This window comes from Paenibacillus sp. J2L1-98 (assembly GCF_056269405.1).
In genome coordinates, this window is record NZ_JBWDNW010000006.1 from 173,015 (window position 1) to 230,685 (window position 57,671).

The following is a 57,671-nucleotide window of genomic DNA, read 5'->3' on the forward strand; positions in this document are numbered from 1 at the left end:
ATGCATCATTTATTTAGCGGCGATCATCGGCATCGATAACGAGTATTACGAAGCAGCGACGATTGACGGCGCTAACAGATGGCAGCAAATTATGAAGATTACGCTTCCGCTCGTTTCTCCGGTTATCACGATCATGACCCTGCTCGCGATCGGGCGGATTTTCTACTCCGACTTCGGCTTGTTCTTCCAGGTGCCGCTTAATACCGGCGCGCTGATGCCGGTTACGAACACGATCGATACGTATGTATACCGTGCACTCATTAACCTTGGCGACATCGGGATGTCCTCGGCCGCCGGCTTGTACCAGGCGCTTGTCGGCTTTATTCTGGTTATCGTATCTAATGCTGTTGTAAGAAAATACAATAAAGACAACGCGCTGTTCTAGAAAGGGAGAGGTTCTATGCAATCATCCGGCAAGCTTTATCAATGGATTATTAACATCATCATGATCGTCTTCACATTTTTCTGCATCATGCCGTTCTGGCTGTTATTCTCCGCTTCCCTTACCGACGATATGGAGCTTGTCCGCAGCGGATACGCCTTTCTTCCCGATCAAATAAGCTTCTCCGCATACGGTTATTTGTGGAACAGCTCATCAGAAATATTCCGTGCTTACAGCATCACCGTTTTAACGACTTTTGCAGGCACGGCACTCGGCTTGACGCTTACAGCGATGGTGGCATATCCGCTTTCGCGGATTGAAATGCCGTTCCGCAACACGCTCGCTTTCTATGTGTTTTTTACGATGCTGTTCAACGGAGGCCTTGTACCAACCTATTTGCTTTATACGAATTATTTCGATTTGAAAAATACGATGCTGGCCTTAATCATACCGGGCTTGCTGATGAACGGATTTTATATCATCCTGATGCGCACCTTTTTTGCAAGCTCCATTCCGACGGCTATTATCGAATCGGCTTATATCGACGGAGCGAAGGAATGGAAAATTTTTTACCGCATCGTATTGCCTTTGTCGACGCCGGTGCTCGCCACAGTAGGATTATTTTACACGATCATGTATTGGAACGACTGGTTCAACGGCTTGATCTATATTACCGATAGTCAGTACTATAGTCTTCAGAACCTGTTGAATCGAATTTTGCTGGACGTTCAGTTTTTGCAGACTTCAACTCAAGCAGGCAGTCGAACAGCTGAAATTGCAGCGAATATTCCTCTTGCATCGATGAGGATGGCGATGGCCGCTATCGGGGTTATTCCGCTCTTGATCGCATATCCGTTCTTCCAAAAGTATTTCGTGAAGGGTCTGACGATTGGCGCTGTTAAAGGATAATACTTTCTCTGTTCATACTGGATAGCCATACTAGAGAGATAATCAAACACAGAGGAGCAGGATGAAAGTGGAAAGAAAACCATGCAGGACGTTTATGCTGTTGTTGCTAGTCGTGATGCTGTTGATTGCGGGCTGTGCATCGAAAGGGAACCATACTGCGGGTAATGCGGAGGGAAGCGGGACCGATTCCGGGAAAGATGGCTATGAAGTAACGATGGTGTTCCCGGCGGGCGGCGAACCTAAGGACTTAATGGCCGTGCAGGACGAGATCAACAAGATTACGAAAGAAAAAATAAATACGACCGTAAAGCTTATTCCGATCGGATGGGGAGCATGGCCGCAGCAAACGACTCTTATGCTGTCAGGCAATGAGAAGGTCGACCTGATCGTCAGCGGCCTTGGCACGTACAGCCAGCAAGTATCCAAAGGCCAGCTGCTTGAGCTTGACGGGTACCTGGCCGAACAAGGCCAAGGGATCACGGGGGCGCTTGACAGCCTTGATCCGGCTTTCCTGGATGCCACAAGAATCAACGGTAAAGTGTACGGCGTTCCGAGCATCCGGGATTTGGCGGCCGATTACGGCGTTACAATGCGTAAAGATCTGGCCGACAAATATAAAATCGATACGTCAGCCATTAAATCGCTGGACGATTTGGACGCCGTCTTCCAAACGGTCTTAGCAAATGAGCCAGGCATCATTCCGACGGTGAAGTACGGAAATTCGATTATTGATACTTATTTAGGCAGCTACTTTGATAATTTGGGAGACGGCTTCGGCGTGCTGCCGGGTTATGACAACGGTCTTAAAGTCGTGAACATATATGAGACGCCGGAGTATGCCGGACTGCTGAATACGGTGAGAAGGTGGTATCAGGCCGGCTACATTGCCAAGGATGCCGCTATTAACACCGAAACGCAATACAATATGGTGAAGTCCGGAAAAGCGTTTTCGTTTATCTCTCATATGAAGCCCGGCATTGAAAATCAAGAATCGAGACTGTCAGGCAAGGAAATGGTATCGGTCCATTTGAGACCTGCTGTAACGACGACGTTTAACATCACTTCCTTCATGTGGAGTATTGCGAGAAATTCGGAAAATCCGGAAAGAGCCATGATGCTGCTGAATTTGATGTATACCGATAAGAACCTGGTCAATTTGTTTGACTATGGTGTTGAAGGCAAGCATTACACAAAGGTATCTGACAGCATGATTGATTTTCCTAAAGGCGTAGATGCGACGAATTCGGGCTATAATCTGCAGATGGGATGGATGTTCGGCAACCAGTTTCTGTCTCATATTTGGAACGGGGATGACCCGGAGCTTTGGGACAAGCTTGCAGCGTTTAACAAAAGTTCGTTAAAGTCGAAGGCGCTGGGCTTCACCTTTAACGTCGATGCGGTCAAAACGGAGATCGCGGCGGTAACGAATGTGTCGAACCAATACAAAATCGCCTTGGAAACGGGAACCGTAGACCCTGCAAAGCAGTTGCCGGAATTTATTAAAGCGTTGAAGGCAGCGGGGCTGGACAAGATCATTGCCGAGAAGCAGAAGCAGCTGGAAGCTTGGGCGGCAGCCGGGAACTCATGATGATAGGGCGGCGCGATATTCGGATGCACCGCCCTCCAAGTAAAACAGACCATATGAAAAGGCGGGATTGCAGATGGAAACGGTTGTGAAGCAAATTCCTGGTTCCCATGCGGCGGGAGAGCTTGATCCGAGAGTATATGAAGTATTAAATCGGACGAAACGTGATTCCGATGAAGGCGATAAGGAGTCAATGCCGGCCCCGGACCTTAGCAGCTTCTCGGTCGAACAGATCAGGGAGCTCATGGGCTGGGAGAACACGGATATCACCCGTACGGTTATTCAAACGGTTTACCGGGAGATTATCGGAACAAATGGCAGCATTCCGGTTCGCATCTATTCGCCGGAGACGGACGGGGAACGCCCTTGCATCGTGTTTTTTCACGGCGGCGGATTTATCGGAGGAAGTTTGAAAACGGTCGAAAATCCATGCAAAGCGTTGGCGGATAAAGCGGATGCGGTCGTGGTCTCCGTCGATTATCGCTTGGCTCCGGAGCATGCATATCCCGCTGGACTTACCGACTGCTTCGATGCGGTGAAATGGGTGTTCGGCCATGCCGCCGAGATCGGCGTAAATCCGCAGCAAATAGCCGTCTGCGGCGACAGCGCGGGAGGGAATTTGGCGACGGTATGCGCGATGATGGATCGTGACCGCGGCAGCGGCATGATCCAATTTCAAGCGCTTATTTATCCGTCGGTCAACATGGCAGGCGTCCAGACCGAGGATTTTGAATGGAGCATCGAACAATACACCATTCATAATCACCGGGAGCTCATCATCCCTGCACTTGAAGGATTGAAGCAGGGCGGCAGTTTCTTCCATGACATGTATTTACAGAAGCAAACGAGCCCGGAGCATCCTTATGTTTCGCCTTTGCTAGCCGATGATTTAAACGGATTGCCCGAGTCGCTTGTCATTGTGGCCGAGTACGACTTCTTGCGGCTTGAAGATGAAGCTTACGCACGCAAGCTGTTCCGGTCTGGCGTTCCAACGAGACTCATTCGCTATAACGGCATGGATCATGCATTCATAGATAAAATCGGGTTATATCCGCAAGCGGAGGACTGCATGGAAGAAATCGCCGAGGCGGTCAAGAGGCGGTTCAATTAATCGGATCACTAGAAACGAGGCATTAAGATGAGATAAACGGATGCCGTCAGCGAGTGGAGTATTCCGCCCTGACGGCCTTTTTCGTATAGAGAGGGGAAGCTGTATGGATTTATCAAACGTACAAGACCAAGAGGAATCGGCTTTCGGCAGCAAGGGCAACCGGTTAATCGTGCTCGTCATGGTGCTTGGGGTGTTTGTCGCGATTCTGAACGAAACGTTACTCAATGTAGCGCTGACGCCGATTATGAACGATCTCGGCATCTCGCCGAGCACCGCCCAGTGGTTGACCACCGGCTATTTGCTGGTTATTGCCGTGCTTATACCGGCTACCGCCTTATTCATACAGCGTTTCACGACAAGAGCTTTGTTTCTTTCTGCTATGGGAATGTTTGCAGCAGGCACGCTAGTAGCGGCGATTTCCCCCGGTTTTGCCGTACTGTTTGCAGGAAGGCTGATTCAAGCGGCGGGAACCGGGCTGCTTTTTCCATTGCTGACAAATGTCGTGCTGGCTATTGTGCCTTTTCATAAAAGAGGCGCTGCGATGGGGACGGTCGGGATCGTTATAACGTTTGCGCCCGCGATCGGCCCTACGTTATCCGGCTTGATCGTTGCGCATTACAGCTGGCGTGTGCTGTTTTTCAGCGTGCTGCCGATTGCGGCTTTCGTTATGCTCTTTGCTTATCTGCGGTTGAAAAACGTTACGGAATCAGGAAAGCGCAAGGCTGATCCGCTCTCCATGCTTCTCTCTACGGTTGGGTTTGGCGGGATCGTTTACGGATTCAGCAGTGCAGGAGAAGATCGCGGGGGCTGGTCGGATCCAGGGGTGCTCTGGCCGATTGCAGCTGGAGCATGCGCGCTTATCTGGTTCTGCCGACGGCAGCTGACGATGCGGCAGCCGATGCTGGATTTAAGAACCTTTCAATTCGGCATGTTCAGAATCTCGGTCATGATTATGATGATTGTTATGATGGCGATGTTCTCAACGATGATGCTCGTTCCGATCTTTCTTCAGAATGCGCTGGGGTATACGCCGCTGCTTGCCGGCTTAGCGATGCTCCCAGGCGGCGTTGTAATGGGCATTATGTCGCCGATAACCGGCAGATTGTTTGACCGTTACGGGGCCAGGTGGCTGGCAGTTACCGGTCTTACGCTCATGGCCGTCACATTGTGCGGCTTTGGCTTCATGAAGCCTTCTATTTCCTATATGATGATTACCGTTCTCAATACGCTTTTCATGCTCGGTATTTCAATGCTGATGATGCCGGTCATGACGAACGGCTTGAACGGGCTTCCGAGACGGCTGTATCCGCACGGCACGGCTATTGCCGGTACGCTCCAGCAGGTTGGCGGCGCAATGGGGATGGCGCTGCTTGTAACGGTCATGACGACAGGTTCCAGCCGTTTTACGGCAAATGAAGCGGGCGTCATACCGGGTTCTGAATTGCAGACGCTGGCGATGACGGCAGGCATGAAGCAGGCATTCTTGCTCGCCTTCGGCTTTGTCGTGGTTGCTCTGCTGACCTCTCTATTTTTTCTAAAGCGCTCGGTTCCGCCTGCAGGTGAAGTGGAGAGCAGGCCGGCTGCCGTACATTAATTTGTAAATTAGGAGAGACAGCGGAAAATCGAAAATGGGATGTCGGAAATCTGATAGTTGGGTTGAGCGTTTTCATCTATTCTACTAAGTGTACACGCTTTCATTTAAACAAATAGGGAGGTCACAGCAATGTCAAAAAACAAATATGTGGCAAGAACATTTCTACTGTTAGCATTGGCATTAACTATGTTGATCAGCGCATGCGGCAACGGAGGCAATAATGCTGCTAATTCCGGGAATGACGGAGCAGCTTCGGAAGGGGAAAGCGGTAATGCAAGCGGAAAATTGAAACCTTTAGAGCTTGTAATGGTATTTCCGGCAGGCGGGGAACCGAAGGACTTGAAGCTGGTGTCGGACGAAATCAACAAAATGACCAAGGAAAAAATCAATGCGACAGTAAAGTTGGTTCCAATTGGCTTTGGCGCATGGGCACAGCAAAAAACGCTGATGATGTCGGGGAACGAGCAGGTGGATTTGATCGTAAGCGGGCTCGGAACCTACAGCCAGGATGTGGCTAAAGGGCAGTTTCTCGAGCTTGACGGCTATTTGGACGAGCAAGGGCAAGGGGTTAGGGATGCGCTTGACGCCCTTGATCCGGCATTCTTGAACGCTACGAGAATTGACGGTAAAATATACGCCGTTCCGAGCATCAGGGATTTGGCCGCGGACTATGGAATCACAATGCGCAAGGATTTAGTTGAAAAGTATAACATTGATACGACCGCGATTAAATCGCTGGACGATCTGGATGCCGTGTTCAAAACCATTAAGGACAACGAGCCTAACGTCATTCCGACAGTCAAGTACGGAACATCTATTCTTGATATTTATGTAGGCAGCTTCTTTGACATTTTGGGTGAAGGATTTGGCGTGCTTCCGGGCCATGACAACGGCCTAAAGGTCGTGAACATGTATGAGACGCCGGAATACGCAGAGATGCTGAATACGGTCAGAAGATGGTATCAAGCGGGCTATATTGCCAAGGATGCCGCTACAAGCACGGAGACGCAATACAATTTGGTTAAGTCCGGCAAAGCATTCTCGTTTATATCTCATATGAAGCCTGGCATTGAGACACAAGAATCGAGAACGACAGGCAAAGAGATGGTATCGATACACTTCAGACCTGCGGTCACAGCGACGTCTAACATTACATCAATCATGTGGAGTGTTGCAAGAAACTCAAAGGATCCGGAGAGAGCTATGATGCTGCTCAACATGATGTACACCGACAAAGACTTCATTAATTTGCTGGATTACGGGATCGAAGAAAAGCATTACGTGAAAGTGTCCGACAATATTATCGATTACCCGCAAGGTGTTGACGCAACCAATTCCGGCTATAACCTGCAAATGGGATGGATGTTCGGAAATCAGTCCCTGTCCCACATCTGGAACGGGGATGACCCGGAGCTTTGGAATAAGCTGGCCGAATTTAATAAAAACGCAATCAAATCGAAAGCGCTGGGCTTCACCTTTAATGCCGATTCGGTCAAAACGGAAATCGCAGCGGTTACGAACGTCCAGAACCAATATAAGATTGCGCTGGAAACGGGAACTGTCGATCCGGAGTCTAAGCTGCCTGAATTCAATAAACAGCTGAAAGCAGCGGGAATTGCCAAGATTATCGCCGAGAAACAAAAGCAGCTGGAGGCATGGGCTGCAGCTAACAACAAATAAAAGAGTATCAGCCCCTGTGATGACGGATTGTCATTGCGGGGGTTTTGTATTTTGCCTACCTATATAACCTTTAGGACAGGACGGCTTCGGGCAAGCGGCAGTTTGATCCTGCCTTCCAATCGCTTACAATGGAATGACAAGATCATTGCATGCTGAGCTTGTTCCACTATCCCTATATAAAAGGAGAACAAAAATATGACTTTACCACTCGTGCCGCAGCTAAATCGACAATATATCGTCAGCCGGCTGGAAGCGTTGCTAAGCATTCCGAGCCCTAGCGGATACTGCATGGACATTATGAAGTATATGGAGGCTGAAACAGAAAGGCTCGGCTACCCGCTGGAGATAACGCCTAAAGGAAATGGTGTCATTACCATTCAGGGGGAAAAGTCTGACCAAGTCATTGGCATATCGGCTCATCTCGACACTCTTGGTGCTATGGTTCGCTCGATTAAGCCAAACGGAATGATTCGGTTTACGCCGGTCGGGGGCTATGCGATGCATACGGTTGAAGGAGAATACTGTTTAATTCACACACGCGATGGCCGAAAATATGCGGGAACCGTGTTGTCTACTAAAGCTTCCGTGCATGTATTCTCAGATGCCAGGGACTGGAAGCGCGAGGAAGCGAATATGGAAATTCGCATCGACGAGCTGGTGAAAACGAAAGCGGATACGGAGGGACTTGGCATTTCCGTTGGCGACTTCATATCCTGGGAGCCTCGGACACGTATTCTGCCAAACGGCTTTGTCAAATCACGTCATTTAGACGATAAAGCAAGTGTAGCTGCTTTGCTCGGCTTCATGGAGTGGCTGAAGCGTGAAGGAAGGACCCCTTCCCGCACGCTCAAGCTCATATTATCGACCTATGAGGAGGTAGGGCACGGAAGCTCCAATATCCCGGCGGATATTACGGAAATGATTGCCGTTGATATGGGGGCGCTTGGAGATGATCTTTCGGCGACGGAGCAGGATGTCTCGATCTGCGCCAAAGATTCTACCGGGCCATACGATTATAATATGACCACCAGGCTAATCGAACTGGCCAAACGCGAAAAACTGGCCTATGCGGTCGATATTTATCCGCACTATGGCTCCGACGCTTCTGCAGCGCTGCGCGGCGGAAGCAATATCCGTGCGGCTTTGATCGGGCCGGGGGTTCATGCCTCGCATGGAATGGAGCGGACGCATGTGGATGCGATTGCAGGCACAGCCGCTTTGCTGCTTGCTTATGTGATGGAGTAACCGTTTCGAAATCTTGCTCTTACATTCGCTATAGCGTACATCGAACCGATAACGGGGTATACTGTGTAGGGAGGTGAGGTGAATGCGTCAAGCAGACCATAGCGGGGAAAGCATACCGGAAGAGAAGTGGCAAGCCATTATAAGCAATGATGCGTCTTATGACGGGAAGTTTATATACGCGGTCAAAACGACAGGTATTTTTTGCAGGCCTTCCTGCAAGTCCAAAGCGCCAAAACAGGAAAACGTTCGCCTATTCGAAAATGCGGAGCGAGCGCTGTCAGCCCATTTCCGTCCATGCAAACGATGCAAGCCGACCGGGGAATGCTTGCCTGATGATGAATGGGTGGCTTTGATTACGCAATACATCAACAGCAATTATAACGAAAATTTAACGCTCGAAAATTTGGCCGATATGTGCCATGGCAGCCCTTATCACTTGCAGCGGACCTTTAAACGAATTAAAGGAATAACGCCGGTCGAATATATCCAGCAGACGAGAATGAGCAAAGCTAAGGATTATCTTACCTATACGGATAAATCTGTTTCGGCTATTGGATTTGATGTGGGTATGCCCAATACTTCCTATTTTATAACGCTGTTCAAGAAGAGAATCGGGCGTACGCCTAACGATTACCGTCATTCAAATCGAAGCAAGGAGAGCAGGGACGAGAACGAATATGAGAACGGAGCTATTGTTCAAAAATCCGAAGACGCTTCTCAATAAAGGAACGGGCTTCCTTAAGGGCTACAGCTATTCGCTCAATCCGTATACGGGCTGTTCGTTCGGCTGCTCGTATTGTTATGTCCGGCAAATGCCGGTCGCTACGTTCCGTAAGCAAGAATGGGGCAGTTGGGTAGACGTTAAGCTGGAAGCGGCGGCTATCCTCCGTAAAGAGCTGCACAGGGCCAAAAGCAAAGGAAAGGTTACCATATTTATGTCGTCGAGCACAGATCCCTATCAACCCGTTGAATATAAAGAGAAGGTGACGAGATCGCTGCTAGCGGTGATGGTTGAAAACCCGCCGGACTTTTTGTTCGTACAAACCAGGAGTCCACTCGTCAGCAGAGATATTGATTTATTGCTTCTATTAAAAGAGAGAGTTCGTGTGAGCATGACCGTTGAAACGGACCTGGAGGACATACGCAAGCAATTTACGCCGGCCGCGCCTCCTATCCGCGCCAGATTAAAGACGCTGCAGCTGCTCTCGGATGCGGGCGTTCCGGTTCAGGCAACGATTGCTCCCGTGCTGCCGAGCAGCGAAGCATTTCCGGACGTATTGAAGAAAGTGGTCGACCGCGTCTGTCTGGACGATTATTTTATGGGAGACGGCAGCGGGGGGAGACGGACGCGAAGCCTGGGCATTCACACGTTGTACGAAGAGCTTGGCTTAGAGGAGTGGTATTCGCCTTCCGCATACCGTATCGTCTATGATCGGCTGATGCATGTTTTTTCCGGAGAACAGCTTTATTTGAGCCAGGAAGGATTTTTGCCGTAAACCGTAATAGGAAGGGGTTAACCAGCAGATCATGGACTGACTGCTTGGTTAACCCTTTTTTTGATCGAATGAATGATTTCCCAAATGAAGTTCGGTCCAGGACGTTAGGAGAAGAAAGCGGAATAGTCATTATGAAATAAACGGAACCGGTATAGTTCCAATTTCAGTGCTCCCGCAGCTTTATATTCATCCCGATTCAAGGTCGGAAATCCTGATAGGCCGCAAAGCATACGAGGCAAATTAACATGAATATCTATGCAACTACCCTGAAATGTACGTTTTTAGAGATTAAAAAAGCATATTTTTGAATGAATATCATGAATTTATTATTTTTTCGCCAAAAAGATAACGCTATCATCTGTGAAAATGGTCACTCAAAGGGGCGCGCGGAAAATGTCGAGCAGTTTTTATATCCTACTTTAGTAGGATACTGGTCAATAGTCCCTTATTTAATCATAAATAGAGCGTAATTTTCAATGAAATTTGAATGGAATAATTGTAATAGGACAGTCAACTTCGTTGATTTTACAAGGGATATCGTCAGTTTATACATATACTGAATGAGTCTGAAGAAGGTGTATTAATAAATATACATAAAGCGCTTCCAATTGACAAATTTATCTTTTCAGATGCTAATTATGAGAAAACTAATAAACGCCAATGCAGAAAATTTAGGAGCCCGTACTTATGAAAACCATTTTGAAAATGAGCTGGAATGTCTAATCGACAACATGTCTTTATTCCCTCAAGAATTGCAAAAATCTGTGTCATACTTGTAATCACGGTGGAAGCAAGGCTGACATGACGCTTGGAATCAATTAGGCGAATAATCAGAACTTCCGGCATAAATTATAATTTATTAACATTAGAACCTCCTAATGAATCTTGTGTTATTTGTCGATTTGTAGCAATCTAGTTTACGTGAGTGAACATATGAGAGAACGAGCGAGTTGATGAATGGAGGGCTTCAAAGATGAATGTTTTGAATGTAGAGCAGAAACGAATAAGGCTGAAGCGATTTTTGAATATACTATCCGAAGATCCTTCTCTATTAAATAAAGTAGAGCTAGAGGAATCGAGATCGCTGGCTGATCTTCTTATGCTCACCGGTTACACGCCTCGGAACGAACACGTTGATCTGGCTGAGCTTGTATCGCTGCTGCTTAAGAAGATGGGACATCATGCATGCTCGGAAGATATGATGGAGCACGTCATGAATGGCGGAACGGTAGATGAGTTTATGAACATAAGTAAATAAGCAGATACATAACCGTAATTAGGAAGCGAACAGACTGGATGCTCCTACGAAAAACGATACCTAATAGTTCGCGTTTCGAATAATAATATGAAAATTATATTCTTTATGAGTAATTTTTAATTTTATATAGCAAGATGACTCAACCAGTAACGGAGGAAATGACTTGGAATTAAAACATTATTGGTTCATCGTTAAAAGAAGGCTGCTATTGATCGCGTTGATTACTTTAGTAAGCTGTCTGACCATCGGCATTTACTCCTACAAGTTCATCGACCCACAGTATGAAGCTTCTACAAAACTAATTGTCAATGATTACAAGGACAGCAGCGCACCGCTTCCTAGTATGGATGTTGGCTCAATTAACTCCACGATTGGACTCATCAAAACCTATAAAGAAATCATTAAAACGCCACGTATGATGAAAAAAGTCATCAAAGAGTACCCAGAACTAGCTAAGACGTACGGTGAGCTCCTTGGCAAGGTAAGTGTAAGCTCAGCTTCTGAAACGCAGATCATGACCGTGACCGTCGTTGATGATTCTTATGAGAAGGCGGCTAATATCGCAAACGCCGTTGCAATCGTTTTTCAAAAATCAGTTCCTGAACTGATGAAGATTGATAATGTTTCTGTCTTGGATCAAGCCGATCCGAAGGAGAAACACGGCCCGGTGGCTCCGAATCCAAACACAAATATTGCCGTCGCATTCATACTGGCGCTGATGGCGGGTATAGGCCTTTCCTTCCTGCTGGATCATTTGGATGATACCGTAAAGAGCGAAGAAGACATCGAGATACTTCTAGGCGTTCCGGTACTGACTTCAATACCGAGGATTAAAGAAAGTGATGCTACTGAACGGGGAAGCAATGCCCCGCTAACGCCAAGAGCTGGGAGGGGAAGCAATGTCTCGCTTGATACGTAAATGGAACCTTATTACGGAAAGAAATCCGAAATCGCCGATCTCTGAAGGATATCGGATGCTGCGCACAAACATCGAGTTTTCAACGATCGATCATAAGCTGCAAATCATTATGGTCACCTCTTCCAAACCAAACGAAGGAAAAAGCATCACTTGCGCCAATATGGCAGTGTCTTTCGCTCAAGCGAACAAACGGGTGCTGCTGATCGACGCGGATCTGCGAAAACCGGCACAGCATCACATTTTCAATATTTCTAACCATAAAGGCTTGACCACCGTCTTGTTCAATCAACAAGAACCGAAGGATGTCATTCAGTATACGAATACAGAGAATCTGTCGGTCATTACCGCAGGTCCGACTAAGCCTAATCCATCAGAGCTGCTGTCATCGAAACCTATGGGGGCGCTGCTTGAGAGAATGAGGGAAACATACGATGTGATCATCATCGACACACCGTCGATCATGTCCGTAACGGATGCTCAAATCGTTGCCACCCAAAGCGATGGCGTCGTTCTAGTTATCGAATCGGGAAAAGTGAAAAAAGAGCTTGTGCTCAAAGCTAAGGCCTCACTCGAGCATGTACAAGCCAATCTTATCGGCGTCGTTCTCAATAACATCAACCGAAATCACTCGGATTCCTATTCCTACTATTACGGAGCTAGCAACGACGCTTAGTATCATTACACCGAACAATAGCTAAGTTGGATTGGATGGTAATGTCTCCTGCACCTCTATCACCGGAGGCACTCGGTCATGCTGTGGGTCAGCCGACCTTAGACGTTTATCGTCAAGGGTGTGACGTGAGGATGGGTTTAATGCCCTTGCAATCTTTATTTACTATTTACCTCAGATTTTTTTCTAAAAATCTGAGCTATGCTCTCCGAGACGCTTCAAGACACTCAGAGAGAAGGAAAGCATAGCTCGCATTTTTAGCATCTCGGAAGAATGCGATAAAAAAATAAAAAATAGGATAGGGTGAAATCAAATGAAAAAAGTGAGAAAAGCTATTATTCCTGCTGCAGGACTCGGTACCCGGTTTTTGCCGGCGACGAAAGCGATGCCGAAAGAAATGCTTCCAATCGTTGATAAGCCCACCATTCAGTACATCGTAGAGGAAGCAATTGAATCCGGGGTAGAAGACATCATCGTCGTGACTGGTAAAGGTAAACGGGCGATTGAAGATCATTTTGATATTGCGTTCGAGTTGGAATATACCTTGGAGGAAAAAGGGAAATTCGACATTTTGGAAAAAGTTAGAAAGTCTTCCAATGTAAATCTTCATTATATAAGGCAAAAAGAAGCGAGAGGGCTCGGGCACGCCGTATGGTGCGCACGCAATTTTATCGGAGACGAACCGTTCGCTGTGCTGCTTGGCGATGATATCGTAGAAGCCGAAGTGCCTTGCATCAGGCAGCTGATTGAGCAGTATGAGCGTACCGAACGTTCGGTCATCGGCGTTCAAACCGTCAATGCGGATCAGACAGACCGGTACGGGATTGTCGATCCTGGCGAGGCGATGGATCGTCTGTATCAAGTGAAACGTTTTGTAGAGAAGCCTCCGAAAGGACAGGCTCCATCCAATTTGGCCATTATGGGCCGATATATTCTGACCCCGGAAATATTCGATTACTTAGGGCAGCAAGAGATTGGCGCTGGCGGAGAAATTCAGCTAACCGATGCGATTCAAAAGCTGAATGTAGATAAAGGCGTTTACGCTTATGACTTCCAAGGCAAGCGCTATGATGTGGGTGAAACACACGGCTTTATTATGACAACGGTCGATTTTGCGCTTCGGAATAAAGATCTTCGACACAAGCTTATGAGCGAGCTTGGAGAATTATTGGAACGGGAGCATGTGAAACAACAATTAATAGGCATAGGGGGTGAATAATGATGCGTCCCCAATATCGCGATGAAGTGGTATTGAATAACTCTACTAATTTATATGAGAATTCCCTCCATTCGGTGTTAAAACGTACCCTTGACATTACCGGATCGCTGATTGGATTAATTCTGTTAAGCCCGCTGTTTGTTATCATTGCCATTCTGATTAAATTAGAGGATCCGAAAGGCTCCGTATTATTCTATCAAACAAGAATCGGCAAGAACGAGAAGCCATTCCGGATGTATAAATTCCGCTCCATGGTAAGCAATGCGGAAGAAAAACTGAAAGACCTTCTCGCTCAGAATGAAATTCAAGGCGCTATGTTCAAGATGAAGAACGATCCGCGTATTACGAAAATCGGGAAGTTCATTCGAAAAACAAGCATCGATGAGCTCCCCCAGCTGATCAATGTGCTCCGAGGCGATATGGCTTTGGTAGGTCCAAGACCACCTCTTACAAGGGAAGTTGCGGAGTATACTGCTTACGACAAACTGCGTTTAACGGTTAAACCTGGTTGTACAGGACTTTGGCAGGTAAGCGGCCGTAATGAATTAAGTTTTAAAGAAATGGTTGAACTGGACTTGAAGTATATCCAAAATCGCAGCATTGGGGCCGACTTGAAAATCATTTTCAAGACATTCAGAGTACTCCTGGGGGCAAAGGATGCTTTCTAAGGTGGGAAATTGATGAAAAAGATGATGTTTATTACGAACCGGCTTCCATTTCCAAATACGGACGGCAGAAAAAATCTGCTTCAGCAGTACATTCAGCAAATCAAAGATATATATCCCGAATGTCAGATCGTGAACTTGTCTTTCGTTGATGACGCTAAGTACCTGAAGGATCAGCCGGATGCGATTTCTCGATTGGTATGTCTGAAATTGCCCGGTATGGCCGAAAAACTGTTCAATGTACTGGTTTATTCCTTGTTAATGCGGAAGTGGCCGCTGCAAGTATCCGTTTATTACTCCCGGAGAACACATCGGCTGATCAAAGAAATGATCGAGGAAGAGCAGCCGGAATTCATCTTTTACGATATGGTGCGGGTAGCGGAATACGTTACGGACGGAACCTCGCAAAAGGTGCTCAGCTACGATGATCTTCTGTCATTGCGCTATGAACGGCAGCTTCAATGGTTTCAATACATTCCGTCCGTATTCGGCGGCTTTTCGGATAAGCTCCCAGCCGGTATCAAGCGGTTTGCAAATTTGAAGTTCATTCAAAAATGGCTTGTCGCTTTCGAAAGCAAGCTGCTGCACAAGTACGAGAAAACGGTAGCTGATAATTTCCAGCATCTTATCTTTACTTCTCCTAAAGAAGCGGAGACCTTCCGGGATATGGTCCAACATCGGTCTTGTCTCGGCATCCCGATGAGATTCGACCCGGATAAGAAAATAACGGGGAATTCTCGTAAGTATGACAGGAACAAGATCGTCTTTGTAGGGAAAATGGACATCCCGCATAATAGCTCCGCCGTCGTCTATTTCTGTGAGAAGATATGGCCCAAGATGAAGCAGCAGGCACCGAAAGCAAAGTTTTATATCATCGGAAAAAATCCGACTGCCGAAGTGCTTCAACTGCAGAAGAACTATCCTGACATTATCGTAACTGGCGAAGTGGATAACGTTAAGCGGGTCGTGAGCGATGCCGCATTAATGATCGCGCCGCTGCTTTTTGGCACAGGAATTAAAACGAAGATCGTCGAGGCTATGTCCTGGGGAGTCCCGGTCGTAACCAATCCGATCGGCGGAGAAGGCATCAACGCAATCAATCATGAGGATCTGTTCGTCTGTGAAACGGATGATGAGATGGTACAAAATGTTCTCCTATTATTGAACAACGAAGAGATAAACGAAAAAGTTTCGCGCAATTCGATCCGTTACGTGACCCATCATTTCAGCAGCTCCGTGACCCGTAAAAATCTGGAGTTGATTCTATCGTAGGGACATTGCGCAAAGAGCAGGTGTTGGTTATTCGAAATCTTGTTATTGCGCTATTTATGTTATCCCTGACGCTCTTGACGTACGACAGTTTGCCATTTATCCAATTCTCGGTCTATAGGCCAATATCGATGTTTCCGATGTTTCTCGCTTCTATCTTGCTCCTGTTTACCGAATTCAGGTTTAAGAAGTGGGATATATTCCTTCTCGTTTTCGCGATGTATAGCATCGGGCATTCTATGATCGTTGCGACGAGAAGCGGTGATATTACCAGCAGTGTGTCGCATATTATCACGCTGCTGTTTGGTCTTTCTATGTATCGGGTAGCGGTATATGCCGCTGAACAAGCGAAAGAAGATCCGGAGATTATAAAGAGTATCGCCAAATGTATTGCTGTAGCCTTTATTCCTCCGCTTGCAGCCGGATTTCTGCAGCTATTCGATGCATTTTTCGTCCGAAACGGGTTTTCCGGAGCCTTTACGGGACTGTTTGCGGATAAAGTGTATCTCCGGAGGATTCAAATGTTGTCAGGCGAGCCATCCTGGGCGGCGATCCATATGCTGAGCGGCGGGCTAATCATGTTCTTCCTGTATAAACAGGGGTTCCGAAAGCAAATGTATCTGCTTATCGCTACTATGCTGCTTATGATACTTTCCTTCTCCGCTTACGCGTACACCGTACTGCTGACCGCGCTGGTCATTTATGTACTGATAACGAACAAGAACAGGGGCCGGATGCTGGTTGTTCTGGCTGTCTGCGCTTTTGTTATTGTTGTAGGCGTGCCTTATCTGATCGAAACGTTCAAGGTAAGCGGCTATTTTACAGATCGGTTTCAGTTCAATTTCAGTCAATTAATAAACAATGATAATTCATTTTTTATTCGGCTGGTATATCCGGCCATCGGTTTTATGGAATTTGCCAGACATCCAATTTTTGGGGTGGGTGGCGGATTTTATTATACAGAGTTTGCCTCCCTCCTACAGCAGCATTTCAGCAGCGGATTGAAATTCAGTGAAGTTTACGATCTGGTATTTAATGATCCCTATGCAGCAACGTCGAGAAATATGGTGTCGAAGGTGTTCGCTGAGGAAGGCCTTATCGGGGTTATCCTTTTTGGAGGATTTCTGGTTTCGATTTTTCGCAGCTGTGGGGCAAATTCGTATTCGAAATTCGCTTTTGCGTTATGCATTTCACTCGTCATGAACTTTGATTCTTATGCGTTTCTGGATTTCTGGTTGTTGTTCGGGTTCATCCGCGGGGGAGGGTTCGAAACGGAAGCTATACGTACTGGTATGCCTGCACGTGTACCCGTTCGGGTTAAAGGTCCGATACCACCTGTTAGACCCATCTATAGCGAATGGAGACGAAGGGCATGAAAATCGTTATTGTAAATAGTTTGTACAGCCCGCATATTATTGGCGGTGCGGAAATATCGACACAAATCTTAGCCGAAACGTTTGCAACAGCAGCGGCTGACGTTCATGTCATTACGACAGGAGCACAAAAGAGAAGCGCCGGTATAACGTCAGAGTTGATTAACGGGGTTACCGTTCATCGTGTTCCTTACAACAATATGTATTGGATCGGCGATTCGGAAAAACGCGGCAAGCTGAGTAAAGTGGCCCGCAGACTTATCGATCTTTACAATCCCATGCAAATCGGAACGGTGGCGAACCTGATAAAGGAATTAAAACCTGATCTGGTTCATACTCAGAATTTGTCCGGTTTCGGGGCTGGGATATGGACAGCTTTCTTCAAAGCAGGTGTGCCGATCGTTCATACATTAAGGGATTATTCGCTTATCTCGCCTGTCAGCTCGCCAATATCGAGCCCACTGATGTCGCGGATATACAGACTGACTTCCCTTGGATTCAGCAAACGGGTATCCGCGGTTGTTGGTATATCTTCGCATATTTTGAATCGACATACGGAAGAGGGATTGTTTCCGAATGCTGAACATCTGGTCATTCCGAACGTAGTTGATGGGGACATCGTCGCGGGCGAGAAGGATTTCGCCCGTAAGCCGCTTCGCATTGGCTATTTCGGCAGAATCGAACCGGAGAAGGGCGTCCGTGAATTAACTGATGCCATCCGTTCGTTACCGAGAGAGATGATTGAGCGACTATATGTATGCGGTGAAGGCAAGCTGAAAGAAGAGCTATCGGAATCGTGCGGGCATGACGACCGCATCGTGTTCACCGGTAAAGTGAAGCCGAAAGAGGCGCGGGAGCTCATGGCCCAGGTAGATGTCACCGTTGTTCCTTCGATTTGGGAAGAGCCGTTCGGGCGGGTCCTCATCGAATCCTATCAAGTCGGTACGCCCGTATACGCCTCAGCAGTAGGAGGAATTCCGGACGTTGTGCCGGATCGTCAATTTCTTTTTGCTCCAGGCAGTTCAGGAGCTATCCAAGATAAGTTAAAGGAATATTACTTATTCTCGGATGAAGAGAAAAGAACGATACAAAGACAAAGTCTGGAACACAGTCTCAAGTTCACCAAACAATCGCTGCTTGAACGGCATACGGAATTATATAAATCGGTACTGTCACAGGTAACCGGTATTGCACAATCGGAGAAGACTTTTTCAAATGGAAAAAAAATAAAGGCCGATGTGGGAAGGTAATCTATGGCACAATTGGCAATCCGTAAAGTATTAAAAGGGAATGGTCTTGTTCAAACGATTTTGCGTACAAGCGCAACTAATTTTATGGTGATGGTCGTAACCACGCTGACCTCCATCGTGACAGCGAGAATGTTCGGCGTCGCAGGCAAAGGGGAATTTTCGGCGATTCTGTTCTGGGCGACCTTCTTAGTAGGGGTTGTTGGATTCGGACTTCCCACTTCCCTTATTTACAACATGAAACAGCATGTCGGCAAAGGAGCGGAGTTCATCAGGGCAGGTTTTCTGTTCCAACTCCCGGTCAGCATCATTGTCGGCGTGATTTCATGGATCTATCTTCCGGTTTGGCTGGGTAACTATTCTGCCGACGTTATTGAGACCGCCAGGTGGTACACCGTGCTGACGCTGCCGCTGCTGCTTGCGGTCAATCTGATCGCGGCACTTGCGCAAAGTACGGACAACTTCAAAATCTATAACGGTGTGAGGTTGTTTGTTCCGATTTTTAATTTGGCGGGTATCGTCGCACTCTTTATGATCGGAGTGCTAGATATCCACGCTGCCTCGTTTGTCTACCTGATCACGACATTGTTAGTCGTCATTTGGTCCTTGTTCCAACTGAGGGGCGAGCTGAAAATCAATTGGTTCAAGCGGATGGTTGACCGTGTAGCGGCAAAGTCGTTGTTCGGTTACGGAAGCAGGGTATTTGGTGTCGAGCTGCTGGGAACCTTGTATTCGCAGTTTGACAAAATCATTATATTGTCGCTGCTCACGCCGCGGGATTTCGGTCTGTATAGCGTCGTGTATGCTCTGTCCCGCGTTTTCAATACGGTTCAGATGGCCATCTCGAATGTCATCTTTCCGAAATTGACTGGGCTTGACAAGGACAAGATTATCTCAACGGTCGGCCGGGCTTTCCGGTTATCGCTTATCCTGATGACGATCGTGGTCGTACCGAGTATATTCATCGGCAGATTCCTGATGGGTATTTTATTCGGTAAGGAATTTCTGGAGGCCAGCACCGCTTTCTATCTTCTATCATTTGAATGCATTCTCGGCGGCGGATCTTGGATTCTGGCAGCTTCGTTCAACGCATTGGGCCGTCCTGGTCTCGTGCTAATCCGGCAAGTTATAGCACTTGCGATTACGATCGGACTATTTTTTATATTTACCCCTTTATACGGTCTGAACGGAATTGCCCTTGCTTTATTAGTCGGTGCGTTGGTGAGAATGCTGATCACGATAGCTGCGATGAGGGTCGTGTTTAAGGTAAGGTTTGCCGGTATGCTTTTTGATAAAGACGATTTCCGCTTTTTGATCGGTCGTCTGAGAGAAAAAAACATCATTAAAAGAGCGGGAAGAGCAGGTGGAATGGATGAGTAACCCAACAGTTTACATGTGGCCAAAAGTTAGCGAGTATAACAAATACTCTGAATTGCTGACAAAGTCCATCGAGGATAACGGTTTGCAGGTGGAACATTACGATACGAAGAACACCCTTAAACCTGCAAAGGGAGACATCGTTCATATGCATTGGCCCAGTTACTCGTATCGGGCATCCAACTTCCCCCTAACGATCGTGAAGTCTCTGTTATTTGCAGGACTTCTTTTGTTTTTGAAAGTTCGGGGTGTACGGTTATTTTGGACCGTTCATAACATTTGGCCGCATTCTACGGGAAATAAGAGATGGGATTATATGATGCGAAAGTTCATTTTGTCCGTCTGCAACAAAGGTTTCGTCATGAGTGAAGCGGTAAAACGAGAAGTTATCGAGACGTTCGGGGTGAACGCTGATAAGCTGATCGTCACACCGCATGGACATTATGTGGATGCATATGTCGGCAAAGGGACGGATATCCGTAAGCGATTCGGCATTCCGCCTGAACAGTTTCTCTTCTTATTTATCGGCAGAATCAACTCTTATAAAGGAATTGAAAAGCTTGTCGAAGCTTTTGTATCGCTTAAGATGGAGTCGGCTGGACTGCTGATAGCGGGAAAAGTGGATGAGGGTTATAAATTGGATTACATCGATCCGATTAACGACGGCAGCATCAAAGTTTATCCTCAGTTTGTGGATGATCACGAACTTGTCGACTACTTACATGCAGGTAATGTTATGGTGCTCCCTTATAACCAGATAACGACTTCCGGAAGCGCGATTCTGGCTCTTTCTCATTATAAGCCGGTTGTTGCGCCCAAGCTCGGTTCGCTCAGCGAATATGTTTCCGAAGGATGCGGAATCTTATACGATCCTGCTGACCCGGACGGATTACGCAAGGCGCTTGCGATGTCGGTCAACATGAATATGAATGAGGTAGAGAAGAACATTTCGAAAAAATTGGCAGAACTGGACTGGCAGGGTATAGCCGGAAAAATGATAAAAGTTTATACCGGAACAAAACGGTACGAGGTGAACGCATGAAAGCAACGGTAGCGATTTGCACCCATAACAGAGCTGATGATGTGAAGGAAGCTCTATTAAGTCTCTTAAGGCAAGACTTTACGGGTGCTTTTGAGGTGATTGTGGTTGACAACCGTTCCACCGACAACACCAAACAGGTTACTCAAGAAGTCAATCAGATGACAAGCATCCCGATTATTTATGTTTATGAAGAACGGCTGGGGCTCTCTGTAGCCCGCAATCGTGCGCTTCGAGAAGCGAAGGGCGAATATGTGCTGTTCTTAGACGATGATGCAGTAGCTTCCAAGGAATGGATCAGTGGAATTGTCTCCTTATTTGAGAGCGATCCACGGATCGGCTGCGTCGGCGGAAAAATCATACCCGCATGGGAAGGGGCGGAGCCAACTTGGCTTTTGCCGGAAAACCGGACGCTTTATACCATTTTGGACTATTCAGATGAAATTGTAGAAATGCAAAAGCCGTCCATACCATTCGGAGCCAATGTAGCATTCCGCAAATCCGTCTTCCAATCGCTTAAACCCTTCCGCGAGGATCTGGGCAGAGTGGGGAGCAACCTGCTTTCAAGCGAGGAAGCCGAGCTCATTGATCGAATCCGCAGCCGCTATACCGTCTATTACACACCTCATGCCTGGGTGCGGCATAAAATTCCGCGCAGCAGAGTTAGCAGAAAATGGCTGCTGCGAAGGATTTATTGGCAGGGTGTGAGCAGTGCAGTCAGTTCGGAGCGGAAATCAGGCATTTTCGTCAAATCCGTCCTGAAGGTTCCGGTGTTCCTGCTGTTGACGATTATTTTTTTCTTCGATAAGCGTCGGATTTTCCGTAATGTAAGCAAGATTATATACAATAACGGACAGATCAACGGAGTTTTGCGCACCTATAACAACTAGAAACGAAAGTGGAGGTACATTTTGGATAGTAGAGCAAACTTAAAGAAAAATAATAGAGCACGAGCATGGCTTTATTTATTGTTGATTTCTAGTTTACTTATAACCCTTATGCCGACACACAGTTTTGCAAGCATCTCTACTTCTCCTGAAATAGTAGTTGATGATCTTGTGGATTGGAGTCAAGTCTACAAACATTCAAAGACACTTTCTTTACAAGTAGATCCAGATGCTGATGATCCTACCAGGGTGAAGAGAGGCTATGCGTCTAAGGAATACATGACCTACAAGACGAATGGTCCTCTCAGAAATTTTTCTTTATACACTTACTATCGTTCAGGAAACGGGACGTACGATCATCCGAATTTTTATGTTTCCGACGATGGTATAAATTACGAGATCGTGACTCCGCAAATTTACAAAGCCGGAGATATGAATTTTGTCGTGTATGAAGTAAAAAATTTACGTTGGGATACAAGATATTTGAAAATAGAATACACGGGCAGCGATATCGTTAACTCGCCGGTAGTTGGGAAAGCGGTGCTGAATGGTGCATTGGGCGTAAGTTCCAACCTGCCTTCGGGGTCCGTCCCTTACGGCAGTATGGTGATGCTGGAAAGAGCAACTGCCGGCGATACCGTATATTACACCACGGACGGCAGCGACCCCAGAACATCTCTTACACGCAAACTTTATACTTCACCGATTAAGGTGGTGAACGAGCTTGCGTTGAAGGTTATCGCCGTGAACCATTCGGCTTCGGGCAGATCAGCGGCCAGCAGGGTTGCCACTTACCGGTATATGCCGGAAGGTTCTTTGAATACAGAAGTCGGATTGAATGATACGCTCGAAAACTTCAAACAGATTTACAACCGCTCAAGGATATATATTTTGAAAAATAATCCTTATGACTTCGGCAATGATTCGAATCGGATGGTGCGTACTTCAGCTAAGCCTGGAAACATCGTATATCATACGGATTACGATATTTCTTCCTTTATGGTTTACAGCTACTTTTTCGCTGGAAATGCCATCGAGAAAAACCGGTTCTTTATCTCGGAGAATGGGAAGGATTATACGGAAATTTCTGCTGAAGCCTATTCGGTAGACTATCCGGTAGCCAATTGGCAGAAGTACGCTTACGAGGCGTCGTCACTGCCGGCGGGCACGAGGTATTTGAAAATCGAGCTGCGCGGACCGGTGTCATGGTCGCCTCAAGTTTCGAATGTGACTTTCAATCGAAACACGGCTTCCGTGGACGTTGAGTCAACCAGAAGTACCGATTCACTGGAGACTGTACTGTCCACGGCTTCGAGCGGGGCAAAAATTTATTACCGTTTGAATAAGGGGCCAGCTTTCGAGCCATATAACGAACCGCTCCAACTCACTGGTTATAACGAGCTGGAAACCTATGCGGTTACGAATGGTATGGAGCCAAGTCCCATCCGTAAATATACGCTCAACGCAAGCGACCAAATTAAAGTGGACAGGTTCGGTCAAATGAAAGCTGCCGGGTTTCCTGAGAAGGTGACTAACGAACAGCAGCTGGAAGCGGATGCCGGGGCAGACGCCTCCTATTACGGCGGTTTAACACCACCTTCGGACCGGGACCGTTACGGTGGTCTGGCAGGCAGCGCGGCAAAAAACGGGTTGCAAAAAACGGGCTTTTTTGCAATTCAGCAAATGGGAAGCCGCAAAGTGATGACAACACCGGAAGGCAATCTCTTTTTCAGCTTAGGGGTGAACGGACTTACGGCCCATGAAACCTATACGATGGTAAAGGGTCGAGAGGAGCTGTTCGAATCTATTCCTTCTCAAGAAGAGGAATATAAACCGGCATTTATCGATTCCGATAACTTCTCATTCTATTTGGCTAACAAATACCGGAAAACAGGGGAAGTTCCAACCGAGCATGCCATATATTCGGAAGCGGCCGAGCGCCTCAAAAAATGGGGTTTTAACAGTGCGGGAGGCTATTCACCTGAAAAATACGGTAATGAGAACAACTTGCCTCACGTGCGGATGCTTCCGCTGAACAGCATGAGCTGGGCTAAGATTGACGGGATTTCGATATTCGACATTTTTGCGCCGGATGCAGAAGCCAAGATCGATAAGTCGTTTGCAAAAACAGTCAAGCCGTACAAGGACGACCCGATGCTGATCGGGTATTTCATCGACAACGAATACGATTTCCACAAGTTTTATTCCCATGTGCCGAAGCTGAAGGCAAGCCAAACGGCGATCAAAGCACGTTTGGTTAAAATGCTGAAGGATAAATATCAAGAGATAGACAAATTCAACAGCCATTGGGGAACAAGCTTCAAATCCTTTGAAGATCTGAAGGAAGCGGAGCTGCCGATCAATACTTCGGCGTCTTGGCAGGATATGGACCAATTTTTTGAATATTATCTGGATACGTTCTTCGAAACGGTTTCACGGATCTACCGCAAATATGATCCGAATCATCTTCTTCTCGGAGACCGCTGGATAACGACGCCTTTCCACAAAGAGAAGTTTCGGAGCGTTCTGGCAAAGGTAGAAGGGAAATACGTGGATGTCATCAGTATCAACTACTACACGTATAAGCTCGAAACCGATCTATTGGAAGATGTGTACAAAAAGTCGGGCGGTAAACCGATTCTGCTTAGCGAATTCGGTTACGGTACGAAGGAACAAGGATTAAAGCCTCTCCTTCCAAATTCGGCCGATAACCAGTCAGAGAGGGGAAATCGCTACCGGAATTATGTGGAGGGAGTAGCCAGTCTGGACTACATTGTGGGAGCTCATGTGTTCAATTATGTGGACCAAGCAGGCATGGGAAGATATTGGCAGGGAATTTGGGGAGAGCACTATAACTCAGGCCTTGTGAATGTCGCCGACCGTCCTTATAAGAAATATCTGGAAGAGATCATGGCGACCAACTACGACATCTACAAGGTGATGCTGAAAGAACGGCCGAAATTTTATTACGATTTCAGCCAAAAATGAGCGGAAGCATTGAAGAAATGATTTCCGGTTTTTGACCATCGAATGATAGAGAGAAAATAACGTATAGGAGAGGGTTATCATGCAAAGTACACCGAAAATTCACCCTATGGATGGACTTAAAAATGAGCTTCGCCAGATTTCGAATATCATTCCTCCGGGCTCCAACATTTACTATATCGATATTCCCGTTCACAGCAACGGCGGCGACCTGCTCATTATGAAAGGCACGGAAGCGTTCTTCAAGGATTATAATATTCGCGTCCGCGCACGCTACAGCGTGCTTGATTTTCCCGATTCACTGGTGATTCCGAAAGATCATATCATCGTGCTGCACGGGGGAGGGAACTTCGGCGACCTTTATCCTGCACATCAGAAGCTGCGCGAGAAAATTATCACCAGCTATCCGAACCATCGGATCGTGATGCTTCCACAGACGATATTTTATAAGAACGAGTCTGAATACGACCGGACGGCGCAAGTCTTCAACGGACATAAAGATATTCATCTCTATGTCCGCGACACGTTGTCCTATCGCTCGGCAACCGAGAAATTCCATAGATGCAACGTTTATTTATCACCCGACATGGCCCATCAATTATGGCCGATCCGGCACAAAGACAGCCCGGACAAAGATTTGCTCTGCTTCTTCCGCACCGATATTGAGAAAACGGTTGAGCAGGAGCAGCTCGAATCTGCGGGCCGCGGCGATTATTTGGATTGGGGCTCCCTGTATAACCGGGTGGAGCAGAAATCGATTAATCTCATTGTCAGAATGATTAAGAAAGGCGGCACTCCGCTGCCGATGCAAACGATTTGGGGCAAGTACACCGATTACCTGGTAGATAAAGCAGTCAAGCGCTTCAGCGGCTACCGGACAGTGCAGACGTCAAGGCTGCATGGCCATATCTTGTCCTGCCTAATGGACAAGCCCAATACGCTGCTGGACAATTCTTACGGTAAGAACTCCAACTATTATCATACATGGACAAGCGGCATAGGTTCCGCCCAATTGATTGTGAAGAATGAAGGAAAAACAACAAATTCGAATGCTTCGCAAATCAGTTAACTAATATTTTAGGAGGAGTCACTATGAAAATTGTTCTTCTCTCAGGAGGCTCGGGCAAACGCCTGTGGCCATTATCGAACGATTCCCGTTCCAAGCAGTTCTTGAAGGTGCTAAGGAATTCGGAAGGCGAGCTTGAGTCGATGGTACAGCGGGTTTGGGGGCAGATTGCGAGTGCCGGGCTTGGCGATCATGCTTTTATCGCAACGAGCAAGCCGCAGGTTGAAATGATCCACAACCAGCTAGGAAACGAAATTGGAGTGATTGTCGAACCGGAAAGAAGGGATACGTATCCTGCGATCGCGCTGGCTGCCACCTATTTGTATTCGGTTGAAGGCGTCAGCCTAAATGAAACGGTCGTGGTCATGCCGGTCGACCCTTACGTAGAGCAGTCGTTCTTCCACAAGACCAAAGAATTGGATCAGGTCTTGAATGAGTCGGGCGCGGATTTGGCGCTTATGGGAGTAAAACCGACATATCCATCTGAGAAATACGGGTATATCGTTCCGCAAAGCGGGACCACGCATGATGCTCCATATATGAAAGTACAAAGCTTCCGAGAGAAACCGAGCGAAGAAGCAGCAGTGGCCATGATTGAGCAGGCGGCACTTTGGAATTGCGGAGTTTTCGCATTCAAGCTGGATTTCATCATTAATATTCTGCTTTCGCACGGACTTCCGATCCAATATGACGAGATGGCGAAGCAGTACGACAAGCTTACGAAGAACAGCTTCGACTACGAGGTGGTAGAGAAAGCCAATCTTATCGTCGCACTGCCATACGAAGGGGATTGGAAGGATCTTGGAACGTGGAACACGCTGACGGAGGAAATTGCGAGCCCGCTGATCGGCAAAGGAATCATTACCGACAATTCATCCAATACGCATATTATCAACGAACTGGATATTCCGATTACGCTGCTTAATTTATCCAATGTCGTCGTCGCGGCGAGTCCGGATGGCATTCTTGTCTCGGACAAGGCGTCAAGCCCGATGATCAAGGAGGTCATGAAGCACTCGGATCAGCGTCCGATGTACGAGGAGAGGCGTTGGGGCCGTTACAGGGTACTCGACTTCTTGAAATATCCGGAAGGGAATGAAGTGCTGACCAAACGGATTTGCATAGAGCAGGGCAAAAATTTAAGCTACCAATACCATTTGCTTAGAGACGAGGTATGGACCGTCGTTTCCGGTAACGGGGAGATGATTCTGAACGATAAGCGGTTTCCGGTTAAGGCCGGAGATGTACTCGTTATATCGAAACAGAGCAAGCACAGTTTACGTGCGGAGACGGAAATGGACATCATTGAGGTGCAAACCGGGTCGGAGCTTATTGAAGAAGATATCGTCCGGCTTGCCTTCGAATGGAATGAAATTATGCAATTATGTGCCGTATAAGTGACGGGATATCAATATAGGGAGTGATGAGAATGAACATTACGGTCATTGGTACCGGATATGTCGGGCTCGTATCGGGTGTTTGTTATGCGGAGCTGGGGAATAAAGTCATCTGTGTCGACAAGGATCTTGGAAAGATCGAAACGCTGCTGGCTGGCGAGATTCCCATCTACGAGCCGGGGCTGAAGGAATTAGCGGATAAGAACCGTTCCGCCGGAAAACTCGCTTTCACAACCGATCTGACCGATGCGGTACGTCAATCGGACATTATCATTCTGGCTGTCGGAACGCCTCCGATGCCAAGCGGCGAGGCGAATATGGCCTATATCAATCAAGCCGCCCTTGATATCGCCGAAGCGATGAACGGCTATAAAATAATTGCTATAAAAAGCACGGTGCCGGTCGGCACGAACGAAAGGGTCCGTGATCTGATCCGCACCCGCACATCCGAGCCGTTCGACAGCATTTCGCTGCCGGAATTTCTGCGCGAAGGTTCTGCCGTTAAGGATACGCTGCATCCGGACCGGATCGTCATCGGTGCTGATAACCAAAGCGCAGCCGATACGATGGTCGAGCTGCATCGGCCGCTGACGGAACAAATCATCGTGACGGATATCCGCAGCGCAGAAATGATTAAATATGCGTCCAATGCTTTTCTCGCTACGAAGATTTCGTTCATCAACGAGATTGCGAACATTTGCGAGAAGGTAGGCGCAGACGTGACGAAGGTTGCGGAAGGAATGGGCTACGATAAGCGGATTGGACAGTCGTTTCTTAAAGCCGGAATCGGCTATGGAGGCTCCTGTTTTCCGAAGGATACCAGAGCCCTTATCCAAATCGCCGGTAACGTCGATTACGAGTTCAAGCTGCTGCGGTCGGTTGTGGAAGTGAATCAAGATCAACGGTTTAATGTTATCCGCAAGCTGGAGACGATCTTTAATGGCCAGTTGCGAGGCAAGACAGTCGCAGTATGGGGATTGGCCTTTAAGCCGAATACCGATGACGTACGTGATTCACCCGCGCTAGAAATCATTCAATATTTGGTAGAGAACGGCGTGAAGGTGAAAGCTTACGATCCTATTGCTATGGAAAACTTCAAGGCCTTATACGGCAAGGAAGGCGTCATATGGTGCAATGAGGCGCTCGAAACGGCACAAGATTCAGATGCGCTTTGTTTACTGACGGAATGGGATGAATTCGCGGAAGTAGATTTGAATCTGCTGCAATCCGTCATGATGCAGGCCATTCTGATCGATGGACGCAACGTGTTTAAAGAAGAAGATTTGCTCGGAACCGCATTCGTTTATTATTCCGTCGGCCGTCCGAGCCTGAATCAAGGCGTCAAACAGCAAATTCCTGTAGTGCAATTGTAATTCTAACGATAGCGGGGTTCAATCATGATTAAAGCAGAGAAAATTGATTTAAGCGATATCTCGAATGAATTATCATTTATGCTATTCATTCTACGCGACGTTCAAGTATTGGATGAGAAGACGATACGAGAATACACTTCAAATATGAAGTGGAATTCATTTTTACAGTTAACCATGCATCATCGTGTTTATCCGATTGTTTACTTGAAACTAAATCAAATCAATTCATCTCTTATTCCTGCTGACGTTATGGTTAAGCTCCGCTATCATTACAACTCTAATATTCTTAAGATGATGCAGCTAACTAAAGAGATGAATAAAATTTGCAGTAAATTATCAGACAACGGTATAGACACCCTATTGTTGAAAGGTCCCATTCTGGCGATTCAACTTTACGGAGATTTGACGCATAGGACTTCCAAAGATTTGGATATTCTGATCGATGTAGAAGATGTGGAAAGATCAGAGGAAGTCATGACACAGCTTGGCTATGAATTAGAAGAGAATCATTCATTAAATCCTAATTGGAAAAATAAGCATCACCATCTTTCCTACCGGCATAAAGAACATTCTGTGCAGATTGAACTTCACTGGCGATTAAATCCTTATTCCAAAGGTTCTCATTCATTTGATCAACTGTGGAAACGTAAAAATACAGTTCAATTATTAAATCATTCATTTCATTGCTTAGGGAATGAAGATCTGCTCTATTATCTTGCTGACCATGGCGCTAGGCATGCCTGGTTCCGATTACGCTGGTTAATGGATATTGATCGTTTAATACCTAAAATAGACAGCGAGAAAATGCATGTTTATTTTAGACAATTCGGTGGACAAGCGTTCACAGGGCAGGCTTTCATTTTAGCTTCCAATCTATTTGATTCCAATATTCCTCATTTGTTGAATGATCTGGTGGAGAATAAGAAGAATCTTCGGCTAGCGAAAACATCTTTGTTTTTTATCAAAAGAATAGTTAAATTAAACCCGGTGCCTGAGAAAAGCGTGGTTTGGCAGTATTTCCGATACAGTCTATCACTAATGACAGTAAAGCAGAGAGCAAGGTATCTATTAAATAACCTGGAACCTAACAGACAAGATATGTCGCTTCTGCCGCTATACAAACCACTTCATTTTCTCTATTTCCCTCTCCGGCCGTTTCTATGGTTTTGGAGACATATAATAAATAATTGATTTTTATAACAAAATGAGACACAAAATGCAATTTAAATGCGAATAGTATAATCATATATAAAATATATACTTTTTGCTAAATGGGGTGTTTACTTTGTTTTATTATCGATTATTCGGATTGAATATAATGAGTAGAATTTTTCTGCCTGAAGGATATGAAATACAGGGAACTAATGCAAAATTTGATGTTGAAATAGAATTAAATATTCCACAGAAAGATTACCTGGATCAATTTACATCGATGAGCTACCGCTTCGAGAATGGTCGATTTCTCTTTCATGTACCAGACACAGCCGTTTACAGCATTACATCCGGCAATCATATAATGGTAGCCCCATACCCGGGAGCAGATGAGGCGAAGATTCGGCTGTATCTGCTGGGAACCTGTATGGGCGTACTGCTGATGCAGAGAGGGATTCTACCCCTTCACGGGAGTGCTGTCGTTATTGACGAGAAGGTCTACGCGGTAGTCGGGGAATCGGGTGCTGGTAAATCGACTCTTGCCGCAGCGTTTGCTCACGCAGGATATCCATTAATGACAGATGACGTTATCGCTGTCTCCTTATCCAATGATTCGACAGCAGCTACTGTCTATCCGTCTTATCCGCAGCAGAAGCTGTGGGAGGAAAGCATCGAGCAATTAGGATTGCTTTCTCAGAACTATTCATCGATTTACCAAAGGGTTAACAAATACGCGGTGCCTATGCAGTCCCAATTTTATAGAGAGCCTCTTCCTCTCGCTGGGGTAATTGAGCTAATCAAAGGATCTGAACCAGAACCAACTATAAAAGCTTACAACAGCTTGGAAGGCCTTCATGTCTTAAATGTGCATACCTATCGAAATTCCCTTCTTCGTCTGTTGAACCTGCAGCAGTGGCAATTTCAATCCATTGCCCGGCTGGCTTCCCAGCTCCCGGTGTACCAGCTCCGCCGCCCGGTTGACGGCTTCTCTGCCTTTAACTTAGTTGATCAAATTGTTAGTCTGACCAATAAAAAGGAGGTTGTTATTTCATGAGCGCTGATATCATTACCGCTAACGAACTAGTTGTACAGTCGGATGGTTACCTGGTAAGTGAAATGAACGGGGAGAAGGTTATGCTGAGCATTGAGAATGGTAAGTACTACAATTTAGGTCAGCTCGGGGGCCGAGTGTGGGAGCTGATTGCAACCCCTGTGTCCATACAAGATATGGTGAAGCAATTAGTGACCGAGTATGAGATAGAGGCCGGTGAGTGCGAACAGCAAGTCTGCAGTTACTTGCAGCAGCTTGCATCCGAAGGACTCATTCAAGTTAGTAAGCAATAATGAAATCGTATAGGAAAGTTATAAAAAAGGTACGAAGATTTATTGCTTACCCCGCAGATTTGAAGCTGATGTTCGTAGAGGCTTATTTATACTTAGCTTGGGCCAGAGTGCTTAAGCTGCTTCCATTCGCCAAAGTAGCGCCTTCTCTTGGCGAGCATATGAGGGAGACACCATATACGAGCAATACGGAGCAGGATCTCTTACACCGTAAGGTATCCAAGGCTGTTCATGCGATGAGCCGCATCACATGGTGGGAAAGTCAGTGCTTGGTCAAAGCTATCGCGGCAATGAAGATGCTGGAGCGAAGAGGGGTCGCGAGTACGCTCTATCTGGGCAGCGGCAGGGATGAGACAGGAAAAATGATTGCTCACGCTTGGCTGCGCAGCGGTTCGTACTATGTAACCGGTAATGAAAGACTGGAGCGGTTTGCAGTCGTTGCAGTATTCGGGAAACGCACAGAAGCTACAGTTCTGTCTCCAATTGAGCGGTAATCCGCATTAGGGGTCTATCTTATGAAGGATTTATTATATTTTATACGAAAGATGCACAAGGTCTCCGGACTCCGATTGTATCTTAATATGTTCACTACAATCGTTATCAGCGGTCTGGACGGCATCGGAATCTATCTAATCGTTCCTCTGCTTAGCATTATTGGCATATTTCAAATGAATATGGACGAAGTGCCGCTTGTCTCCTCCCTGCTCACATTCATCGAGTCGTGGTCGATCGAGTTGAACTTGCCGGTCGTATTGGCGATATATGTGATGATCGTAGGGGGACAGGCGCTGCTTCAGCGAAGCCAGATCGTGTTGAACTCACGGATTCTGCAGAACTTCGTCCGTTCGCTCAGGACGGAAACATATCAGGGGCTGCTCCATGCGAAGTGGGAGTTCTTCCTCCGCAAGCGTAAGTCGGATTTTCATCATGTCATGGTTAATGAGCTTGGACGGGTCAGCTACGGCACTTCGCTCTTCCTGCAGATGGTCACGGGCATTATTTTTACGGTAATTCAAACCGCTCTGGCTTTCTGGCTGTCTCCGTTGTTAACAACAGTCGTGCTTATAAGCGGCGGGCTGCTCGCTCTATTCTCACGCAAGTTTATTAAGAAGGCGGGGCATATTGGCGATAAGACTTCGGAGCTGTCTCAGAGCTATTTTGCTGGAATAAGCGATCATTTCAACGGTATCAAGGATATTAAGAGCAACAGGCTGGAACGCTCCCATATCGATTGGTTCAACAACATGAGCAAGGAGCTGGAGAGCAACGTTGTTCAATTAGTACGAGTCAATTCTCTGTCCCAGTTCATCTACCGGATCTCTTCCATTGCTCTTATTGCCGGATTCGTCTATTTAGCTTTAGAGGTCTTTCACACGCCGGCTGAGCAATTGATTCTGGTAGTACTCATCTTCTCGCGGCTGTGGCCGAGGTTTATCGGGATTCAGTCGAATATTGAACAGCTGGCAACCAATCTTCCCGCTTTCAAAGCCATGCTTAAGCTGCAGAAGGAATATGAGCAGGAGAATGAGCTCACCTTGTCAGGCTCTTCGGAAGAAGGAAAGAACTTTCAATTGCAAGACGGAATCGAATGTAGACAAGTCAATTACCGGTACGACCCTAAAGAGCCGGTATTCGCTCTGCGAGACATTAATGTCTATATTCCTGCGAATCGCATGACGGCTATTGTGGGGATGTCCGGTGCGGGTAAAAGCACGCTGATTGATATGCTCATGGGGCTAATTCAACCGGAGAGAGGACAAGTACTGATTGACGGCGTAACGCTGAGAGAAGAGAAACAGCTTCTCTCGCTGCGGAGCTCGATCGGCTATGTGGCACAGGATCCCTTTCTCTTCAATGCGAGCATTCGGGATAACCTGAAGCTGGTAGACCCTCATGCTGGAGATACCGAACTGTGGAACGCTTTGAAGTTCTCAGCATCCGATGAATTTGTACGCATGCTGCCGAAAGGCCTGGATACGGTCATCGGTGACCGGGGCATTCGGTTGTCCGGGGGAGAACGGCAGCGTATTGTGCTCGCAAGAGCTATATTGAAGCGTCCTTCCATCCTTGTGCTGGATGAAGCGACGAGCGCGCTTGACAGCGAGAATGAACGGCTGATTCAAGAGGCGCTTGACCGTCTTAAGGGAAGCATGACGATTATTGTCATTGCCCACCGATTGTCGACCATCCGCAATGCGGATCAGGTCATTGTCATAGAGCAGGGCGAGGTTATTCAGCAAGGCGGCTATAAGCAGCTGTCTCAAGAGGCCAAAGGAAAGTTTAGACAACTGCTCAACTATCAAACAGGCATCAACAGTTAGGAAAGTGTAATGAAGTATTAGTCGATGGGATGTGATTGCATGAGCGTTATTGCCGGTGTTATACAATTCGATAGGCCTCTGCATCCATCTGATGGTACTGCAGATTTCATGGAAGCTGTGCAGCATTTTCCCGGAGATGGTTTTGAAACATGGGAGGATGCGTCGGCTCTTCTCGGCTGCCGGTCTCAATGGATCACGCCGGAATCGGTTAATGAACGGCTTCCTTTTCGGGATGAGCAATCCGGACTGGTTATAACCGCTGATGCAATCATTGACAATCGCGGGCAATTGTTCGAGCAGCTCGGGATAAGGCGAGACAGAAGAAGCGAGATAACTGACAGTGAGCTTATTCTGCTGGCTTATCGCAAATGGGGCCCAGAGACACCGCGGTATCTAATCGGAGATTTCGCCTTCGTAATATGGGATGCAAGCAGAAAGCTGCTGTATGGGGCGAGAGATCAGCTTGCCAGCAGAACACTGTATTATCACCTCAGTTCGAATCAATTCTCGTTCTGCAGTGTAATCCATCCTTTATTCTCCCTAGCGGGAATAGATAAGAGACTATGCGAAACGAGATTTGCCGAATTTTTGGCGATACCGACGCTCTTAGATGCTGTCGATGTCCATACGACCTATTACGCAGATATTTTGCAGCTGCCTCCGGCACACACTTTTACATTGCAAGAGGGTAAGCTTACGGTTGCAAAGTATGGTTCATTAATGCCGGAAGAGAGCCTAACCTTAAGCTCTGATGACGAATATGTGGAGGCCTTCCAGGAAATTTACCAAGAATCGATTCGTTCCAGACTGCGTACCTTCAAGCAGGTGGGAGTCACCTTAAGCGGGGGACTCGATTCTGGTTCGGTTTCAGGGTTCGCAGCGAGGATGCTCGCCAAGGAAGGCAAGAGCTTACAAGCCTTCAGCTATATTCCAGAGCGGGATTTCATCGATTGGACGCCCAGAAGCATGTTTGCGGATGAAAGTCCTTATATTCAGTCCATAGTCGATTATGTAGGAAATATTAAGGCTAACTTCTTGGACTTTCCGCGGAAAAGTCCTTTTACTGAGATTGATCAATGGATTGATAGTTTAGAAGGACCTTACAAAAATTTCGAAAATGCATTCTGGGTAAAAGGCATTCATGAAGAAGCGGCGCATCAAGGAGTAGGTGTCTTGCTTACAGGCGCGAGAGGGAATTACTCCATATCCTGGGGTTCTGCTGTCGGTTATTACAGCTTGCTGCTGAAGAAGCTTCAATGGCTCCAATTATACCGTGAGATTACAATGTATGGCAGACAACTGGGCACCGGTCGGAAACGAATCGTTCGCGCTATTAGGCAGCAGACTTTTCCGGAAAGAGTATCTCCTTTTCAACCGGGAGTACCTTCTATCATTGGACCTGATTTTGCAAGGAACTCCGGGGTATTCGATAAGCTATCGCAGTATGATGTAGGTTTGCGGGAGTCTACCTATCAAATGCTGAGGGAACGCGAGGATTATTTCAACAACCAGGCGGTTCTAAGCATGCAGGGCACCATTTCGGCGAAGTCATCTTATCGACTCGGAATATGGGAACGGGATGCAACCAGCGATTTACGCCTTGTCAAGTTTTGTCTGTCGATCCCCGTGGAGCAATATGTTAAGAATGGCTACGGGCGTTCTCTTATCCGTAGAGCGACCGAGAATATTCTGCCTGACAAAGTTCGATTGAATCAGCGAACACGAGGCGTTCAAGGCATGGATTGGGTGCATCGGATTATTCCCCGGTGGCCGTCTATAGAAGAAGAGCTTCGTACGCTGTGCAGGGATGAGCAGACTTCCCACTATCTGAACTTGACGCAAGTGAAGGAATCGATGAGCAAGGTAGGTTCGGCCATTAAGCCGGAGCAGGCAGATGACCCTCACTTAAAGTTACTTATGCGCAGCTTGATTGCTTATCGTTTTCTCAAAAGGCTGCAATAGGAATACGAACTGCACTTGAGAGGAGGTGAAGTATAGTGGAGAAGAAACAATGGACAGCACTTTCCCTGGAAGTGATGAATGTATCAGAGACTATGGCAGGTTTTGGTGTTGCGAAAATGGACTTTACTTATGTTGACGGCAAGCTCGTTGACATCGACGTTTATGATTCCTATGATTCCTAGGATTCATCGTACTTAACTGATAAACCAGAAAACACCGTAGAGGATTACAGCATAAGTTGTGCCTTTACGGTGAGTTCTGCTAGCCCGGAGGCATACATCATTTTTATGCGCTGCTTGATTGCTTATCGTTTTCTCAAACGGCTGCAATAGGAATACGAACTGCACTTGAGAGGAGGTGAAGTATAGTGGAGAAAAAACAATGGTCAGCACTTTCACTGGAAGTGATGAATGTATCGGAGACAATGGCAGGTTGGGGTATTGCAAAAATGGACTTTACTTATGTTGACGGCAAGCTCGTAGACATCGACGTTTATGATTCCTATGATTCCTAGGATTCATGTACTTAACTGAAAAACCAGAAAGCACCGTAGAGGATTACAGCATAAGTTGTGCCTTTACGGTGCCTTTTTGTGTTCTGCTTGCCCGGAGGCACACATCCTTTTTATGCGCAGCTTGATTGCCTATCGTTTTCTCAACCCGCTTCAATAGGAATACGAACTGCACTTGAAAGGAGGTGAAGTGTAATGGAGAAAAAACAATGGACAGCCCTTTCCCTGGAAGTGATGCATGTATCAGAGACAATGGCAGGATTTGGTATTTCGAAACTGGACTTTACTTATGTTGACGGCAAGCTCGTTGACATAGACGTCTATGATGATGTCTATGGTTCCTAGGATTCATCGTATTTAACTGATGCACGAGAAAGCACCGTAGAGATCACAGCTTATATTGTACCTTTACGGTTCTTTTGTGCTCTGCTTGCCCGGAGGCACACATCCTTTTTATGCGCAGCTTGATTGCCTATCATTTTCTCAACCGGCTTCAATAGGAATTCGAACTGCACTTGAAAGGAGGTGAAGTGTAATGGAGAAAAAACAATGGACAGCCCTTTCCCTGGAAGTGATGCATGTATCAGAGACAATGGCAGGCTTTGGTATTTCGAAACTGGACTTTACTTATGTTGACGGCAAGCTCGTTGACATAGACGTCTATGATGATGTCTATGGTTCCTAGGATTTAAACTTTCGCGAAACAAAGCGAAAATCGGCTCTTGATCGCATCCCCATTGCGATTGAGCCGATTTTCGTTCTTCTCTGAATTTCTTTAAACAGCTAATTGGATGCGCTTTCAGTCCGGCGAAACCATGATGTTATCGAAAACAGCCGTCTGATCGTACGTCCGCAAACCGATGTACCCGCTGGTCAAGCTGGAGTCGCTAACGCTGATTTTTTTCACGCCGTTCACGTAACCTTTAAGTGAACTTCCTTTCATCTCCAGCTTAAGCAAATACCAAGTGCCGGGAGTGGCTGTCAGATTCGCTTCCCCAAGATTGGTCCAAATACTGCCTACTTGTTTGTACAGTTGGATTTTATTCATATTGAAATTGATGCGCAGGGTGTACTTGTTAGAGAAATCGGAATTTGCCCGGGCAACCAAGCCGGCAGAAGCGTTGGCCAGATTATTGTTATACGCTTTAACGGCTGCGGTTATGGTGGCGTTGGAGTAGGTCGAACCGGTAACCGTTTCGGCAATGCCCGTGCCCGATTGTTTCAATACTTTATTGGAGACGTCAATGGTGTCGCCACTCACGTCGCTCGTTAAGGACCAACTGCCGCTCAATGAGGTCCAGTTGCCTGAACTGTTATTTTGGAAGCCGTCACCAAAATATTGCGGTTGGAGCATAACCGCATCAGCTCTGTAGTTGAAACCGCTTCCTACGGCCATCAACTTCACAAATTCTTCCGGCCCGCCGGCGAAGTACACTGTATCAATCAAACGCCAACGTCCATCCGCTATGGTTGTCTGGTCGATTGATACAGTGTTCATCACCCCATTGTGATAGATATTATACTGAGCATTCATCGCCGAATTAATATTGTACGGATATCGGACATACACATTGTAGTATCCCGGCGCCGAAATGTTCGGCTTCCACATTGCCGTACTTCCGACAGCACTGCTGTAACGGGAGCTGCCCCCATAGCTGCCGCCCAGCGTACTAGTCCCCCATGATCCCGTCTCGGTATAGCCGCTGCTTTCTTCATCGAGGATGATCCCGCTATTCGCCTTAATTGGGCCGATGATGTTGGAATACGGGGAATACGAACCTTGCACATTTTTCGCTTTCACCCTGTAGTAATAGCTTGTGCCGTCATTAGCAGAAGTATCGTCGAAAATCGGTACGGTAAACGAATGATGGCGTGGTGTGGCAATATCGTCCGTTACGCCGCTGCCGACTGCTGTCCATGGACCGGAAGAACTTGTCGAACGTTCAACGTCATAAGAGCTCGCTCCCGAGACACCCATCCAGGAGAGGGTATGCACGGAATCGACAGGGAACATAACAGGCGCATCCGGTATCGGCCAAGGTGGAACGGTTGAACCTTTTATCGAATACGCATACGTACGCAGCAAATTGATGATGGTCGATTCGTTCGCCCAATCGCCGGTTGCGAAACCGGGATAGCGCAAATAGGACCAATCTGTTGTAGTTTTTTGGGGAAGAGGCCAATGCCATCCGCCCATCTTGTGATGGTACATGCTGCCCCAGTACATCGCTCCCGTCGTTCCATTGCTCTGAACGACGTCCAGCAGTTGTTCGGTTTTCGTGGGGGAGTAGTCGCCGAATTCGCCAATAATCAATGCTTTTTTTCCTTTGGTTTTATTTCTCCACTCATTGAGTTTTGAAACCATATCGACATTGTGGTATTCGTAAATGTGCGGATCAATGATATCGATATGGTTGTCGTTCAGCGCATTGGTCTTTATTCCCTGTGCCCGAACATATCCTCCATCGGCTAAAAGGTGATTGGAATCAATGCTCTTTACATAAGCAGCCATTTCGCTTACCCAGCTATCCGTGGAGAAAAGTTCGTTTCCCAGCTGCCATGCCAGAATGGCTTTATCGTTTTTGTACTGTACACCTGTATACGTATTGGTTCGATTAATCACATAATTAATGAAATTTTTGAAGTCCTGCTTCACGGTCGGATCACTCCAAAAATCATTTGCCGTTTTCCCTCTGAAAGCTGCCCATTCGGCAACCCCTCCGTTGTAGTTGTGAGTGTCCACGAACGGCACAATAAGCCGAATATTGTACTGGTTTGCCAATTGAAGAATCTTGTCCAGTATCTTGAATGAACCTTCATTATAATCGCCGGGCCCCATTACATGGCGTATCGTTTCTACTGGATCGCTGCTCTTTTTCACCTCAAACGTATACAAGCGGATAACGTTAATCCCTGAGCTGCCGGCCGCGCGCATCGCATCCTCGATCTCCGTCGGATCAGTCCATGCTCTATTCAATAAAGGGGCGTTGGTTCCGATAAAACGAAAGGTGACCGTCCCCTCCATCAACGTATCTCCGCTGCGCGTGATAAAGTCTGTGAATCCCGCTTGAGCCCGAACAGGCCACAAGTTGAAGAGGCAATTGAACGTAAGCAGCAAAACGGTCAAGGTGACGAGTTTTAGCCATTTGTTCATGCCATTATTCCTCCTTATTATTTGTACTTGTCAATCAATATGAACGCATCTCCAGAACTGGCTATATTAAAGGGCGCATCCCCCCCCTTAGTTGAATTTATGAAAACGGATACATAATCATACCTGTTTAGAAATATATAGAAACATCCGTTTGACCCACGTATATACATAGCGGGTTGTCGAGATGTACTAATCCGTATGGCAAGCGCTTTCAAAACTTGATAGCGAATCGGGAATGGATGCTTTTTCGGATAATGGAAGAGAGAGGCTGTTGAATCGCAATCTTAGGGTACAATTTAGAAACATCCGTCTGACCCGCGTATTCACATAGTGGTCTGCGGAGATGTACTAATCCGTACAGCAAGCGCTTTCAAGATTAGACTGCGAATCGGGAATGGGTGCTTTTTCGGATAAAGAGGAGAGAGGCTGCTGAATCGCAATCTTGGGTACAATTTAGAAACATCCTTCTGACCCGCGTATTCACATAGAAGGCTTGGCCGAGATGTTCTAATCCGAACGGCAAGCGCTTTCAAAGCTTGACTGCGAATCGGGAATGGGTGCTTTTTCGGATAAGGGAGGAGAGAGGCTGCTGAATCGCAATCTTGGAGTACAGTGATGATACAGTCGACATACATGTAAAAGAGGTCAGTTAATGGTATGAATGATCTTTAACTGTTCTGTTTCATATCTAGTGATAAGAGCCGCACCTACGGCGAAAGAGTTCGCGGTCTCATCGATACTCGTGCCAGTTCCGCACAATAAACCACATTCATGTTATATACTACGAAAAAGAAGAAATTTAGAAGATAATAGTAGGAAAGAGTTAGAGAGCGGTTTATTCTTCTTTGGGTAAAGTCCGGTCGCGGAGTACGCGCTCGAGCAAGTTGCGTATCAAATTCAGATCGTCCCTTTCAAGAGGTACTCCATCCCAATGAAGCTGTTCAACATTCAAATATTCCTTAGCATTATGGTTGAGCTCGCTTGGAGGCTCCGGATAATCCGTAAGCCCTAGAAGATAATCGGCGGATGTACGCAGATTGCGCGAGATCGTCTGGATGGATTCGATCGTCGGCTGACGGTAACCGGATTCATAGCCCGCATATGTGCTTTTGGCAACTCCTAAGTAATCGGCCACTTCCTGCATGGTCAATTTCCTCGTTTTACGCAGCTGCTTCAGGCGCTTTGCGAACATGATGATCCTCCCCTCTCCGATATCTTCATATGCCATACTTTTTGTAAGGCAAATGCCCACATTATTATAGCATGTTTACCATTTGCATGTACAAGCAGATTGTTAGCCGGTGCGATAGTTTTTGAGTCATTGCCATTATGGAGCGATATCGAACAAATTTTCCGGGAAATACTCCTGTTACTTGAAAGCGTTCTCCCAACTTTTACATTATACTCCAACTGCGTCAATTCGGATAGAATAGGGAATAATTATTATGATGTAAATCAACAAAAAAAATCGCTTGACGCGCCTAATGTAAGCGTTTATAATTCTAAGTAATCGATTACGTAAACGATTACATAAAGAGGGGAGGTTGAGCTAATGAGCATCAAGGAAGTGGCTAAAAGAGCCAATGTATCGACCGCCACCGTATCCCATGTGATCAACGGAACCCGTTATGTTGCCAATGAAACCAAGACGAGAGTGCTTGAGGTTATGAAAGAGCTGAAGTATCATCCGAACAGCGTCGCAAGAAGTTTGCGCAGCAAGCAATCTAAGATTATTGGCCTTATGGTGCCGATTCTGCCGAATGATACGTCGAGCTTTTTCTTTATGTCCGTTGCCCAAGGGATTGAGAGCGTTCTTATGGAGAAAGGATATAGCTTGTTTCTCAGTAACTCCAAGGATGATATTACAACCGAGCAGGAACAGGTTAAAGTATTCAATTCTCAATTGATCGACGGCTTGATCATGGCGCCGACCTACGAGGATCATACCTATCTCGATTCACTTATGACGGATGCTTATCCGGTTGTCTTTATTGATAGGAAACCAAAAGATGCGCAAGGAGACTGCGTGCTGACGGAAGGGGCTAACGGCGCTAATGAAGCGGTCGCTCATTTGATTAGCAGAGGGCATACTCGTATCGGATTCGTTACGGGCTCGCTGGGATTAACGACAAGCGATGAACGATTGGCCGGCTACAAAAAAGCGCTTACGGATAACGGTATAGAGGTGGACGAGCAACTCATTCAAGTCGCAGACAGCAGTTTTTCCAGCTTTGACAGCGGATACCGGTTAACGGAGGCCTTAATCTCCAAACACCAGATTACCGCGCTATTCGTAGCAAACAATGTCATGACGATGGGCTCGCTGCATTATTTGCAAGAACATAACATTCAAGTGCCAAACGATATTGCCATCATCGGATTTGATGATTACGAATGGGCCAAAATAACAAGACCCGCGCTTTCGATGGTGAAGCAGCCGTCATTTGAATTAGGAGAGACAGCCGCCAGAATTTTGCTTGAGCGCATTGAACAGCCTGATGACGAATACAAGGAAGTACGGCTGCCAACGGAATTGATCATTAGAGGTTCTTCTTGAGGATAGAAGAGCCTCTCCATTAAAGAAAAAATGAACGAAATTCATGCCAGCTTTAACGTAAACGATTACGTAGGCAAATGAAAGGTGGAAATAAGATGAAAACGGCAAGCTCGGATATTGTGCGGCCGATGAAGGAAAGAGCGGTGGCAAGGTCGGCAAATCATACTTGGGTGAAGATTAAGCAAAATTATGAGCTGTATCTGTTCATTCTGCCGGTCGTGCTCGTATATGCCATTTTCAAATATTATCCGATGTATGGCGTCCAGATCGCGTTTAAAAACTTTAGAGCGAGCAAAGGAATTTGGGGTAGCGATTGGGTCGGCTTTGATCATTTCATGCGATTTTTCGAGGCATACAACTTTTGGCCGATTATGGAAAATACGATTTTGCTGAGCGTGTATTCGTTGATCTTCGGTTTTCCGATTCCGATCCTAGTCGCTCTGATGCTGAATCAGATGCTCGCTAAAAGGTATAAGAGTTTTGTTCAAACGGTCATTTATGCACCGCATTTTATTTCTACAGTCGTGCTGGTAGGGATGCTGAATGTATTTCTGTCTCCGAACAGCGGAATAGTCAACCATATTATTACGTTTTTCGGCGGCGACCCGGTTTTGTTCATGGCAAACGAGGGCTGGTTCCGACCGCTGTATGTTCTATCGGGCATTTGGCAGGAAACGGGCTTTGCGACCATTATATACTTGGCTGCTTTGGCCGGCGTCAATCCTGAGCTCCATGAGGCAGCCGTTATGGACGGCGCAAGTAAATGGAAGCGGGTTAAGCACGTAGACATTCCGAGCATTATGCCGACGATCATCATCCTGATGGTGCTTGCGGTAGGAAATATTATGAGCGTGGGCTTCGAGAAAGCGTTCCTCATGCAAAGCGATCTCAATTATGGAGCATCCAATATTATTCCAACCTATGTGTACGAGCTGGGAATTCAGAAGGCGCAATACAGCTTATCTGCCGCAATTGGATTGTTTAATGCCATCATTAACGTGGTGCTGCTCGTAACGGTTAACCGTGTCGCGAAAAAACTGACGGAAACAAGCTTGTGGTAGGGGGCGGGAAGAGATGAATGCGCTGTTAAAAAGAAAAACCAAGGGCGATTTGCTGTTTGATGTAATCAATTACACGGTTTTGACGATTGGGATGCTGCTCATTCTATACCCGTTATACTTTGTCTTGATCGCATCCTTCAGCGATCCGAACCGGATATTCTCGGGAGAGATTTGGTTATTCCCGAAAGGACTTACTTTAGACGGCTATGACCGGATATTTAAAGATGCAATGATCTGGATTGGCTACGGCAACTCGCTCCTGTACGCGGTTGTTGGAACGGCCATCAGCGTCACGCTAACATTGCTGGCTGCCTATCCGCTAGCGCGCAAAGATTTTGTCGGCAGAGGCTTGTTTATGTGGTTCTTCATGTTCACGATGTTTTTCAGCGGCGGGTTAATTCCAACCTATCTGTTAATCAAAGATTTGAACATGCTTAATACAATATGGGCGCTGGTTTTGCCGGGTGCTGCCGGGGTGTTCAATATTATTATCGTTCGCACCTTCTTCCAGAGCACGATTCCCGATGAAATGCGCGAGGCGGCCTTTATCGACGGCTGCAGCAACACGAGGTTCTTTGTCAGTATGGTGCTTCCGCTCTCCAAGCCTATTATTGCGGTCATGGTGCTGTATCACGTAGTCGGGTTTTGGAACGGTTTTTTTGACGCTATGATTTATTTGAACGAAGAGACGAAATTCCCTCTGCAGCTGGTGCTGCGAAACATCCTTGTTCAAAATCAGGTCAATTCCAGCATGATGATCGACGTAGAGTCCTATGCCGCAAAGCTGCGGGTAACGGAGTTGATCAAATACGGCGTCATTATTATAGCCAGTCTTCCGCTGCTCGTCTTGTATCCGTTTCTGCAGCGCTACTTCGTTAAAGGTGTCATGATTGGCTCGATTAAAGGTTAATCGAGATTATTCCTTGGTTATCGCCGGGCTCTGTAACACCGCGGATCAGACCCGGATGATGATAGATAAATAAATATATTTCATTAAGGGAGGATTACTAATATGAAAAAGGCAGGGTCTGTTACAGTAAGTCTTCTACTCGCTGCAAGCCTAATGCTCTCCGCTTGCGCGAACAACAAAGCGAATCAAGAAACGAATAACAGCAAGGAAACGGGCAACAAGCCGCAGGAGGAAAGCTTTAATAAAGAGGGTCTCCCGATTGTGAAAGACAAAATTAATCTTACGATTGTATCTCCGAAGGCCCAGCTGGCGCCCGAGTATAACGAGATGGAAATTTTCAAACGTCTGGAGACAGATACAAACGTTCATATTGAATGGAATAATATTCCGGATACCGATTATTTGGAGAAGAAAAATTTGCTTCTGGCCAGCGGCGATCTGCCTGACGCCTTCTACAACTCGCAATTTACCGATTATGAATTGATCACATACGGCGAGGATGGAACGATTATTCCACTGGAGGATTTAATTGATCAATATGCGCCCAACCTGAAGAAGCTATTAGAAGAAAGACCGGATATTAAAGCGGCCATTACCGCTCCGAACGGTCATATCTATGGACTTCCTGCGTGGGAGGAGAATGAACTGGGCACGAATCCGTTCTTCCACGTGATCAATACGCAGTGGCTGGATAAGCTCGGCCTCAAATTCCCGGAAACGCTTGATGAATACACAAATGCGCTCGTTGCCTTCAAGACAAAGGATCCAAACGGCAATGGCAAAGCTGATGAAATTCCGCTGAGCTTTATGCATATGCAGTGGTGCATGGATATTGCCGGTCTGTTCGGCGCATTCGGCTTGCCTGACAACCTGGAGCACCGCATCGTAAGGGACGGCAAAGTTATTTTCACGGCTACTCAGCCGGAATATAAAGAGGCATTGAAATATTTTAACGAAAAATGGTATAAGCAGGGCTTGATCGATCCGGAATCGTTCACGCAGGATGCTCCGCAATATTTGGCTAAAGGCAAGACGGCTGATGAGACGCTTGGTTCTTATGTTTGGTGGGAAATCGAAGAGGTTGTAGGTACTGACCGTGCCAAAGATTATGCGCTCGTTCCTCCTCTTACCGGTCCGACCGGCAAAAAAACCATCGGCAGAGGCAATGGCGGCGGTCCGGGAAGAAACGCTTTCGTCATTACGAGCGAAAACGAAAATCCTGAAGTGACGATGCGCTGGATTGATCAGCAGTATGAGCCTTATATGGCCGCTCAAATCCATTGGGGTCCGATCGGCGTGATCTATGAAAAGGATGCGAATGGCAAGCTTGTGAACCTGCCGCTTGCGGAAGGCGTATCGATGGGCGAATTCCGTCAGAAGGTTGCGCCAAACGGTGCCGGCGTCGTTACGAAGGAACATTTCAAAACGATTGTAGACATGGAGCCTCGCGCACAGCAGCGCAAGAAGGATTTGGAGAACGTTTACGATCCGTTCATGGAGAAACAAAACTATCCAACGATCTTCTTCCTGCCGGAGGAGCTGGATACGATCAATCAGATCGAACCGGAATTGCTCAAATACGTGAATACGCAAAGAGCTAAATTCATCGTCGACGGCGTGAATGACGCGGATTGGAACAGCTTTGTGAAAACCGTGGAGGATATGGGGCTGAGCAAGCTGATGGCCTTGTATCAAACTGCGCTTGACCGTTATAACGAAGCACAAAAAGGATAACGGAGGCAGCCATTCTCTCGGTGGCAATAGCAATTCTATCAACGGCATGACGGAACCTTCTGCGGAATGTTCCGTCTGCTCTTATAAATAAACATTGATTGAATAGAGGAGAGAGAGACCTATGAAACCTAATTACGATCACCCTTTACGCCCGCAATATCATTTCACGCCTGAAGCCAACTGGCTGAATGATCCGAATGGAATGGTATATTACGAGGGTGAATATCATTTGTTTTATCAGCATCATCCGGAGAGCACCGTATGGGGCCCGATGCATTGGGGCCATGCCGTAAGCAAGGATCTTGTCAATTGGGAGCATATGCCGATCGCGTTATATCCTGATCACAACGGGACGATATTTTCGGGAAGCGCGGTTGTGGATTGGGAGGATACGAGCGGATTTTTTGATGGAAAATCAGGACTCGTCGCGATTTACACGCAAACAGAGACGATACCGGATTCCCAGCTTTCTAAGCAGAGGCAGAGCGTAGCCTACAGCAAAGATAATGGCCGCACATGGACGGTCTACGCTGGCAATCCTGTTTTAGAGGATGAGAGATTTGCAGATTTCCGGGACCCGAAGGTGTTTTGGCACGCTGACACTGAACGCTGGATTATGGTGCTTGCTGCGGGAGACCGTCTCTGCCTTTATTATTCAACAAATTTAAAGGATTGGACGTTTGCCAGCGAGTTTGGCGCAAAGGAAGGGTCGCATGACGGGGTTTGGGAATGCCCGGACTTATTCCCATTGCCTGTCGAGGGACGGGAGCGCAGCGAAAAATGGGTGATGATCGTCAGCATCGGTGACAATGAGAAGATGCCCGAAGGTTCGCGAACCCAATATTTTATAGGTGAGTTTGACGGCATTACCTTTACGAACGACGATGAACCGGAGAGCGTGCTGTGGATGGATCACGGCCGTGATAACTATGCAGGCGTAACCTGGTCGGATGTGCAGAGCGGAGATCGGCTGCTTATCGGGTGGATGAACAATTGGAAGTACGCCAACATAATTCCCGCAGGCGAATGGCGCGGCGCAATGACCCTCCCGCGAAGGCTGTCGCTTCGGCAGCAGGAGGAAGGAGTTCGCCTCATTCAGGAAGTGCCCGAGCAGCTAAGAGAAATACGGGCGGACCGCTATGAATGGCAGGACGAGCAAATTAGTCCGGGAAGCAACCTGCTGCAGGGCCATAAGGGCGAGCTGTTTGAAATTGAAGCAGAATTCGAGACGGATTCCGCGGTTGAATTTGGTTTTAGGCTTAGAATGGGCAATGACAATGAGACGATCGTCGGCTATGATACGGCAGCCGGCCAATTGTTTATCGATAGAACGCGTTCCGGATTGGTGGAATTCCATCCGCAGTTCGGCTGCAGGCACAGCGTTCCGCTAAATGGCGCGAACGGACGCATAAAGCTTCAAATCTGGGTGGATCGCTCGTCTGTCGAGCTATTCGCTAATGATGGCGAGGTCGCGATCACCGATCAAATCTTCCCGTTAAAGGGAAGCGACGGCATCGAGCTGTATGCGAATGGCGGCAATGTATGGCTTCGTTCCTTGCTGCTGTTTCCTCTGAAATCTGTATATGCAGCCAGCGTATCGGAAACGGTTAATCAATAATGAGATATGAGAGGCGGGAGTTTAAGTGACTATGGAGGAAACGATGAAGGAAGGTATCCGGCTGTTTCCGGAGCGTTCAGGTTTAATTGCCTATTGGCCGCTTGATGAAGGGAAAGGGAGCTTAGCCGCGGATGTCATTAGCTGGAAATCCGACCCGATATCCTATTCTCTTCTGCAGGCACCGTTTACGGAAGCGTGCGACCCGCAGTGGCGTACGGGCATTCGCGGAAACGCGATGCTGTTCGATGGGTATTCGACGTGGATTACTAGACAGGCTGGCGATATAGAAGTTCCGGGTGATGCGATTACGCTCTCGGCGTGGGTTGCGCCGCGTTCCTATGAATGGGGGGCGGAGCAGAGGCTTTCGGCGATCGTGAACCAGCATGATAGAGAAGCGAAGGAAGGGTTCGTTCTTGGCATGTACAGGCACGGCTCATGGTCGCTGCAGCTTGGTTTAGCCGGGACGTGGGTAGAGCTTTGGTGCCATGACCGGCCGCTTCCGAAGCATGAGTGGTCCCATATTGCAGCTACGTTCGATAAGGAAGAAGCCGTTATGAGGCTGTATTTGAACGGGGAGCAAACGGCGGAGCTCCGCACAGCCAAGCAGACTGCGATCACCCCCTGCCGCTCCGACCTGTTGATCGGGAAAAACAACCAGGCAACCGTGCTGGCCGAAGCATTCCGGCACAATATGTTCGACGGATTGATCGACGAGGTGAAGATCTACGACCGCGCATTGTCGCCGTCTGAGCTCATCGCTTCGTTCGAGGCTGACCTTGCTTCGCATGCAGGCAAGATTCCGGCTATCGATGAAGCGGACATCCGGCTGGACCGGACTCCGCTCCTGAAGGACCGGCATCGTCCGCAGTATCATGCCAGCCCTCCCGTTCATTGGATGAACGAGCCTCATGCTCCGATTTATTTTAACGGGAAGTATCATTTGTTCTACCAGCACAATCCGCAGGGGCCTTATTGGGCGCAAATTCATTGGGGACACTGGGTAAGCGAGGATATGGTGCATTGGCGCGACCTTCCGATCGCGCTCTCGCCGGAGAGAGATGCCGTCGATCCGGATGGGGTATGGTCGGGAAGCGCAGCATACGACGAGAACGGCGTTCCCGCACTTTTCTTTACGGCAGGGGATGACAGCAAGTCACCGAACCAAAGTGTCGGTTTAGCCAGAAGTACTTTTGTGCAGGACGGTGAATCCGATCTGATCCGCTGGGTGAAGCATCCGGAGCGGCTAATCGTTCAAGAAAGAGGGCAGGGGATGTTCGGCGACTTCCGCGATCCGTTCGTTTGGAAGCAGGGCGATTTATGGTATTTGCTGATCGGCTCCGGCACGGATGGACAGGGCGGATCGATACTGGCCTATACGTCACGCGATATGCTGAATTGGGAGTATAAAGGACCTTTCTATACGGCCGATGCCGCCCGATATCCGTATCTGGGCAATATGTGGGAGCTCCCGGTACTGCTTCCGCTAGGCAAGGAGAAGCATGTCTTTCTGATTAGCCCGCTCGGCCCCGGTGCCGACGTAGAGGTATTTTATTGGATCGGAACATTCGATGCCGAAGCAGTCCGTTTCATCCCGGATCAGGAGGAGCCGCAGCTTATCGACGTGGGCGATTTTCATTTCACGGGACCGAGCGGCATGGTCGATCCTAAAACCGGTCGCAGCATCATATTTACGATTGCGCAGGGGGAGAGAACGCCCCAGCTCGATTACGACTCCGGCTGGGCTCATAATGCAGGTTTGCCGATCAGCTTAACGCTGCGTGAAGACGGCCGCCTCGGCATTGCGCCGATTGAGGAGCTTCAAGCGCTGCGCGGAGCTCAACTTCTCTCCCTTGCGGACAGCTCGCTCATAGAAGCTAATCAACAGCTTAATAAGGTGCAGGGCGATATGCTCGAAATCCGGATCGAGTTTGAAGCAGACAGCGCGAATCTGGCAGGCCTGAAAGTAAGGCAGTCCCCTGAAGGTGAGGAGGAGACGCTCCTTTATTATGACCGGTCGCGCTCCGAGCTTGGCGTAGACCGCTCGAAAACGACATTGTCTCCGGATGAACGCCCGGCAGGCGTGCAGAGCGGCAAACTGGAGCTGAACGGCGAAAATTTATATTTACACGTGTACCTCGATCGTTCCATGGTAGAGGCATATGCGAACGGGCTAAAAAGCTTGACGACAAGAGTATACCCGAGCCGCTCCGATTCCCTTGGCTTACAGCTGTGGGGCGATGAGGGTCTTACCATCAAATCATTGAACATTTGGGAAATGACTTCTATTTACGTATAAAGGAGCAGCCAGACATGCGTATTGGAGCAATTGAAGCGGGCGGGACCAAAATCGTCTGCGGAATCGGCAATGAACACGGCGGGATTGAGGAGCGGGTAAGCTTTCCCACGGAGCAGCCGGAACGGTCGCTTGCGAAGATCATTTCTTATTTCGAAGATAAAGGCGTGGAAGCGATTGGCATTGGCACCTTTGGTCCCATTAATCTCGATCCTGCCAGCGAAAGCTATGGCTGCGTCACGACGACGCCGAAGCCCGGCTGGTCAGGCTTTCCTTTCCTCGGCACACTGAAAGCGGCCTTCGATATTCCATTCGGATGGGACACCGACGTTAACGCAGCCGCCTACGGCGAAGCTAAATGGGGAGCCGCGAAAGGCTTGGATAGCTGTGTTTACTATACGATTGGAACAGGAATCGGCGTAGGCATATATGCCGAATCGAAGCTGGTTCATGGTTTGGTGCATCCGGAAGGGGGGCATATCAGGACGAGACGCCATGCGGATGACTCATTTGCCGGTCACTGTCCGTATCATGGCGACTGCCTGGAAGGAATGGCGGCAGGTCCTGCTATAGAACGGCGCTTTGGGATAAAGGCAAGCGAGCTTCACGCAGATCATAAGGCATGGGAGTTCGAAGCCTATTATATCGCTGAAGCGTTGACGACAGCCATCCTGATGCTTTCTCCGAAAAAGATTATTTTAGGCGGAGGGGTTATGCATCAGAAGCAGCTGTTCCCGCTCATTCGAGCCAAGGTGCAGCAGAGCCTTAACGGCTATGTTTCTTCAGAAACGCTGCTTGCGGATATGGATAACTACATCGTATCCCCAGGTTTAGGTGATAATGCCGGCTTATGCGGCGCGCTTGCGCTGGGATTAGCGGCACTCGAAAGATCCGAAATAACGGCACAGAAATAGGGATGAAATAGCAGCGGTAATATTGGGATCTGTTATACGGAAAAGGGATGCGTTTTCTTAACGCGTCCCTTTTTTTGTTTATCCTGCCACCTTCTTGTAAATAATAATATTTGAATTAGGGAACAATTTAGTTGGAAATGACGATACTGGAAAAACGATAAAGTGAGGCGTACACATGGAGCAGGGCGGATCCCTCGGCGGAACAATCGGTAATACCTCTACGATGAGTACGACTTTACGTAATCAGGGAGCCGGAAACAACGACGCCGAAAAAAAACCGATTTCGAAAAATCTTGAGGTCAACCGGCAGTTAATAATGGAAAACTTCCATGATTGTTTCGACTTTGTATTCCTGCCGTGGAGCTATGGTCCTGAGCTTGAGTGTAAGGCTTTTTCCGCCTATTTTGATTCATTAGTTGAAGATAAAAAGGTTAATTATATGAAAGCTTCGCTGCAGGACCTGGTGAACCATGAGATCGGACCGGGAACCGAAGTTACACCTGAGATGTTCATGCGCTTTTTTGAAGAACATGGCGTCTCTGGTCAAACCGCGATGCTTGTTGATGATTTTAATACAGTCGTCTTAAATATTCTGAACGGCAATCTTGTTATTTTCATCGACGGCTGGGATAAAGCGCTGAGCTTTAAGGCCATTGGCGTCCAAACCAGACAAATTACCGAACCCGTCAATGAAGGGGTTGTTTACGGTCCCCGGGAAAGCTCGGTAGAAAATCTGAAAAAAAATCTAGGTCTCATCCGATTACGCATTAAATCTCACCGATTTAAATTGATAACCTTGTCGGGAGGCGGGGAGAGTCGAACAGAGGTCGTTTACGGTTACATTGACGGCTGCGTAAATCCGGAAACATTGGAAGAATTCAAAAGGCGAATCGAAACCATAAAGGATAAGGAAATACTGGAAGCCGCTTATGTTGAAGAACTTATTGAGGATTCGACCTATTCTCCCTTTCCGCAAATCCGGTATACGGAGCGGCCGGATGTAGTAGCATCGGCCTTAATTGACGGAAAGATCGTCGTGCTCTGTCAAGGCTCCGGCATGATGATGCTTTGTCCCGGCTTGTTTGCCGAGCTGCTGCAGTCTAGCGAGGACTATTATCAGCGGACCATCCTTGCATCGGTAACCCGGATTTTGCGGTTAATCGCATGTATTATCGCGCTGACGCTTCCCAGCGTCTATATCGCCTTAACCACGTTTCATCCCGAATTGATTCCGTCGGTGCTACTGCTGGCGATTGTCGATGCACGGGAAGGCATTCCGTTTCCGGCTTTTTTTGAAGCGCTGATCATGGAGTTTTTCTTCGAGCTGCTGCGGGAAGCGGGGGTAAGGCTTCCGCGTCCGGTCGGATCCGCGGTAAGCATCGTCGGCGCGCTGGTCATCGGAGATGCGGCAATCTCAGCAGGGATCGCCTCTCCGATCATGGTCGTTCTAGTAGCGTTGACGGGGATTGCATCCTTTGCCATTCCGCAGTATAACACGGCCATCGCACTTCGTCTCTTACGATTTCCGCTGATGGTCGCTGCAGCTCTTCTGGGAGGGTTCGGGCTCCTGTTCGGCTTGATCTTCATCCTGCTGCACCTGATTACCTTGCGCTCGCTTGGACAGCCTTATTTGGCTCCAATCGCGCCGCTTAGGCCCCGGCAGCTTATGGACGTGCTGATTCGCGCTCCTATTAAGAACCTTATGCGCTCGCCGCGCAACAGGCATATGCATATGCCAATCAAGCGAAGAAAAGGATGACGGAGACGATGAGAAACCGATTTCTGAAGCTGCTCCTTGTATTTCTGATTATCCTTTCTACAACAGGATGCTGGAACAAACTGGAGCTGCCGGAAAGAGTCTTCATTATGTCTTTGGGAATTGACGAAGGCAAGAGCAAGAGCGGCAATATTCAACTGACGGCACAGCTGTATAAACCGAACCCCGGCCTTAAACAGAATACGCAGGACAAATCGTTCGTCAATATTCAATCCGAGTCCGATTCGATGTTCGAGACCGTGCGCGACCTGACTCTTCATATGGGGCGAAAAGTCCATTGGAGTCATATGCGCATCATCGTCATCGGGGAGGAGTTTGCGAAAAAGAGAGGACTCGAAGAAATACTCGATTTCTTCTTCCGCAATCAGGAGCTTCGCCTGACTACATATGTCCATATTGCAAAAGGGAAGGCCAGCCAATATATGGTTACGAAGCCGCTGATCGAGAATACGCTCGGTCAGCAGCTGCTGACCATTCAAGAAGTAGCTTACAAATATTCCGGCAAGACGGCGAATGTAACGCTGCTCGATCTGGGCTTTCAACTGAAAGGACAAGTCAACGACGCGATGATTCCATACCTCTACCGGAGCAAAAAAATAACGTACACAACACCGGTAGCAGGGGCTGCCCTTCTAAAAAATGGGAAAATGATAGGGAAGCTGTCTTCTCAGGATATGGAAAGCGTCTTGATGCTGCGCGATGAGTATGAACGGGGGGTCATCGAGGTCCCCTGCTTAAATCAGCCGGCAGGCAAACCGAAAATGAAAGAAACGGTTCAAGTCATTTCGGCGAGCACGCAGCTTTCTCCTGTGATCAAAAACAAGTCTGTCAACGTGAAAGCATCGATTGCAATAGACGGTACCGTTACTGAGCTCAAGTGCTCCCAAATAACGACGAGTGAGGAAGAAGCGGAATTTCTCAATCGGATCAAAAAAATCATTGAGAAAGATATGCTGAGATCGTATGAGGAGCTCAAACGGAAAAAAGTCGATGTCATTAACCTCGGCAATCTAATATACAGCAGACACCCCTCGCTGTGGAAAAGCATGAAGGAAGACTGGCACGAAATTTTTGCGAACAGCCAGCTGCAAATCGAAACAAAAATAAAAATTATCAATACCGGGACGACAACCGGCAAATCGGTTTTGACGGAACAAAAATAGGAGGGAAGTCCGTGCTGGAGAAATTCATTGTTCTGTTTATCTTGTTTGCGCTTATAATCGCATACGAAGGTCCCAAGCTCAAACAGAAGCAGGCGCGTGAAAAGCTGGCTTTCTGGGCTTTTATGCTTATCGCCGTCTATTTTAGCGTGGACTTTGTATCCAATCTAGATTTGCCGAGGCTGCATATGGTTGTCGTTTACTTATTTTCCGGTACGGCGAAGCAGATCACCAGCTATTTAAAGGCGGGAACATCTTGAAAAATCGCGAACCCATCACTGCGGGACAAATGTCCCTTTTATTTTTCACGTTTCTGACAGGATCGTCCATTATCAATATTCCGGCACCGCTTATCTCTTTCGCCAAAAATGATGCGTGGCTGTCACTCATTATTTCATGCACGATAGGCGGGCTGCTTCTAGGCTGCATGCTTTATTTGAATAAGCAATATCCCGGCTTAACCTTTGTCGAATACAGCCGCATGGCGGTAGGTTCTTGGATTACCTTTCTTTTGTGCTTTCTCTTCTTGACCTTTCTGTTCCATATGTGTGCCGGTATCGTGATCGACGTCGACTTGTTTATGACCAGCTCGTTAATGGACGAGACTCCTTTGTATATCTTTTCCACTATTGTGCTGTTAGCCGCGGCAACTACAGCGAAGGCCGGAATCGAAGCAATGGCCAGGATGTTCATCATTATCATCACCATCATGCTCTGTTTCGTTGCAGTCATTTTCCTGTTAGCTGTTCTTGACTATCGTCCGGAACAGCTGCTGCCCGTTATGTCGCAAGGAATCAAACCCGTGCTGCTTGGCGCGTATTTTTCTTACGGCTTTCCTTATGCAGAGGTGGTCGTGTTTGCCATGCTGCTGCCGTTTGTCCGCAAGCAGGACAGCAATAAGTTGAACAAGTCCATGTATGTGGCTCTCGTCTTAAACGGAGTCGTTTTAATCATATCGGTCTTATGCACGATTATGATGTTCGGCCCTATGGCAGGCGAAAGAAAATATTCCCTGTATCAGTTTGCGCGCATTATCCAGGTTGCCGATATCATCGAAAGAATCGAATCCGTGATCGCGATGGCTTTAATCGCAGGATCATATATGAAAGTTACGGTAACCTTATATGTGCTGTCGCTAATGATTTCCCAAATACTGCGTTTACGCGATAACCAGCTACTCATCTATCCGATTGCTTTGATTAATATGCTGCTCTCGCTCTTGTTTTCTGAAAGCATGACCAAGTGGGAGGAAACGGTATCGACGATACATCCGCTATATGTTTCGATTGCATATGTGTTTCCTTTGCTGCTTGTCGCGATGGTCACCTGGACCAAGTCCAAATTTAAGCGATCGGGCACATAGGGAAGACTCGCACGCTCCGTACAGCGTACCGTTTTTGCGAAAATCACGGAAAATTGAACAAACATTATGGTTTTTTGTAATGTAAGCGCATTCTTTTGGAGCTACTATTAGGAGGTAAATATTTCTTATAACTGTTCTTAGCACCATACTCACTTTCCTCGGAAATGTTTGCCGCTTATTTTAACCCATTTATGAGAGGGGAACTACGCTGCATGAGTAACCGAATGAAACGGAGCATGTCTTTAACACTGGCAGTATTTATGGTTGTCTACACGATTTTGGCAGGATTGCCAATCCAGCAAGCGAAGGCCACGCCTGCAGCAGAGCCGCAGGCGTGGAAGTTTGATTTTGGCGCGGCTTCGAACAACTCGTTGAAAGCAAACCCTAGCCTGCAGGCCGACTTATTCGGTGATTGGCGGGAGGAAATCATGTGGCGCTCCGTGGACAGCAGCGAATTTAGAATTTATTCTACTGTAGATGAGACGGACTATCGCATACGCACGCTGATGCATGATCCGAATTACCGTCTAGGAGTAGCTTGGCAAAATGTCGGCTACAATCAGCCGCCGCACCCAAGCTTCTATTTGGGAGATGCAATGGCGCAGCCGCCAGCCCCGAGCATCCATTATATCAATGCTCTCGTTACTGCCATTACCGTAACAGCGGCAGGTGAAGCGGAATCAGTAAAAGTAGGCAGTACGCTTCAAATGAACGCGGAGGTTCTTATGGATACCGCTGCGAATAAGTCAGTTGCATGGTCGGTTACGGATGCCGACGGCAGCCCTACGAATCTGGCAACGATCGGGCCGGACGGCGTACTGCATGCGGCAGCGGAAGGCACGGTTAAGGTCGTTGCGACAGCAGCGGATGGCTCTGGCGTCAAAGGGGAGAAGCTGATTATCCTTATCGCTAATCCGGTCATACCGCCGCCTGCGCCTGCAAGCAATCAAGTAACGGTTGATGCCGTGATTGTGGACGGTAAAGCTTCAGCCGTTGTAGACGATGCGAAGCTTCAAGATGCAGTTGAAGCATCAAGCGATCATCTGGTCATTATCAAGGTAAATGCGGATGCCTCAGTCCATGAGGTGGAAGTGAGCATCCCCGGAAAAGCGTTAGCAAGCTTAAATGCGGCAAAGAAAATGAGCTTAACGATTGATACGGGTGTGGCTAAGGTAACGTTATCTGACAGCTGATATTCCAGCGCGCATATTTCAGCGGGTTTGAAAGAATAACCCCATAGCTAAGGATACTCCGGTTCGTTCGGATATCTCGCAGCTATGGGGATTTTTTATTTCACTCATCGTCAATTCATTAAAACATCTTGGATACGCCAAGGCGAGCCTATAGACTCACGTTTAAAAAGAAAGGTGTAGCTGCCGTTCCAGCGGGGCTTGTTAAGCTGATGAATCGAGACCGGCAGCCTAATTTCAGTCGTTAGCGCTTCGCCCAGATTGCTGTCATCGGGCTTGGCCTTTCCTTTCGCTTTTGGCGGAGTCAGCTCCCGTATCGAGACCAGCGATTCCATTAGCTGCTGGAAGGAAGCGAGTTTTTCCTTCGGCAGTTCTTTTGTCAGCGCCAGCAGCAATTCATTATCCTTATGGTAGACGACTTCAACGAAGCTTTTGGCTTGTATTAGCGGAGAGGCGGAGTCAAAATAGCGTTCTGTCTGTCCGGCCGCCTTATGAACCATCATCTGGTGAGCGGGATCCGGGCTGTCGGATTTATGGGTTGAGCTGCCCAGAAAGTGAATGCAGAAATGACCGGAGAAGCCATTCTCCGGAATGCCGTCCCCGCCATGGGGCATCCCGTTCATCGAGGCTGCAATCCATTCGCCGTCTGAGTGAACCAGCACAGCCTTCCTTCTCCAGCTCCACTTGCCGTTATAAATTTGCTTCATAATGCGCGTATCTTCCTTCGTTAACGGCTGAACGTCGGCATGATCGCTTCCCGCCCGCCGCTGGACGCGGAATGTTAGTCCCGTTTCGAGCTCAGTTACCGAGAAGAAGCTTTTGTTAGGGAGCAGCTGCGTTGATTGCTGCCAGGTAAGGAGCTTTCCATAATGCTGCATCCGCAGCGCTTCCGCTAGTCCGACTAGCTTTCCGGAAATCTTTTTAGGCAAAATCGTTGTTGTGGCCGTCGTTTCATTCCAAAGATTCCCTGATCGCTCCAAGCGAAAATGCTTCGTCCCGTCCAATAGCAGCAGCGCTATATCGATATCGGGAAAATATACGGCTTCAGCGGCAGGCGTTTGTTTAGCCTCAAGCAAAGCGGCATTGATTTCCCGGCTCTCGATTTGGAGATCGCTGATGAATGCGGCATGCTGTCCTGAACGAACGGTCATTATAATCGTGTTTTGCTGACTCTTCTCTCCCGTAATTTTTGGCTTCTGAATTAACGCCTGAGCAAGAGCAGAATGTGGTTGTACGGTCAGCAGCCCAATGAGAACTAACGTGATCACAGCTGATGTTTGCTTCCATATTCGGTTCATTTGCTGCCCTCCGTTCCATTTTTTTTTCTATTTTCAGCAAAGCCGCCGTTAATTATGTAGCTATTAGATCATGTATGGTTCTGTCCAAAAAGATTCATACTAACTTGGATACTAATGTATGGGGGAGATTAACGACAATGGGGCTGCAGTGGATTTTAGCCATATACCTTCTGTTTCAGCAAGGGCATTATCCTGATCCTTTGATTATCGAGCATGAGGGTCATATACTCTTAGAGATGAATAGGGCTAAGTATAGCGATTCTTTGTCTGGAATTCCGCTCGTTGATCAGGATAAGCTAAATAAATCGATGGATGATCTAGAGAAGCGGGTACAGAAGCCGCCGGTTAATGCCACGCTTGACGGAGCCGGAAGAGTTTTGCCTGAGCATACAGGAAGCGAGCTTGACCGAAGGTCGTTTACGGAGCAATTTTACAGCTTTATTTTTGAAGGGGGAATTTCCCGGCTCGAGGTACCTTTGCTGACGACTTATCCGAGAGTGGACAGCGAGCTGCTCTCAATCATAAAGGTTAAAAGGATCGGGCAATATGCTACATATTACAATTCGAGAAACAAGAACCGCTCTCATAACGTTGGGTTAGCGGCAAAAG

49 protein-coding genes and 2 pseudogenes (2 of these 51 running past the window's edge) are annotated in these 57,671 nt (G+C 47.4%); 48 read left to right on the forward strand and 3 right to left on the reverse strand.

What is annotated here, in order from left to right:
• From AC0YNZ_RS14270 to AC0YNZ_RS14435, 34 genes are all read left to right on the forward strand, one after another.
• Nucleotides 1-385 carry the final stretch of an ABC transporter permease gene (locus AC0YNZ_RS14270; protein ID WP_475827360.1) on the forward strand. It extends 551 nt beyond the left edge of the window, so the window shows 385 of its 936 coding nt (coding positions 552-936); the start codon falls outside the window, past its left edge; the stop codon is at nucleotides 383-385.
• 15 nt (nucleotides 386-400) lie between these two features.
• Nucleotides 401-1,291, forward strand: a complete 891-nt coding sequence (locus tag AC0YNZ_RS14275; RefSeq protein ID WP_475827222.1) for a carbohydrate ABC transporter permease — start codon at nucleotides 401-403, stop codon at nucleotides 1,289-1,291.
• Between the two features lie 61 nt (nucleotides 1,292-1,352).
• On the forward strand, nucleotides 1,353-2,879 hold the full coding sequence (locus AC0YNZ_RS14280) for an ABC transporter substrate-binding protein (protein ID WP_475827223.1): 1,527 nt from the start codon (nucleotides 1,353-1,355) through the stop codon (nucleotides 2,877-2,879).
• 73 nt (nucleotides 2,880-2,952) lie between these two features.
• Complete coding sequence (locus AC0YNZ_RS14285) at nucleotides 2,953-3,987, forward strand: alpha/beta hydrolase (protein WP_475827224.1); 1,035 nt, start codon at nucleotides 2,953-2,955, stop codon at nucleotides 3,985-3,987.
• Between the two features lie 103 nt (nucleotides 3,988-4,090).
• Nucleotides 4,091-5,581: an MDR family MFS transporter gene (locus AC0YNZ_RS14290; protein ID WP_475827225.1), complete on the forward strand. Its 1,491-nt coding sequence runs from the start codon at nucleotides 4,091-4,093 to the stop codon at nucleotides 5,579-5,581.
• 129 nt (nucleotides 5,582-5,710) lie between these two features.
• A complete protein-coding gene (locus AC0YNZ_RS14295; RefSeq protein WP_475827226.1) occupies nucleotides 5,711-7,261 on the forward strand; it encodes an ABC transporter substrate-binding protein in 1,551 nt (516 codons plus the stop codon).
• A 195-nt stretch (nucleotides 7,262-7,456) separates the two neighbouring features.
• Nucleotides 7,457-8,506, forward strand: a complete 1,050-nt coding sequence (locus AC0YNZ_RS14300; RefSeq protein ID WP_475827227.1) for a M42 family metallopeptidase — start codon at nucleotides 7,457-7,459, stop codon at nucleotides 8,504-8,506.
• 82 nt (nucleotides 8,507-8,588) lie between these two features.
• A complete protein-coding gene (locus AC0YNZ_RS14305) occupies nucleotides 8,589-9,230 on the forward strand; it encodes a bifunctional transcriptional activator/DNA repair enzyme AdaA (protein WP_475827228.1) in 642 nt (213 codons plus the stop codon).
• Nucleotides 9,184-10,002, forward strand: a complete 819-nt coding sequence (locus AC0YNZ_RS14310; RefSeq protein ID WP_475827229.1) for an SPL family radical SAM protein — start codon at nucleotides 9,184-9,186, stop codon at nucleotides 10,000-10,002. Before AC0YNZ_RS14305 ends, AC0YNZ_RS14310 begins: the two co-directional genes overlap by 47 nt.
• A gap of 973 nt (nucleotides 10,003-10,975) precedes the next feature.
• The gene (locus AC0YNZ_RS14315; RefSeq protein ID WP_475827230.1) at nucleotides 10,976-11,260 is read left to right on the forward strand and encodes a hypothetical protein; all 285 of its coding nucleotides are present in this window, start codon (nucleotides 10,976-10,978) and stop codon (nucleotides 11,258-11,260) included.
• 163 nt (nucleotides 11,261-11,423) lie between these two features.
• Nucleotides 11,424-12,179, forward strand: coding sequence for a YveK family protein (locus tag AC0YNZ_RS14320; RefSeq protein WP_475827231.1), 756 nt, complete (start codon nucleotides 11,424-11,426; stop codon nucleotides 12,177-12,179).
• The gene (locus AC0YNZ_RS14325) at nucleotides 12,160-12,852 is read left to right on the forward strand and encodes a CpsD/CapB family tyrosine-protein kinase (protein WP_475827232.1); all 693 of its coding nucleotides are present in this window, start codon (nucleotides 12,160-12,162) and stop codon (nucleotides 12,850-12,852) included. The genes AC0YNZ_RS14320 and AC0YNZ_RS14325 overlap by 20 nt, the downstream gene beginning before the upstream one ends.
• 310 nt (nucleotides 12,853-13,162) lie before the next feature.
• The gene (galU, locus tag AC0YNZ_RS14330; RefSeq protein ID WP_475827233.1) at nucleotides 13,163-14,068 is read left to right on the forward strand and encodes a UTP--glucose-1-phosphate uridylyltransferase GalU; all 906 of its coding nucleotides are present in this window, start codon (nucleotides 13,163-13,165) and stop codon (nucleotides 14,066-14,068) included.
• The gene (locus AC0YNZ_RS14335) at nucleotides 14,068-14,736 is read left to right on the forward strand and encodes a sugar transferase (protein WP_475827234.1); all 669 of its coding nucleotides are present in this window, start codon (nucleotides 14,068-14,070) and stop codon (nucleotides 14,734-14,736) included. The genes galU and AC0YNZ_RS14335 overlap by 1 nt, the downstream gene beginning before the upstream one ends.
• A 12-nt stretch (nucleotides 14,737-14,748) precedes the next feature.
• A complete protein-coding gene (locus AC0YNZ_RS14340) occupies nucleotides 14,749-16,005 on the forward strand; it encodes a glycosyltransferase family 4 protein (RefSeq protein WP_475827235.1) in 1,257 nt (418 codons plus the stop codon).
• Nucleotides 16,006-16,028: 23 nt separating this feature from the next.
• Nucleotides 16,029-17,378, forward strand: a complete 1,350-nt coding sequence (locus tag AC0YNZ_RS14345) for an O-antigen ligase family protein (RefSeq protein ID WP_475827236.1) — start codon at nucleotides 16,029-16,031, stop codon at nucleotides 17,376-17,378.
• Complete coding sequence (locus AC0YNZ_RS14350; RefSeq protein WP_475827237.1) at nucleotides 17,375-18,625, forward strand: glycosyltransferase family 4 protein; 1,251 nt, start codon at nucleotides 17,375-17,377, stop codon at nucleotides 18,623-18,625. The genes AC0YNZ_RS14345 and AC0YNZ_RS14350 overlap by 4 nt, the downstream gene beginning before the upstream one ends.
• Nucleotides 18,626-18,628: 3 nt before the next feature.
• Nucleotides 18,629-20,002, forward strand: a complete 1,374-nt coding sequence (locus tag AC0YNZ_RS14355; RefSeq protein ID WP_475827238.1) for an oligosaccharide flippase family protein — start codon at nucleotides 18,629-18,631, stop codon at nucleotides 20,000-20,002.
• Nucleotides 19,995-21,041 carry a glycosyltransferase family 4 protein gene (locus tag AC0YNZ_RS14360; RefSeq protein WP_475827239.1) on the forward strand — a complete coding sequence of 349 codons (1,047 nt, stop codon included), beginning with the start codon at nucleotides 19,995-19,997 and terminating at the stop codon, nucleotides 21,039-21,041. The genes AC0YNZ_RS14355 and AC0YNZ_RS14360 overlap by 8 nt, the downstream gene beginning before the upstream one ends.
• Entirely contained in the window at nucleotides 21,038-21,928 is an 891-nt protein-coding gene (locus tag AC0YNZ_RS14365; RefSeq protein ID WP_475827240.1) for a glycosyltransferase, read from the forward strand. Before AC0YNZ_RS14360 ends, AC0YNZ_RS14365 begins: the two co-directional genes overlap by 4 nt.
• Before the next feature lie 246 nt (nucleotides 21,929-22,174).
• Nucleotides 22,175-24,913 (forward strand): chitobiase/beta-hexosaminidase C-terminal domain-containing protein, encoded by a 2,739-nt coding sequence (locus AC0YNZ_RS14370; RefSeq protein ID WP_475827241.1) that lies wholly within the window; start codon nucleotides 22,175-22,177, stop codon nucleotides 24,911-24,913.
• 79 nt (nucleotides 24,914-24,992) lie between these two features.
• Nucleotides 24,993-25,979 (forward strand): polysaccharide pyruvyl transferase family protein, encoded by a 987-nt coding sequence (locus AC0YNZ_RS14375; protein ID WP_475827242.1) that lies wholly within the window; start codon nucleotides 24,993-24,995, stop codon nucleotides 25,977-25,979.
• Nucleotides 25,980-26,002: 23 nt separating this feature from the next.
• Nucleotides 26,003-27,373, forward strand: coding sequence for a sugar phosphate nucleotidyltransferase (locus tag AC0YNZ_RS14380; RefSeq protein WP_475827243.1), 1,371 nt, complete (start codon nucleotides 26,003-26,005; stop codon nucleotides 27,371-27,373).
• Nucleotides 27,374-27,405: 32 nt separating this feature from the next.
• Entirely contained in the window at nucleotides 27,406-28,746 is a 1,341-nt protein-coding gene (locus tag AC0YNZ_RS14385) for a UDP-glucose dehydrogenase family protein (protein WP_475827244.1), read from the forward strand.
• Between the two features lie 24 nt (nucleotides 28,747-28,770).
• A complete protein-coding gene (locus AC0YNZ_RS14390; RefSeq protein ID WP_475827245.1) occupies nucleotides 28,771-29,937 on the forward strand; it encodes a nucleotidyltransferase domain-containing protein in 1,167 nt (388 codons plus the stop codon).
• 127 nt (nucleotides 29,938-30,064) lie between these two features.
• A complete protein-coding gene (locus tag AC0YNZ_RS14395; RefSeq protein WP_475827246.1) occupies nucleotides 30,065-30,952 on the forward strand; it encodes an aldolase in 888 nt (295 codons plus the stop codon).
• The gene (locus AC0YNZ_RS14400) at nucleotides 30,949-31,242 is read left to right on the forward strand and encodes a lasso peptide biosynthesis PqqD family chaperone (RefSeq protein WP_475827247.1); all 294 of its coding nucleotides are present in this window, start codon (nucleotides 30,949-30,951) and stop codon (nucleotides 31,240-31,242) included. Before AC0YNZ_RS14395 ends, AC0YNZ_RS14400 begins: the two co-directional genes overlap by 4 nt.
• Nucleotides 31,243-31,310: 68 nt before the next feature.
• Nucleotides 31,311-31,733 carry a lasso peptide biosynthesis B2 protein gene (locus AC0YNZ_RS14405; protein ID WP_475827248.1) on the forward strand — a complete coding sequence of 141 codons (423 nt, stop codon included), beginning with the start codon at nucleotides 31,311-31,313 and terminating at the stop codon, nucleotides 31,731-31,733.
• A gap of 21 nt (nucleotides 31,734-31,754) precedes the next feature.
• The gene (locus AC0YNZ_RS14410; RefSeq protein ID WP_475827249.1) at nucleotides 31,755-33,560 is read left to right on the forward strand and encodes an ABC transporter ATP-binding protein; all 1,806 of its coding nucleotides are present in this window, start codon (nucleotides 31,755-31,757) and stop codon (nucleotides 33,558-33,560) included.
• Nucleotides 33,561-33,599: 39 nt separating this feature from the next.
• Nucleotides 33,600-35,522 (forward strand): asparagine synthase-related protein, encoded by a 1,923-nt coding sequence (locus AC0YNZ_RS14415; protein WP_475827250.1) that lies wholly within the window; start codon nucleotides 33,600-33,602, stop codon nucleotides 35,520-35,522.
• 35 nt (nucleotides 35,523-35,557) lie between these two features.
• Nucleotides 35,558-35,704, forward strand: a complete 147-nt coding sequence (locus tag AC0YNZ_RS14420; RefSeq protein WP_475827251.1) for a paeninodin family lasso peptide — start codon at nucleotides 35,558-35,560, stop codon at nucleotides 35,702-35,704.
• Between the two features lie 185 nt (nucleotides 35,705-35,889).
• Nucleotides 35,890-36,036, forward strand: coding sequence for a paeninodin family lasso peptide (locus tag AC0YNZ_RS14425; RefSeq protein ID WP_475827252.1), 147 nt, complete (start codon nucleotides 35,890-35,892; stop codon nucleotides 36,034-36,036).
• Between the two features lie 192 nt (nucleotides 36,037-36,228).
• Nucleotides 36,229-36,378 (forward strand): paeninodin family lasso peptide, encoded by a 150-nt coding sequence (locus AC0YNZ_RS14430; protein WP_110771147.1) that lies wholly within the window; start codon nucleotides 36,229-36,231, stop codon nucleotides 36,376-36,378.
• A gap of 190 nt (nucleotides 36,379-36,568) precedes the next feature.
• Nucleotides 36,569-36,718: a paeninodin family lasso peptide gene (locus AC0YNZ_RS14435; protein WP_110771147.1), complete on the forward strand. Its 150-nt coding sequence runs from the start codon at nucleotides 36,569-36,571 to the stop codon at nucleotides 36,716-36,718.
• A gap of 114 nt (nucleotides 36,719-36,832) precedes the next feature.
• On the opposite strand, the gene AC0YNZ_RS14440 is transcribed toward AC0YNZ_RS14435, so the two are convergent.
• Nucleotides 36,833-39,187 carry a golvesin C-terminal-like domain-containing protein gene (locus AC0YNZ_RS14440; RefSeq protein ID WP_475827253.1) on the reverse strand — a complete coding sequence of 785 codons (2,355 nt, stop codon included), beginning with the start codon at nucleotides 39,185-39,187 and terminating at the stop codon, nucleotides 36,833-36,835.
• An 835-nt stretch (nucleotides 39,188-40,022) separates the two neighbouring features.
• Complete coding sequence (locus tag AC0YNZ_RS14445) at nucleotides 40,023-40,379, reverse strand: helix-turn-helix domain-containing protein (protein ID WP_475827254.1); 357 nt, start codon at nucleotides 40,377-40,379, stop codon at nucleotides 40,023-40,025.
• 360 nt (nucleotides 40,380-40,739) lie between these two features.
• Between AC0YNZ_RS14445 and AC0YNZ_RS14450 the strand changes: the two genes are divergently transcribed.
• The 13 genes and pseudogenes from AC0YNZ_RS14450 to AC0YNZ_RS14510 all read left to right on the forward strand — a co-directional run.
• Entirely contained in the window at nucleotides 40,740-41,744 is a 1,005-nt protein-coding gene (locus AC0YNZ_RS14450) for a LacI family DNA-binding transcriptional regulator (protein WP_475827255.1), read from the forward strand.
• Between the two features lie 128 nt (nucleotides 41,745-41,872).
• Nucleotides 41,873-42,805, forward strand: a complete 933-nt coding sequence (locus AC0YNZ_RS14455; RefSeq protein WP_475827361.1) for an ABC transporter permease — start codon at nucleotides 41,873-41,875, stop codon at nucleotides 42,803-42,805.
• Between the two features lie 13 nt (nucleotides 42,806-42,818).
• The gene (locus tag AC0YNZ_RS14460) at nucleotides 42,819-43,715 is read left to right on the forward strand and encodes a carbohydrate ABC transporter permease (protein ID WP_110771151.1); all 897 of its coding nucleotides are present in this window, start codon (nucleotides 42,819-42,821) and stop codon (nucleotides 43,713-43,715) included.
• A 102-nt stretch (nucleotides 43,716-43,817) separates the two neighbouring features.
• On the forward strand, nucleotides 43,818-45,449 hold the full coding sequence (locus tag AC0YNZ_RS14465) for an ABC transporter substrate-binding protein (protein ID WP_475827256.1): 1,632 nt from the start codon (nucleotides 43,818-43,820) through the stop codon (nucleotides 45,447-45,449).
• A gap of 121 nt (nucleotides 45,450-45,570) precedes the next feature.
• Entirely contained in the window at nucleotides 45,571-47,067 is a 1,497-nt protein-coding gene (locus AC0YNZ_RS14470) for a glycoside hydrolase family 32 protein (protein ID WP_475827257.1), read from the forward strand.
• Between the two features lie 31 nt (nucleotides 47,068-47,098).
• Nucleotides 47,099-49,363 (forward strand): GH32 C-terminal domain-containing protein, encoded by a 2,265-nt coding sequence (locus AC0YNZ_RS14475; RefSeq protein ID WP_475827362.1) that lies wholly within the window; start codon nucleotides 47,099-47,101, stop codon nucleotides 49,361-49,363.
• A 14-nt stretch (nucleotides 49,364-49,377) separates the two neighbouring features.
• The gene (locus AC0YNZ_RS14480) at nucleotides 49,378-50,274 is read left to right on the forward strand and encodes an ROK family protein (protein ID WP_475827258.1); all 897 of its coding nucleotides are present in this window, start codon (nucleotides 49,378-49,380) and stop codon (nucleotides 50,272-50,274) included.
• Nucleotides 50,275-50,449: 175 nt separating this feature from the next.
• A complete protein-coding gene (locus AC0YNZ_RS14485) occupies nucleotides 50,450-52,033 on the forward strand; it encodes a spore germination protein (protein WP_475827259.1) in 1,584 nt (527 codons plus the stop codon).
• An 8-nt stretch (nucleotides 52,034-52,041) separates the two neighbouring features.
• Nucleotides 52,042-53,214: a Ger(x)C family spore germination protein gene (locus AC0YNZ_RS14490; protein ID WP_475827260.1), complete on the forward strand. Its 1,173-nt coding sequence runs from the start codon at nucleotides 52,042-52,044 to the stop codon at nucleotides 53,212-53,214.
• 11 nt (nucleotides 53,215-53,225) lie between these two features.
• Nucleotides 53,226-53,471 (forward strand): hypothetical protein, encoded by a 246-nt coding sequence (locus AC0YNZ_RS14495; RefSeq protein ID WP_475827261.1) that lies wholly within the window; start codon nucleotides 53,226-53,228, stop codon nucleotides 53,469-53,471.
• The gene (locus AC0YNZ_RS14500; RefSeq protein WP_475827262.1) at nucleotides 53,468-54,574 is read left to right on the forward strand and encodes a GerAB/ArcD/ProY family transporter; all 1,107 of its coding nucleotides are present in this window, start codon (nucleotides 53,468-53,470) and stop codon (nucleotides 54,572-54,574) included. Before AC0YNZ_RS14495 ends, AC0YNZ_RS14500 begins: the two co-directional genes overlap by 4 nt.
• A 350-nt stretch (nucleotides 54,575-54,924) precedes the next feature.
• Nucleotides 54,925-55,200 (forward strand): annotated as a pseudogene (locus AC0YNZ_RS14505) (rhamnogalacturonan lyase family protein); the annotation flags it as partial.
• Nucleotides 55,201-55,227: 27 nt separating this feature from the next.
• Nucleotides 55,228-55,767: pseudogene (locus AC0YNZ_RS14510) on the forward strand (Ig-like domain-containing protein); the annotation flags it as partial.
• Nucleotides 55,768-55,877: 110 nt separating this feature from the next.
• Here the strand turns inward: AC0YNZ_RS14510 and AC0YNZ_RS14515 are convergent.
• Nucleotides 55,878-57,062 (reverse strand): hypothetical protein, encoded by a 1,185-nt coding sequence (locus tag AC0YNZ_RS14515; RefSeq protein ID WP_475827263.1) that lies wholly within the window; start codon nucleotides 57,060-57,062, stop codon nucleotides 55,878-55,880.
• A 137-nt stretch (nucleotides 57,063-57,199) separates the two neighbouring features.
• On the opposite strand from AC0YNZ_RS14515, the gene AC0YNZ_RS14520 reads away from it, so the two are divergent.
• Nucleotides 57,200-57,671, forward strand: partial view of a VanW family protein gene (locus AC0YNZ_RS14520; RefSeq protein ID WP_475827264.1) — the 5' portion only. Its footprint extends 470 nt past the window's final position; the window shows 472 of its 942 coding nt (coding positions 1-472); it begins with the start codon at nucleotides 57,200-57,202; the stop codon falls past the right edge of the window.

Excerpts from the sequence above, each read along its gene's own strand:
- AC0YNZ_RS14455 (WP_475827361.1), top strand. The coding sequence starts at position 41,873 with ATGAAGGAAAGAGCGGTGGCAAGGTCGGCAAATCATACTTGGGTGAAG.
- AC0YNZ_RS14335 (WP_475827234.1), top strand. The coding sequence starts at position 14,068 with ATGATGCGTCCCCAATATCGCGATGAAGTGGTATTGAATAACTCTACT.
- AC0YNZ_RS14410 (WP_475827249.1), top strand. The coding sequence starts at position 31,755 with ATGAAGGATTTATTATATTTTATACGAAAGATGCACAAGGTCTCCGGA.
- AC0YNZ_RS14365 (WP_475827240.1), top strand. The coding sequence starts at position 21,038 with ATGAAAGCAACGGTAGCGATTTGCACCCATAACAGAGCTGATGATGTG.
- AC0YNZ_RS14490 (WP_475827260.1), top strand. The coding sequence starts at position 52,042 with ATGAGAAACCGATTTCTGAAGCTGCTCCTTGTATTTCTGATTATCCTT.
- AC0YNZ_RS14415 (WP_475827250.1), top strand. The coding sequence starts at position 33,600 with ATGAGCGTTATTGCCGGTGTTATACAATTCGATAGGCCTCTGCATCCA.
- AC0YNZ_RS14380 (WP_475827243.1), top strand. The coding sequence starts at position 26,003 with ATGAAAATTGTTCTTCTCTCAGGAGGCTCGGGCAAACGCCTGTGGCCA.
- AC0YNZ_RS14295 (WP_475827226.1), top strand. The coding sequence starts at position 5,711 with ATGTCAAAAAACAAATATGTGGCAAGAACATTTCTACTGTTAGCATTG.
- AC0YNZ_RS14350 (WP_475827237.1), top strand. The coding sequence starts at position 17,375 with ATGAAAATCGTTATTGTAAATAGTTTGTACAGCCCGCATATTATTGGC.
- AC0YNZ_RS14485 (WP_475827259.1), top strand. The coding sequence starts at position 50,450 with ATGGAGCAGGGCGGATCCCTCGGCGGAACAATCGGTAATACCTCTACG.
- AC0YNZ_RS14285 (WP_475827224.1), top strand. The coding sequence starts at position 2,953 with ATGGAAACGGTTGTGAAGCAAATTCCTGGTTCCCATGCGGCGGGAGAG.
- AC0YNZ_RS14355 (WP_475827238.1), top strand. The coding sequence starts at position 18,629 with ATGGCACAATTGGCAATCCGTAAAGTATTAAAAGGGAATGGTCTTGTT.
- galU (WP_475827233.1), top strand. The coding sequence starts at position 13,163 with ATGAAAAAAGTGAGAAAAGCTATTATTCCTGCTGCAGGACTCGGTACC.
- AC0YNZ_RS14480 (WP_475827258.1), top strand. The coding sequence starts at position 49,378 with ATGCGTATTGGAGCAATTGAAGCGGGCGGGACCAAAATCGTCTGCGGA.
- AC0YNZ_RS14300 (WP_475827227.1), top strand. The coding sequence starts at position 7,457 with ATGACTTTACCACTCGTGCCGCAGCTAAATCGACAATATATCGTCAGC.
- AC0YNZ_RS14465 (WP_475827256.1), top strand. The coding sequence starts at position 43,818 with ATGAAAAAGGCAGGGTCTGTTACAGTAAGTCTTCTACTCGCTGCAAGC.
- AC0YNZ_RS14305 (WP_475827228.1), top strand. The coding sequence starts at position 8,589 with ATGCGTCAAGCAGACCATAGCGGGGAAAGCATACCGGAAGAGAAGTGG.
- AC0YNZ_RS14360 (WP_475827239.1), top strand. The coding sequence starts at position 19,995 with ATGAGTAACCCAACAGTTTACATGTGGCCAAAAGTTAGCGAGTATAAC.
- AC0YNZ_RS14450 (WP_475827255.1), top strand. The coding sequence starts at position 40,740 with ATGAGCATCAAGGAAGTGGCTAAAAGAGCCAATGTATCGACCGCCACC.
- AC0YNZ_RS14275 (WP_475827222.1), top strand. The coding sequence starts at position 401 with ATGCAATCATCCGGCAAGCTTTATCAATGGATTATTAACATCATCATG.
- AC0YNZ_RS14400 (WP_475827247.1), top strand. The coding sequence starts at position 30,949 with ATGAGCGCTGATATCATTACCGCTAACGAACTAGTTGTACAGTCGGAT.
- AC0YNZ_RS14325 (WP_475827232.1), top strand. The coding sequence starts at position 12,160 with ATGTCTCGCTTGATACGTAAATGGAACCTTATTACGGAAAGAAATCCG.
- AC0YNZ_RS14460 (WP_110771151.1), top strand. The coding sequence starts at position 42,819 with ATGAATGCGCTGTTAAAAAGAAAAACCAAGGGCGATTTGCTGTTTGAT.
- AC0YNZ_RS14290 (WP_475827225.1), top strand. The coding sequence starts at position 4,091 with ATGGATTTATCAAACGTACAAGACCAAGAGGAATCGGCTTTCGGCAGC.
- AC0YNZ_RS14280 (WP_475827223.1), top strand. The coding sequence starts at position 1,353 with ATGAAAGTGGAAAGAAAACCATGCAGGACGTTTATGCTGTTGTTGCTA.
- AC0YNZ_RS14475 (WP_475827362.1), top strand. The coding sequence starts at position 47,099 with ATGGAGGAAACGATGAAGGAAGGTATCCGGCTGTTTCCGGAGCGTTCA.
- AC0YNZ_RS14445 (WP_475827254.1), bottom strand. The coding sequence starts at position 40,379 with ATGTTCGCAAAGCGCCTGAAGCAGCTGCGTAAAACGAGGAAATTGACC.
- AC0YNZ_RS14515 (WP_475827263.1), bottom strand. The coding sequence starts at position 57,062 with ATGAACCGAATATGGAAGCAAACATCAGCTGTGATCACGTTAGTTCTC.
- AC0YNZ_RS14340 (WP_475827235.1), top strand. The coding sequence starts at position 14,749 with ATGAAAAAGATGATGTTTATTACGAACCGGCTTCCATTTCCAAATACG.
- AC0YNZ_RS14390 (WP_475827245.1), top strand. The coding sequence starts at position 28,771 with ATGATTAAAGCAGAGAAAATTGATTTAAGCGATATCTCGAATGAATTA.
- AC0YNZ_RS14405 (WP_475827248.1), top strand. The coding sequence starts at position 31,311 with ATGTTCGTAGAGGCTTATTTATACTTAGCTTGGGCCAGAGTGCTTAAG.
- AC0YNZ_RS14430 (WP_110771147.1), top strand. The coding sequence starts at position 36,229 with ATGGAGAAAAAACAATGGACAGCCCTTTCCCTGGAAGTGATGCATGTA.
- AC0YNZ_RS14310 (WP_475827229.1), top strand. The coding sequence starts at position 9,184 with ATGAGAACGGAGCTATTGTTCAAAAATCCGAAGACGCTTCTCAATAAA.
- AC0YNZ_RS14315 (WP_475827230.1), top strand. The coding sequence starts at position 10,976 with ATGAATGTTTTGAATGTAGAGCAGAAACGAATAAGGCTGAAGCGATTT.
- AC0YNZ_RS14385 (WP_475827244.1), top strand. The coding sequence starts at position 27,406 with ATGAACATTACGGTCATTGGTACCGGATATGTCGGGCTCGTATCGGGT.
- AC0YNZ_RS14470 (WP_475827257.1), top strand. The coding sequence starts at position 45,571 with ATGAAACCTAATTACGATCACCCTTTACGCCCGCAATATCATTTCACG.
- AC0YNZ_RS14395 (WP_475827246.1), top strand. The coding sequence starts at position 30,065 with ATGAGTAGAATTTTTCTGCCTGAAGGATATGAAATACAGGGAACTAAT.
- AC0YNZ_RS14375 (WP_475827242.1), top strand. The coding sequence starts at position 24,993 with ATGCAAAGTACACCGAAAATTCACCCTATGGATGGACTTAAAAATGAG.
- AC0YNZ_RS14440 (WP_475827253.1), bottom strand. The coding sequence starts at position 39,187 with ATGAACAAATGGCTAAAACTCGTCACCTTGACCGTTTTGCTGCTTACG.
- AC0YNZ_RS14435 (WP_110771147.1), top strand. The coding sequence starts at position 36,569 with ATGGAGAAAAAACAATGGACAGCCCTTTCCCTGGAAGTGATGCATGTA.